Consider the following 51,112-nt stretch of genomic DNA (forward strand, 5'->3'; position numbering starts at 1 on the left):
TGATGACCTGGCTCAGTTCACGCTGGCCATTGCCCGCAACACCTGCAATGCCCAGTATTTCACCGGCCCGGATGGCGAGATCGATGTTCCGGAGCGCTGGCAGGCCGCGCTGGTCGTCGGCGCAGACATTCCTGAGTTCCAGGACCGTGGGGCGGGCATCGTTCCCCGGTTCTGCCGACCGGTCGCGGTAGTTGCCCAGCACGATTTCGCGCCCGACCATCAGTCCGGCGAGCATGCGGTGGTCGCAGTCTTTCGTCTCGTGCGTCGCCACCTTGCGGCCGCCGCGAAGAACCGTCACCCGGTCTGAAATCTCCAGGACTTCATGAAGCTTGTGGCTGATGAAGATGACGGCGTTGCCGGATTTGCGGAAGGCGTCGAGCGCCTTGAACAGTTCCCGTGCCTCGGATGGCGTCAGCACGGCTGTCGGCTCGTCGAGGATCAGGACGCGCGCGTCCCGCGCCAGCACGCGCAGGATCTCGACGCGCTGCTGCTCGCCGGCCGACAGCGCGTGGATGCGGGCGTCCGGTCTGACGGCAAGATTGAACTTTTCTGCGATCGCGGCCGTTCTCGCTTCCAGTTGCCTGGCCGACGCCAGCCGTGGCGTTTCCCCCCATCCGAGATGGATATTTTCGGCGACGGTAAAGGCTTGGACCAGCTTGAAGTGCTGGTGAACCATGCCGATGCCTGCCGCGATAGCATCAAGGGGAGAACCGAAACGAACGGGCTTTCCATCGATGGCGATCTCCCCGGCATCGGCCTGGTAGATGCCGGTCAGGATGTTCATCAAGGTCGACTTGCCGGCGCCGTTCTCACCCAGAAGCGCGTGAATCTCGCCGGCACGGATGTCGAGGTCGACATCCGCATTGGCGATGACGCCTGGAAAATGTTTGGCGATCCCGCGCAGCGACACGAGCGAGTGTGCCGTGCCGCCGTTGACGGGGCGAAGTCTCGGATCTGGCATTGCAGCGTCCATCGAACGAGGGGATCGGTTTACGTGCTGAGCCCGGACACGCCCTCCACCGACCAGTCCCAGTTGTAGAGCGCGACTTCGTCGAGCGTTTCGCCCGCCTTTACCCGCACGGCCCCGGTCGTGTCCTTGATCTCGCCCGTGAACGGGCTCCAGCCGCCGATGATCTTCTCGCGCACGGCGTCGGCCTTGGCCGCTACCTCGGCCGGAACCGTCTCGCCCCAGGCATCGCGGTCGATGCCGCCGCCTAGGGGAAGCAGCGTCTGGCCGCCGCCCGACCACGTGCCTTCGAGCCGTTTTCGGACCTGGTCGACATAGAACGCCGTCCAGTCCGGGATAATTGAGCTGACATAGGCGTTCTTGCCGTAGCGGCGCATGTCGGAGCTCCACATCGCAGCCCGCACGCCGCGCTGTTCGGCGACCTGCAGATAGGAGGCCTCGTTCATCACGCCAAACAGGAAATCGCAGCCATTGTCGATCAGCGCGCTTGCGGCCTGGTTGGCGCCTTGCGGATCGAACCACGAGTTGATGCTGATGACCTGCAGGGTGGCCGATGGATTGACCGAGCGTGCGCCCATCATGAACGCATTGCTCGACGAGATCGCCATCGGCACCGGGAAGGACGCGATGAAGCCGAGCTTGCCGGATTTGCTGAGCAGGCCGGCTGCCACGCCGAGCACGTAGGTTGGATGCCAATGGGCGGCGTAGTACCAGCCGAGATTGTCGGCGACCCGGCGCCCGTCGGCTTCCAGGAAGGCAACTTCCGGCGAGCGCTCCACAACCGACGCGAAGAAATCGCCATAGTTCGAGGTGGAAAACACCATCTGGGCGCCTTCCTGCACGAACTGGCGGAAAGTCCGGCTTGCGTCGGCGGAGAACGGAATGCTCTCGACCACCAGTGTCTTGGCCTTCGGGAAGGCTGCCTGGATCGCCTTGGCTCCTTCATTTTGCTTGGTGTTCCAGCCTTCGTCCGAGACCGGCCCCGTCAGGCCGAACGCGATGATCGCATCCTCTTCCTTGATAGCCGCGAGCGGTGCCGCGCCAGCCTTGCCGACCCAGCCCGGCATGATGAGGGACGAAGAAGCGGCGGCCGACAGAGCCAGGAACCGGCGACGAGAAAAGCTGTACTGAAAGTTCATTGAATTCCCCCCGAAATCGAGCAGAAGGCTAGTTTTTCAAACCCCTCATTGACCAGCGAATATTTGCGTCAGTAGTGTATCAAAAAACTGTACAGTCGCAGGTGTCGCGAATGCCGTTGATTACGCAAGGCGCGAAGGCGCTGGAAATGGTCGCCCGTTTTGGGTCGATCCGTAAGGCAGCGGAGCAGATGAATGCGACACCCTCGGCGGTCAATCGCCAGATACTCAATCTCGAGCTCGAATATGGGCAGCCGCTTTTCGAGCGCCTGCCACGCGGAATGCGGCCCACGGAGGCCGGTCGCATCCTGGTGGGCCAGGTCAGAAAGTTGCAGCAGGAAGTCACCGCGACCGATGCTGAAATGGAAGGCTTGCGTCCCTCGTGCGGCAGCACGGTGAGCATCGGAATCATGGAGTGCCTGTCGACGGGGTTCCTGCCGAAGGCGTTTCGCATGCTTCAGGCCCAGCATCCCGGAGCCAGCCTGCGCGCTTATGTCGACGGCACCAACATCATACTCGACAAGGTCAAGTCCGGCTCCATAGATCTGGCGATCGCATTCAATACGCCTCAGGATATCGGGCTGAACATCGTCAAGACGGCCCATCTGAGCCTTGGAATAGTCGCGCACCCGTCGCACAGACTGATGCAACGGAAATCCGTCGATATAGAAGACATACTGAGCGAGAATTTTCTATCGACCGACGACAGCCTGACCATAGGGCCCATGGCCGACCTGCTTATCCAGAGATTGAGATCCCCGATCCACAAGATCGCCGTGTCGAACTCGATCGCTCTCCTGAAGGCGATCGTTCAGGAAGGACTGGGAATAAGCATCCTGACCCTGATCGATGTCTACGAGGAGGTCAGGGACGGAAAACTGGGCTTCGTGCCGCTCTCCGGTCACCGAATGTCGGTGGCGTTGTCTCTCTGTTCCCGCGACGTGAACGCCCTGACGGACACCGGCAAGGCCATCGCTGCAATCATCGCCAGTTCACTGGATGAGGTCCAGGCGCTGTCGCTCAACAGCGCTTGAACCGCACGTTCAACTACTCAACGATTTTCCAGTAGGAGTCCTTGCGAGCCACCTGTCCATTGCGAAATGTATAGAAGTCACAGCCTTGGACCTCTATTGCCGTGCCCTCTCGCGTGGTCCCGGTGAGGGTCCATTTTGAGATGCCGGTATCGGCCGTCGCATCCACGAAATGCTCCACATTGCCGTAGTGGACGTCGGGCAGGCCTTCAAAGCGTGTTCCCAGCGCTTGACGTACGTTTTGCTTGCCCTCGAAACGGGAACCCCAGCGCTCACTTCCCCTTGGCATCTCAAGGATGCAATCGTCGGAAAAGAACTCCATGATGCGGTCAAGATCGTGCGCGTTGAAGGCCTCGGATAGTCCCGTCAGTGTCGACCGAATGTCCATCTTCCGTCTCCGTCAATTGGGAATGTGCGTGCAAGCAGGGCCGGTCGGGCGGAAGCCGGGCGCGCGCCGCCTGGCCGGCGCGACTTGTCAGTAGCCGCCGATGATCGGCAGGATCTCGCCGGTGATGTAACTGGAACAGTGGGATGAGGCGAGGAACACATAGGCCGGAGCGATTTCCTCGGGCTGCGCCGGCCGCCTCATTGGCGTCTTCGCACCAAATGTCGAGACGTCCGCGGGTTCCTTGTCGGAAGGGTTGAGCGGCGTCCAGACCGGACCGGGGGCGATGGCGTTTACCCGGATCCCCTGGTCGACCAGGCTGGCGGCAAGCGCCCGGGTGAAGGCATGGATGCCGCCCTTGGTCATCGAATAGTCGACAAGTTCCTTGCTGCCGCTGATGCCCGTGACCGAGCCGGTGTTGATGATGGCCGACCCCGGCTGCATGTGTTCGATCGCGGCCTGGCTCATGTGGAAATAGCCATACAGGTTGGTCTTCAGCGTCGTATCGAAATGCTCTTCGGTCAGGTCGGCGAAGTCGGTCGAGTGGACCTGGAAGGCGGCGTTGTTGACTAGGATGTCGAGGCGACCGAATGCCTTCATCGTCGCCGCGACCAGCTTGCGCGAGACCTCCCTCTCGGCGACGTTGCCGGGCAATAATATGCATTTCCGGCCCTCGGCCTCGACCGCCTCGCGGGTGCGTTCGGCGTCCCGCTGTTCGCTCAGGTAGCCGATGGCGATGTCGGCGCCTTCGCGCGCAAACAGGACCGCCACTGACCGGCCGATGCCGGAGTCGCCGCCGGTGATCAGCGCGACCTTGCCGGATAGCTTGTCAGAACCCTTGTAGTAGGGCGCATCGTAAAGTGGGGCGGGTTCGACCAGTGCCTCCTCGCCGGGCTTAGGCAGGTGCTGTTTGGGAAACGGAGGCGTGGGGTAGGGCCTAGCGCCGGCCTGCATCGCGCTCTTTTTGCCCCCCTTGTTTTCCTGGCGGTCGTCCTTTTCCACTTTTCGCTGGATCGATCGCTGCTTCTTCGCTTCTGCCTGCGGGGACATGCTGGTACCTCCGATACTGTTCCAATCTGCAAACGCCTGGTCGAGTGGACAGTTCCGACACGGCGAGCCCGATTACCGGCGCTAGCTCTCCGCCTTGAACGACTTGGCCAGCGCCACAAGCTTGGCCCTGTCGCGGCCGTGCCGCCGCACCAGCGCCTCGGCTTGCAGGGGAGACACATCGGTGGTCTCCGCGAGATGCCTCACCAGTTCGTCGTCGGTCGGCAGGTGCAGAGGGGTCTCCAGCTCGCCGGTGGCGATGTCATGCCTCGTGGCGGTGGCCGCGATACTGGCAAGTTCGGGATTGAAAGCGCCGTGGTTCGCAAGCGCAGCGAGGCTCGCCTCCGGTTCCAGGTATGCCCACATGAAGTCCTGGCCGGTTTCCGTGGATACGGCCCAGAAATGGGCGACGCCCCAGCCCTCCCGATGAACCGTCCTGTTGAGTGCGGTCAGGTGCTCGAAATTGATATCCTTGAAAGGGATGTAGAACACGTCGGGTTCGTCATCCACGCAGATCGCTTTCGCCTCCGTCGAGGATGCGATGACGAGATCCGAGAACATGACCGTCACTGTTCCGGTGAACGCAGAGATGCGTGAATGGTCCGATGCCATGATTGCCTCCCTTGGATGCCCAGCAACATATGATCTCGCGCGCCTGGCGTTCTTGTCGACCCGGCAGGCGGTACGTTGGAAAGCCTGCCCGAAGCACGGCTACCGCAACCCAAAGAACGACAGTATCGCGAGCACGATTACGACCAGCCCGACCAGGTAAATGATGTTGTTCATTGTCTTCTCCTGAGGTGAAAGTGGATCGGCCCGTCCCGAAGGGGGCGCTAGTCGAGGACGTAGACGATCTCGCGGGTGCCCGGATCGACAAGCACCGTGCGACCACCAACCACTACATACTGGTATGTCACGTCAGGCACCTCGACGGCGTGGAGTTCGACTGTATCGGGCAGCTTGTTGCCGATGTTGATCTCCAGTCCCGGCAGGTCGACCGAGGCCATCGGTTGCGTTTTGACATACTCCCTGATCAGGGTTTGCTGCTCCGGCTGGATGACGATCGTTTGAGCGCTTGCAAGGCCCGCTGACAACGCAAGCGCGGCAAAGGCAGTACACAGCTTCAGTTTCATGTTCTTTTCCCTTGGTGGGTGGAATTGGTTTCGAAAGGATCGAAACCTCTTTTCACAACGTCGCGTTCGGGATCAGGTTCCCTGGCAGCAAGATCGGGCTGGGACGGCTGCGTTGCTGCCACTCGATCATGAGTGCGTGCGTCGAGCCGCATGGAGTCTCGGCCAGCCATCTGGGCAAAAAGCAAGTGATTTCGCGTATTCCGCCATCGCTTCGGTCGACTGCAACAGCCCGCAGTTGGCCGCCGCGCGTCAGAATGCCGTGGGGTTAGCCTTGGCCGCACGCGACCTCAGCAGGTGGTCGTGCAACACGTTGATTTCAGCCACACCGAATTGAAGCCCCGACTGCGAGACGATGCTCACCGAGCCGCTCTGCTTTCCGATCGGAATGCAGGCGACGTATCGGATCGCCTGGGAGAGGTGGCTGAAGAACAGGCCGGGTGTGAACCGGTCTTCATAGACAGTCGCCGGCTCGTCGAGATCGACATCATGCCCGGACAGTTTCATCGTCATGGCCTTCCGGTGTTCGGGCCGGTCCGCCTGGGTGGGAGGACGGCCCGCGCAATTCTGTTCTGGTCATTCGGCAATGTCGTGTGCGCGCAACTGGTCGTCGGCCGGCGTTGCCTCGATGCGCGCTTTTCTTGGATTGAAGGCGGCATGCCGTTCAAGAATCGCGTCCGATTGCTCGGGCGCTTCGTATGACCACATGAAATTGTCGGCAGCCTCGCCCACGGCATTCACGCTCCAGTAGGTCGCGATCCCCAGATGCTCATGATCTGCAACCGTCGCCCGTGTCAGGAAGTCGAAATAGACATCCTCGAAGGGGAGGAAATAGACCGGATCCTTGCCCGGGATGCTCAAGAGCTTGGCATTCTTCGACGATCCAATGATCGCGTCGGAAAAGCTGACCGTCACTGTTCCGATGAAGGGCGTGATCGTGGTGGGGTCGCGTTGCGGTTCATACATCGTTGTTGCTCCTCCCGAAGGGCGCTGCGGACCGGGCGGGTGAGATGCTCGTCTGCCTATTCGTTGGCCAGGAAGAGAAACCGGGAAAAAGACTTCCTGTTCATCGGCGCCGCCATGCCCGGTTGACGCAGTCCGCAGCTTCTATCGAACGTATGGAAATGCAAAAGGTTCAGCAGAACTTGTCGCGTTGCACCCGCTGCCCATTTTTGCGGATCGAGCGCCGTCGCAACTTGCCCGGGCCAGACTGGTCTGGCGCCGCTCATCCTCCAGCAACGTGGCATCCCAAAGCGCGGGTCGTGTTGCTGGTCGATGCGAGCGTTGCTTTCGCTTCGCCAGGAATGGGTCATAGCGAGGCGGCACCCTTGCGTATCCGTCTGGCGCCCAGCGCCATGCGAGCGCATCGCAAGTCGGCCTGCCAGCCATCGTCGGGGTTCATCGCGCTTTCGGATGCGGCACGTTGCAGGGCTCGAGCCTCGTCTTCGAAGTGACGCAGCCTTTGGATCTTGATCTCGTCCGACGCCATGGGATCTTCAAGAATGCTTCGCACCAGCTTCTCGCACCGGCTGTCCATCGTTGCACCTGTCCGTTCGTTTTCCACGAGAGATAGAATGACGGGCCAGCCGCAATGGTTCCGATCCTGTTCTTTGGGGGACGCAAGGTTTCTTGCAACTCATCGGGGTGTTGGCCGTTGTCCTGCCATTGGGCTGCGGAGGCTGGGCTCCAACCTTGGAGAAGACGCATGGGCGAGATCGTGGAATTTGCCGCCAACCATGTCTTCGTGAAGCACCACGGTGATGGCTGGATCGTTCGCGTTCTCGAAAACGGAGGACGAACCGACTATCGGTTCGAACGGCTGTCCTGGGCCGAGAAGTTCGCCAGAAATGAACGCTTCCGCCTGCGTGAATGTGCACGCTTGCTTTGATGGGCATCGATCTGGCGTAGGTCGAGGTTCACGCCTCTACCGTGTACCGGCGCCGCACTGCTTCCGAAATCGCCGCTCTGCTGGCCTTCGGGTCCAGCGATTGGTTGCGTTCTATCGCCGAAGCCTCCTTGGCCAGCTTCTTGTCCTTGACCTTGTCTCGAAACCAATCGGAATAGTCGCCGGCACGGCGGTGATGTTCCCAGGTGGGATCGTCGACCCCATCGGCTATCTGCAGGAAAATCATCAGGTTCTGGGCTTTCAGGTTGAGCGCGCCCTCTGCTCCCTTGAAATAGAAGCTGCTGTCGCCGAGGTCGCCTTCCGCATATTTGCGCTTGTGCCGTTTTTTCTCCTGCCTGGGCGGATCGACTGAAATCGCCTGCGGCGGTTGGCCTGCCGCTCGCTTCCAGAAGTTCACTTGCTTGTTGGAAGGTGGCGACACGCCTGCGGGAGCTTGGTCATCGACGGCTTCGCAGAAGGACGCAAGCACCTGGTCGGCCTCAGGGCCGAGCGCGATGACCGTCTCGACGGTCTCAAGGAGATCTGTCGAGACCAGGTCTGGGTGTACCGTTATCAGGATGGTCGCCGGAAGTTCCTTGGGCAGCGAAAATGAGGCGCCGACACGCGCGGCGGGCAGGAGGTGATGCGCTTCGTCGATGACCAGCCAATGCGGCCGGCCGGTGCGGGCCCGCAGCGCCGCGAGTTCGGGCAACAGCTTGGCAAAATATTGCGGCCTGTCGTCGGTCTTCAGCCCGAGCATGTTCACGGCGATGTTGTTCGACGGTTTCGCCAGCAGGTGCAGAATTTCCCGAACGCTTGGCGGGGTGTCAGCGTCGCCGACGACGGCGACATCCTGGAGTTGCTCATAGTCTCCTTCCGGGTCGAGGATGCAGAACTGGAAGCCCTTCTCGACGAAACGCTCGGTGAGCATGGTCGCAAGCGTCGATTTGCCTATCCCCGAATTACCGGCGATCAGGATCCCGCCGCCGGATGGCGAGATGTCGACGTCTGACCCGGAGCCGGTGACGCCCAGCTTGACGAACTGGCGGCTGCTTTGCATGAGCTCGGCATCATTGGCCGTGAGCTGGCCCACCAGTTCGCTGACCCCTTCGCCACGCTGGCCGGACGTCACCCTGTCGGCTGTTTCCTTGACGGATGGCAGGGCATTCGCCACGGCGACGCCGTAACCCGCGGCGCGCAGGAACGCATGGTCGTTTTCCGCATCGCCGATCGCTACGACATTGTGCGGCGAAAGCTCCAGTTCTTCCAACGCCGCCGCCAGCCCGGTTGCCTTGTTGATGCCGCTTGGCAGCACCATGACGGCGCCCTTGTTGAAGATGATCTCCAACTCGAGGCCCAGCCTGCGGATTTCATCCAGGACGATCGTTTCGTTGGGAACCAGCGTCGCGACGATAGAATCCCCGACATAGAGTGGGCTCACGCCGCGCGATCTCAGGCGCTCGACAAATTCTTGCGGTGGAGCGGGGGCCAAAAGCCGCTTTTTTTTCGTCCCGGGCGTGTAGAGCAGTGCCCCGTTCTCGGCGACGATCCTGTCGAAGACATCGTGCTCGGGGAACACCCGTTCCAGGTCGGGCAGTTCGCGTCCGGTCACGAGGATCAGCTTGCGCCCGGTTTTCTTGAAATCTTCCAATGCCTTGAAGGTGGCGCCTGATACCAGGCCGTGCTCGGCAAGGGTCTCGTCATAGTCGGTTGCCAGGGCAAGTACATACATTATCGGTTCTCCGCTCCAGACCTCAATCTGCTCGGCGGATGATCGTTCCACCGTCGGGCGGGAACCCTGCGAACCGAGCTGTCCATTCGAGCACGGTGAGCGCAGTCAGGGGAACCATTGGCCGGTTGCGCGGTTCACCCCTGGGACGACCATCAGGAACCACGGCATGAAGATCGCGCACATCGCGCCGCTCTACGAAAGCGTACCCCCACGGCTCTACGGCGGAACGGAAAGGATAATTGCTTATCTGGTCGACGGCCTGGTGGAGCGCGGGCATCAGGTGACACTATTTGCCAGCGCCGATGCTGTGACCAGGGCAGACCTCGTTCCCGTTCGCCACCAAGCACTCAGGCTCGATGCCAATCCGCTGACTTCGCCGACAGCCGCGCATTTGTCGATGTTGCATCAGGTAAGGCAGCAAGCAGATCAGTTCGACCTGCTTCATTTCCATCTCAGCCATTTTGTCCACTTCCCGTTCTTTGAGGATTTTCCCGAGCGAACGGTGACGACACCACACGGCCGCCTCGACTATGCCGACCTTCCGGACGCCTATCGAAGGTGGCCCCATTTCCCGATGATCTCCATCTCGGACCGACAGCGACAGCCCTTGAAAGAAGCAAACTGGATTGCCACGGTTCAGCATGGCCTGCCGCTCGACCTTCATCGTCCTGTCGAGCGGGATCCCCTCGGCTATCTTGCCTTTCTCGGTCGTCTGTCGCGCGACAAGCGGCCGGACCGGGCCATTGAAATTGCCCGTCGCAGCGGACTGAAACTGAAGATCGCGGCAAAGATCGGGGACGACGATCGGACATACTTCCATGAAACGATCGCGCCGATGATCGACGGCCGGCAGATCGAGTACATCGGAGAGATCGGAGAGAGCGACAAGGCCGAATTCCTGGGCAATGCCGCAGCCTTGCTGTTTCCAATCGACTGGCCCGAGCCGTTCGGCCTGGTCGTCATCGAAGCCATGGCATTCGGCACGCCGGTGATTGCCTGGGACAATGGCGCGATGCCTGAAATCATTGACCAGGGGGTTACGGGCTACATCGTGCGGTCGATCGACGAGGCGGTCGCTGCCGTTGTGCGTTTGCCTGAACTCGACCGAAGAACCGTTCGGCAGACCTTCGAAGCCAGGTTCTCGGCCGACCGCATGGTGCGCGAGTACGAGGCGGCCTATGTCCAGCTGATGGACGGGTTGGCGCGCTGAGATATGGACGCCTCGCAGCGCGTCCGAGACAAGGAGGGAGCAGGCATTTGGCCAAGCTCGACGAACGTCATCTCGATCCAGCCGTTGCCCTGGCAATGCTCGGCGACGCAGCTCCACGCAATCCACATCGCCAGTTTGCGTTGAAACACAGCGATTGCTTCATCGTGACTGATGACTACGGCGACATACGAGGCCGCGGGGATGGGCTTTTCCGGGACGATACCCGCGTACTCTCGCTGTTTCGGCTGTTGATCGGCGACACGGAGCCATCGCTGCTGGGCGCCTCTCTCAGCCAGGACAACATCATCTTCACTGCAAATCTGACCAATTTGCCGCTGACGCCCGATGGCGGCGCGCCAACGCCACAAGGTGTGATCCACATCGAAAGGTCGCGGCTTTTGTGGGACGACAGGATGTACGAGCGCATCCGCCTGTCCAACTACAGCGCGCACGATGTCGAGCTACCCCTTTCCGTGCGTTTCGAGGCGGATTTTCGGGACATGTTCGAGGTCCGCGGTTCGACGCGCAGCAAGCGCGGCCGGGCCTTCGACATCGAGATCGAGGCCGACCATGTCAAAATGCGCTACGAGGGACTGGACCGGCTCGAACGGCAATCGACGATTTCTTTTTCCATTCACCCGTCTGCGCTGGCCGCCGACCGCGCCGACTTTCGGTTGGACCTGCAGCGTCGCGACAGCCTTTCGCTCTTCATTGAAGTCGGGGGCGATCACGGGGGGACGCCGAGCCGCGAGCGGCATAGGGCAGCCGCTGCCAAGGCGCGCTGGCAAATGCGGGCCAAGCGGCGTCATGGCGCCAATGTCCATAGTTCCGGCCGTGTGTTCAACGATTGGCTGTCGCGCGCCCGCGCGGATATCGCGCTGCTCACCACCGACCTTCCGACGGGACCCTATCCTTATGCCGGCATTCCCTGGTTCTCTACCGCGTTCGGGCGCGACGGGGTGATCTCGGCCTTGCAGATGCTGTGGCTCAATCCCGGTCTTGCCCGCGGCGTGCTGTCGTTTCTCGCCCAGCACCAGGCGACCGAGACGTCGATGTTCAGCGATTCACAGCCCGGCAAGATCATGCATGAGACGCGCAAGGGTGAAATGGCGGTGCTGCGTGAACTGCCATTCGGCAGGTATTACGGTGGTGTCGATACCACGCCGCTCTACATCTATCTTGCCACCGCATATGCCAAGCGCACCGGCGATCTTTCGTTCATCGACCTGCTGTGGCCCTCGCTCAATGAGGCCGCGGCCTGGATGGAAAACGCAAGCCGGCAAGACCCATGCGGGTTCGTGAGTTATGCGCGTGCGGCCGAGACGGGCCTTGCCAATCAGGGATGGAAAGACAGCTTCGACGCGGTTTTTCACGCTGATGGCCGCATTCCGAAGGGCCCGATCGCCTTGGTCGAGGTCCAGGGCTATGCCTATGCGGCTTATGCGGGATTGGCCGACCTTGCGGCCCTGAAGGGCGAAGACGCGAAGGCTGCCCACTGGCAGGCTTGCGCTGAAAGCATGCGCATTTCGGTCGAACGCCATTTCTGGATGGAGGATCGAAACTTCTACGCCCTGGCGATCGACGGCGAGGGACAGCCGTGCCAGGTGCGCGCATCGAATGCGGGCCATCTCCTTTACGTCGGCCTGCCTTCGCCCGCGCGGGCGCAGTTGATCACCGACCAGTTGCTGAGTGCTGCCTTTCACACCGGCTGGGGTGTCAGGACGCTGCCGGATGACGAGTTGCCCTTCAATCCGATGTCCTACCACAACGGGTCGATCTGGCCGCACGACACGGCCATCTGCGCGGCAGGCCTGGCGCGCTACGGCGCCCGGGACAGCGTCGTTCGCCTCATGAGCGGGACGTTCGAGGCTGCCGTTCATTTCAACATGCGCCTGCCGGAACTGTTCTGCGGCTTCACCCGGTCGCCCAGCGAGGCGCCTGTGGCGTATCCCGTCGCTTGCCTGCCGCAGGCCTGGTCATCGGGATCGGTGTTCATGCTCATCCAGGCCAGCCTGGGTCTTGAGATCGACGGCTTCGCTTCCGAAATCCACGTCACGCGTCCGCGCCTCCCCATCGGCATCGACCAGGTCTCCATCCGCCGCCTGAGCGTTGGCAATGTCGCGGTGGACCTCCATTTCCAGCGGGTCGGGGATCGCATCGTGGCCTATCTCGATCCGCGCCACGAGGGACTGGCGCCGCTGATCGTGCGTTCCTGATTGCATCGATTTTCGGAACCCATTCACCGCAAGGGAGTTCGAACATGCAGGGTCGCGAAAGACTTGCGACCGGGAAAGCAGGCAATCCCCCTCATGGCAATTGAGAATTTTTCTTCCGAACTCGACATTGGCCTCTGGGCCGTGGTGGCCCTAAGTCTGTTGTTGTCGATCGCGGCTGCCTGCCTCGCGGCAGCCGCCATGCGCCGAGGGCGTCTTGCCGGCAGTCCGCCTGTTGCCGAACAGCCCGGCTATTCCACGGAGATGCCCAAGCAGATCCTTCCCGAGTTCGAGCAGAACAACCGGGTGGCCGACAGTCCGCTGGCCAGTTGGACGCCCGAAGCGATGCGCCTTGTCATCGACAAGGAGCTTCCCGACGCCCAGATCATCCTTGTTTCCAATCGCGAGCCCTACATCCACAATCTCACCGACGGCAAGATTGACCTCGTCGTGCCGGCCAGCGGGTTGGTATCGGCCCTGGAGCCGGTCATGCGCGCCTGCGCGGGAACGTGGATTGCGCACGGCGGCGGTACGGCCGATCGCATGGTGGTCGATAGCGACGACCGGATTCGAGTGCCGCCCGACAAGCCTGCCTACACGCTGAGCCGGGTATGGCTGAGCGAGGAGGAGCAGCAGGGCTACTATCTCGGGTTCGCCAATGACGGCCTTTGGCCGCTCTGCCACATCGTCTTTACACGCCCGGTGTTCCGGGAGTCGGACTGGGAGCAGTACAAGGCGGTCAATCAGAAGTTTGCCGACCGCGTGTGCGAAGAAGCGCGCCGGCCCGACCCGATCGTGCTGATCCAGGATTATCATTTCGCGCTGCTTCCTCGGATGGTGAGGCAGCGGCTGCCCGACGCCACGATCATTACCTTCTGGCATATTCCATGGCCGAACTCGGAAGTGTTCAGCATCTGCCCATGGAAGGAGGAAATCCTGGACGGGTTGCTCGGCAGCTCGATCGTCGGCTTTCACATCCAGTTCCATTGCAACAACTTCATCGAAAGCATCGACCGCTTTCTGGAAAGCCGGATCGAACGCGAGCACTCCGCAATATCGTTCGGCGGACAGACCACGTTGGTTCATCCGTATCCGATCTCTATCGATTGGCCGCCGTCGGTGCTGGAAAGCCAGCCGCCAGTTGCCGAATGCCGCGACAAGATCTTCGACTTCCTCGGCTTGCCCGAGCAGATGCGGCTGTTGGTCGGGGTCGAGCGCATGGACTACACCAAGGGCATCATCGACCGGTTCCTGGCATTGGAACAGATGTTTGAGCGGCATCCGGAATGGATAGGCAAGCTGGTGTTCCTGCAGATCGCCGCTCCCAGCAGGGGCGTGCTTCCCGCATATGGGCAACTGCATCGCGAGTGCCTGGATTTCGTCGAGGATTTCAACCGCCGCTTCGGCAATGAGAGCTATTCCCCCATCATCCTGATGGATCAGCATCACAACCAGGGCGACATCTATACCGTCTATCGCGCTGCCGATGTCTGCGTGGTGAGCAGCCTTCACGACGGCATGAACCTCGTTGCCAAGGAGTTCGTGGCAGCCCGCGACGATGAACAGGGCGCGCTGATCCTGAGCACCTTTGCCGGCGCTTCCCGGGAGTTGCTCGATGCGCTGATCGTCAATCCTTACGACCCCACGGCCATGGGCGAGGCGATCTATCGCGCCGTCTCCATGCCGGTGCAGGAGCAGACAGCCCGCATGATACGCATGCGTGAGGTCGTCAGCTCCAACAATGTCTATCGATGGGCGGGCACCATGCTCCAGGATGCCGCGCGCATTCGAAAGCGCAGCAGGGTGGCGGACACGGTCGCAGAGGCCAAGCCGGAAAGACGGCTCGCGCGTACGATGGCCCAGATGTTCAGCCGTCGCAGGCAGCCCACCATGCACCGAACAGGATGAGGCGGGCAGGGGCTTGGCAGGCGTTTCCTCAAGCCGTGCGCGTCTGCGCTATGTCAACGACGAGGAGCCCGGTATCTCCCGGCGCCGGGCCGGCAAGGGCTTCTCGTATAGATCTGCCGACGGCCGCGTCACGGGTCCGGACGAGCTGGAGCGGATTCGCGGCCTGGCCGTCCCACCGGCGTGGACCGAAGTGTGGATCTGCCCAGATAGCCTGGGCCATATCCAGGCAACAGGTCGTGACCAGCGCGGGCGCAAGCAGTATCGCTATCACCCGCGCTGGACAGAACGCCGCGACGAGGCAAAGTTCTCGAGCCTCGGCGAATTTGCCCGGGCACTTCCCCGGCTGAGGCGCAAGGTGAATGCGGACCTGGGCAAGCGAAGCCTGTCCCGGCAAAAGGTTGTCGCCGCAATCGTCTGGCTCCTGGACAACACCATGATCCGCGTCGGCAGCGCTCGATATGCGCGCGAAAACGGCAGTTTCGGCTTGACCACCTTGCGCGGCCGTCATGTCGACATCAGCGGCTCGACCCTGCGCTTTGCCTTCAAGGGCAAGTCCGGCAAGGAATGGCGGTTGCAGCTTGTCGACCGCCGCATGGCAGCACTGGTCCGGCGCATACAGGAATTGCCCGGGCAGCACCTCTTCCAATACATTGATGACGATGGCGAACGATCGCGTGTGACGTCCGACGACGTGAACGACTACATCCGCGAGGCGTGCGGTCCAGATTTCAGTTCCAAGGATTTCAGGACCTGGGGTGGAACTGTGCGCGCGCTGGCGCTGTTCAAGGATCTCGAGCGTCCGGATGGTCTGCCCGCCAGGCGACGCCTGTGCAATCAGGTGATCGATGAAGTCGCAAACAGGCTCGGCAACACCCGCGCAGTTTGCCGGAAGGGCTACATTCACCCCGAGGTTCTGAAGCGGTGGTTCGATGGCCGGATCGGCAAGCAAGCACATGGGGGTCGAAGAGCGCGCAGTGCGTGGCTGGATCTCGACGAGGCCAGAGCACTCGCTTGGCTTTCAGCCTTGTAGTCGCTTGGAAGCCGGCGAGGGGAAGGACAGGGGAACTGAGTGATGCACACGTGTTCGACCGCTATCGCGGGGTAGGCATGTGCAGCTGCTAAGTGGTTGGAAAACCTGGTACGCCCAAGGGGAATCGAACCCCTGTTACCGCCGTGAAAGGGCGGTGTCCTAACCGCTAGACGATGGGCGCGCTCAGGTGAGGCGGTGTATAGTTGGCTTGTTCGCGACAGGCAACCCGTCTTTTTGCTGCGCCGCGAAATTTTTTTGGCTTATCCACGGCGGCGGCCGCAACGCCAGTTCCACTCGCGTTCCGGACCGACGTCGATGTGCACGGAATTGGTGTGGCAATAGGTGCCGACGCCACCGCGACCGGGCATCGCCCGCAGGAAGGTGGCCAGTTCCCATTTGCCGACACCCGGAATCTGGATGTCGGCGGCAGCGCAATACATGTGCTGCGAGTTCTTGGCGCCGCGCGCCCGGCGATTACGCTCAGCGTTGCGATAGCCCGACGTCACGATCATCTTCTTGCCGTAGTGCTGCTCGGCGGCCTTGAGGATGCGCACCAGCGACGGCTTCAGGCAGCCGACATCGACGCTTTCGGTCTGCTTGAGCAGGCCGTTGGGGGCGAGTCGTGCCATGCCGGCGGCGGACGCCACCTCCAGGCCGGGATCCTCGTCCTCGTGCAGGTCGACGTCGCTGTCGTCGTCGATGCCCGACTTGCGCTTGATCTCGAAAAGGTCGGTCTGGCGAACGCCGGGCAGCGCCCAGTTCGAATCGCCGCCGCCACCGAGCGAAGCCAGTTCGACCGGCTTGGCGTCCGACTTTGCCGAGGCAAGCGTGATGATCGGCTTGGCCTTGGCTTCGGCTGCATGTGTCGCCGGCGCTTCAGCTGCCTTTTCGATCAGGGGCTTTGCTTTTTGCGCGGCGGGCGCGGCCTTGGCCGGCGAAGAGCCGAAGAGCGAGGCAAGGAAGCCCTTCTTCTTCGGCTGCTCGGCCTGCTGTGGCGCAGGACCATTGGTCAGGTAGAAGCCGGTGTCTTGTTGCGCCGGCTGTTTGGCTGCCTGGGCCTCGGCAGTTTGAACCGGCTGCTGTTCCTCGATCGCGGGCGCTGCGGCTGCCGCTACGGGCGCCTGCGCCGCTTCCTCGCTGGCAATGGCTGCTTCGGCAGGCGTTTCGCCGCCCGGCTTGGCAAGGGGAACATAACCGACCTGGTCGGGCAGGGCGGCGTTGCCCTCGGCGTTCATGGCAAGATTGGCGGTGGGAGCACCGGGCGTCGCGACCGTATCGGCGCCTGTGGCCTGGCCGGTCGCGTCAGCGGTCAGCGCGGGGTTTGCGAGTTCGAGGTTGGGCTCGCCGGTCGAGGAGCAGGATACGGCCAGCAGCGAAACCAGTACGGTCAGCGCAACGCCGCATCGCCGGTCTGCGAATCGCAGTCGTCCTGACCTCAAGCTGGTCCCCTCTCATGCACTGCAGGCCAAAGATTACGTCTTGGCGATCAAAATCGTATGTTTACGCAACCACGTTTCTGAACAAGAAACGGCACCCGATCATCGGCAATGATCTCCCCACGGTCGGGCTAGGCGCCAATTAAGGCGAGATCATGATGGGCGCCACGTTCTCGCCCCCTTTGTTAAGGGCGTCAACTCACCACACATTACAGCAGGTTACACGCGGACCTTGACATAGCTGCCGGGGGCATCTTCCAGCACCCTGCCGTTGATACCGGGCTTGCGGGCGTCGACGCGTGTATCGTCCTTGGCCTCGATCCAGCGGTGCCAGTGCGGCCACCACGACCCGGCGGTCTCGGTGGCGCCCTTCAGCCAGGTGTCGAAGTCGCCGGTTGGCTTGCCGCTCGACCAGAATTGATACTTTCCCGCGGCCGGCGGATTGACCACGCCGGCGATATGGCCCGACCCGCCGACGACATAATCGACATCGCCACCGAAATACTGGCAGCCGAGGAACACCGAGCGGGCAGGCGCGATATGATCCTCGCGGGCGGCGAGGTTGTAGACGGGAATGGTGATGTCGGCGAGCGAGATGGTTCGGCCGGCAAGCTCCATCCGGCCTTGCGACAGGTTGTTCTCGAGATAGCAGTTGCGCAGGTAGAAGGAATGGTTTGCGGCCGCCATGCGCGTCGAATCGGCGTTCCAGTAGAGCAGGTCGAACGGCAGCGGGTCCTTGCCGCGCATGTAGTTGTTGATGACGTAGGGCCAGATCAGGTCGCCAGAACGCAGCATGTTGAAGGCGGTCGCCATCTTGGTGCCGTCGAGATAGCCGCGATCCTTCATCGCCCGCTCGAGGGCGGCGATCTGGTCTTCGTCGACGAAGACCTTGAGGTCGCCGGCATAGGTGAAATCGACCTGGGTGGTGAAGAAGGTGACCGAGCGGATGCGGTGGTCGCCTTCCTGCGCCAGCAGTGCCAGCGCCGCAGCCAGCAGCGTGCCGCCGACGCAATAGCCGATGGTGTTGACCTCGCGCTCGCCGGTTGCCTGCTCGACCGTGTCGAGGCCGTATTGCAGGCCTTCGCGGATGTAGGCCTCCCAGTCCTTCAGCCCGTGGCGCTGGTCCGGATTGATCCAGGAGATGACGAAGACGGTGTGACCCTGCTCGACCGCCCAGCGGATGAAGGATTTCTGCGGGTTGAGGTCGAGGATGTAGAACTTGTTGATCCACGGCGGGCAGATCAGCAGCGGACGCTTCAGCACCTTGTCGGTTGTCGGAGCGTATTGGATGATTTCGGCGACGTCGCTGCGACCGACCACCTTGCCAGGCGTGGTGGCGATGTTCTTGCCGATCTCGAAGCCTGAATAGTCGGCCTGCCTGAGCTTGAGGTCGCCCTTGCCGGCAACGATGTCCTCGGCGAACATCTTCATGCCGCGCACCAGGTTTTCGCCGTTGCTGGCAACGGTTTCGCGGAACAGCTCCGGATTGGTCAGGATGAAATTCGACGGCGAGATCGCGTTGGCGACCTGCTTCACGTAAAATCCGGCCTTGTGGCGGGTGTGCTCGTCGAGGCCGTCGGCGTGGTCGACAAGGTCGCCGGCCCAGCGAGCGGTCACCAGATAGGCCTGCTTGAGGAAGTCGAAGAATGCATTGCGGCCCCATTCGGGGTCGAGGAAGCGTTTGTCGGTGCGCTCAGGCTTGACCGTATCCTCGACCTCGTCGCCGCCCATGCGCTGGACCGTCTTGCTCCAGACGTCGAGATAGCCGGAAAACAGCCTGGTCTGCGCTTCGAGCGCGCGTTGGGGGTCGGACAGCCAGTATTCGGTGAGCTTGGAGAAGGTCTTGAACATGTCGGTCATCGGCTCGGCGACGGTGTCGCGCACCTCGCCTTTTTCGCGCGGTTCGGCCCAGGCCGATGCGGCCTTGCCGGCCTGCTCGATCATGCGGGCCATGTTGAGTGCGAAGCGCTCGGGATCTTTGACGAGGTATTGCTCGACGGAGGAGGGGGAATCGCCACTCGGCTTGTCCGAATCGTCTACCTTCGCCATGGTTCTTGCAGGTCCTCCCAAAGCGCCCATTGTTGACATACTATCATGCGACGTCTTACCGGGTCCAACGCGCTCTACCGCGCCTGTCGGGGAAACTTTATGACACATCGTGTTGGTCGGTATATTTTTTTCTGCGCCCGCCTGGTCGTATGGGCGGGATTGCTGGCGGTGCCCGTGGTCGCCAGCGGCTGCTCCAGCACGACGAGCGCTGACAGTGGCACCGCCCTTGCAGGCGGCCGCGGCGCACAGGACACCGGCACCTATCCCAACCTCAACATCCGCCCGACGGCTGCCGCCCCCCAGTTCACCGAAGAGCAGAAGGCGGCCAAGCTCGCCGAACTTCACGCTGCGCAACGGCGGCAGGGCGCCAAGGCCGGTGCCGGTGGAAGCAGTTCGGTGGCGATGACCACGCTTGCCCGCAAGCATGGCGACGACACGCTGAAGGCCATCGAAGGCAAGTGCGAGCCTATCGACCCCGCCTGCAATTGAGTGTATATCGCGCACGCATCGCGCAGCCCCCGTTTACCTGAGAAGCGACATGGAAGAATTTCACAAGGTCCGCCGCCTTCCGCCCTACGTCTTCGAGCAGGTCAACCGGCTGAAGGCCAGCGCCCGATCGCGCGGCGCCGATATCATCGACCTTGGCATGGGCAATCCCGACCTTCCGACGCCTGCCGCGATTGTCGACAAGCTCTGTGAAGTGGTCCGCGACCCGCGCACCCATCGTTATTCGTCGTCGCGCGGCATTCCCGGCCTGCGCCGCGCCCAGGCAAACTATTATGCCCGCCGCTTCGGCGTGAAGCTCAATCCGGACACCCAGGTCGTGGCCACGCTCGGCTCCAAGGAAGGCTTCGCCAACATGGCGCAGGCGATCACCGCGCCCGGCGACGTGGTGCTGTGCCCCGATCCGACCTATCCGATCCACGCCTTCGGCTTCATCATGTCGGGCGGCGTCATCCGCTCGCTGCAGGCGAAGCCCGATGACGGCTTCATTCCCGCGCTCGAGCGTGGCGTGCGCCACTCGATCCCCAAGCCGCTGGCGCTGATCCTCAACTACCCGTCCAATCCGACGGCCTTCGTCGCTTCGCTCGATTTCTACAAGGACGTCGTCGCTTTCGCGAAGAAGCACGACATCATCATCCTGTCGGACCTCGCTTATTCCGAGATCTATTTCGACGGCAATCCGCCACCTTCGGTGCTTGAGGTGCCGGGCGCGATCGACGTCACCGTCGAGTTCACCTCGATGTCAAAGACGTTCTCGATGCCTGGCTGGCGCATGGGCTTTGCCGTCGGCAACGAAAGGCTGATCGCAGCGCTGACGCGCGTGAAGTCCTATCTCGATTATGGTGCGTTCACGCCCATCCAGGTGGCGGCGACCGCGGCCCTGAATGGCGACGGCACCGACATTGCCGAAGTGCGCGAGGTCTATCACAAGCGCCGCGACGTCATGGTCGACTCCTTCGCTCGCGCCGGCTGGGAAATCCCGGCGCCGGCGGCGACGATGTTTGCCTGGGCGCCGATCCCGGAGCAGTTCAAGCATCTTGGTTCGCTCGAGTTCTCGAAGCTGCTCATCGAGCACGCCGACGTGGCCGTGGCGCCGGGCGTTGGCTTTGGCGAGCACGGCGACGACTATGTGCGCCTTGCGCTTGTCGAGAACGAGCACCGCATCCGCCAGGCGGCACGAAGCATCAAGCGCTTCCTGCAAACCACCGCCAAACATCCCAACAACGTGGTTCCGCTCGCAGCCCATCGCTGAGCGGCGTCACGAACACATTCCCAGAACTACTGAAGTAAGAGGCGCCGTCGACCATGGCTGAAGCATTGCGTATTGGAATTGCCGGTCTCGGCACGGTCGGTGCTTCGGTGGCGCGAGTGCTGCGCGACAAGTCGGCGGAGCTCACCCGCCAGTGCGGCCGTGAAATCGTCGTGACCGCCGTTTCCGCGCGTGATCGCTCGCGCGACCGCGGCGTCGACCTCGGTGGCGCCAAATGGTTCGACGACCCGATCGAACTGGCCGAGAAGGCCGACATCGACGTCTTCGTCGAACTGATCGGCGGCGACGAAGGTGCCGCGCGTTCCTGCGTCTCTGCAGCGCTCGATGCCGGCCGTCATGTCGTCACCGCCAACAAGGCGCTGCTGGCAAAACATGGCGTGGCACTTGCCGAAGTGGCCGAGAAGAAGGGCGTCCTGCTCAATTACGAGGCCGCGGTGGCCGGCGGCATCCCGGTCATCAAGACGATGCGCGAGGCGATGGCCGGCAATAGTGTCAATCGCGTGTTCGGCATTCTCAACGGTACCTGCAATTACATCCTGACTCGCATGGAAGCGGAAGGCCTGACCTTCGAGGCCTGCCTCAAGGACGCACAGCGCCTCGGCTATGCCGAAGCTGACCCGACCTTCGACATCGAGGGCAACGACACGGCGCACAAGCTGGCGATCCTGACCAGCCTTGCCTTCGGAACGCGCATCGCCTCCGACGACATCTATCTCGAAGGCATCTCGAACATCACCCAGGCAGACATCCGTGCCGCTGGCGAGCTCGGCTACCGCATCAAGCTGCTTGGCGTTGCCCAGCGCACCGAAAGCGGCATCGAGCAGCGCGTCCACCCGACGATGGTGCCGACGGCGTCCGTCATCGCCCAGGTTCATGGCGTGACCAACGCGGTTGCCATCGAGACCGACATCCTCGGCGAACTGCTGCTGTCCGGACCCGGCGCCGGCGGCAATGCCACGGCTTCTGCGGTGGTCGGTGACATCGCCGACATCGCCAAGAGCCGTCCCGGCTTCCAGCACGGCCCGGTCTTCGGCCGCCCGGCGAAGGAACTGCGACCCTACAAGAAGGCGCAGATGCGCAGCCACGCCGGCGGTTATTTCATCCGCCTGACCGTGCATGATCGTACCGGCGTGTTCGCGGCGATCGCCAAGCGCATGGCCGACAACGACATCTCGCTGGAATCGATCGTCCAGCACGCCAACGGTTCCGATGGTGCTACGCAGAAGACCGTCATCCTGGTGACGCACGAGACCACCGAGGCTGCCGTGCGCAAGGCTGTCGACGGCGTGACCAAGGACGGTCACCTGACCGACAAGCCGCAGGTCATTCGCATCGAGCGCGCCGGCTGAGGCTGGCGCTCCGGGCGAGGGCGGAATTGCGCCCTCGGTCGGGCAGTCAAGCCTTAGATGCCTTTCAATCGATTGATATTGTTTCGCTTTCGATAAAGCGGGCAACAGGTCTTGCCGTTGTCACAAGGGTTTGACAATAAGGGCCGGCCCGGTTCGGGCGCTCCGAATTCATCGACTTCAGGACCCTGATATGGCGAAAAGCGTTGTTGCCGGCCTCGACCGGATTCTCACCATGGAACTCGTGCGCGTCACCGAGCGCGCGGCTGTCGCTGCCGCACGGCTGCGCGGACGCGGCGACGAGAAGGCCGCCGACCAGGTGGCTGTCGACGCCATGCGCCAGGAACTGAACCGCCTCGCCATCGATGGCACCGTCGTCATCGGCGAAGGCGAGCGCGACGAGGCACCAATGCTGTATATCGGCGAGGAAGTCGGCGCGGGCGGTCCCGAGGTCGACATCGCGCTCGACCCGCTCGAAGGCACCACCATCTGCGCCAAGAACCTGCCCAATGCGCTGGCCGTCATCGCCATTGCCGAAAAGGGCAGCCTGCTGTTTGCCCCTGACGTCTACATGGACAAGATCGCCGTCGGCCCGGGCTACCCCGATGGCGTCATCGACATCGATGCCTCGCCGGCAGAGAACATCGCCAGCGTCGCCAAGGCCAAGGGCGTGCCGGTCGAAGAAGTCACCGCCTGCATCCTTGATCGTCCGCGCCATGCCAAGCTGATCGAAGCCGTGCGCGCGACCGGTGCCGCCATTCGCCTGATCGGCGACGGCGACGTGGCCGGCGTCATCCACACCACCGATCCGGATGAAACCGGCATCGACATCTATCTCGGCACCGGCGGCGCGCCGGAGGGTGTGCTGGCGGCAGCGGCGCTGCGCTGCACCGGTGGCCAGATGCAAGGCCGCCTGCTGCTCGACAGCGCCGACAAGGTCGCTCGCGCGGCAACCATGGGCATCACTGACCCCAACAAGGTCTATCGCATCGAGGAAATGGCGCGCGGCGACGTGCTGTTTGCTGCGACCGGTGTCACTGACGGCAACATGCTTGCCGGCGTGAAGTTCGGACGCGACTCGATCACCACGCACACCATCGTGCTGCGTTCGTCATCCAAGACCGTCCGTGAAATCAAGGCGCGCCATCAGGATCTCGAAAAATTCTGATTACGCGCTTGTCGCGGTCGCCTATGGTCGATCCGAAGCGGGTGGACCTCCTTTGAATGGCGATTGAAAAGCGTAATTTCCTCGGCGTACGGCGTTCGGCCACCGGTGTTTCATGGGAACACCGGCTGACCGAACGCCAGGACATGCTGGCGCTTGCCATCGCCCAGGGCCATGGCGTGCCCGACATCGTCGCGCGCGTGCTGGCCGGGCGCGGCGTCCTGCCGGAGGATGCCGAGCGCTTCCTCGATCCGACCATCCGCGACCTGCTGCCGGACCCGGCAACGTTGACCGACATGCACAAGGCCGCCAGCCGCATCGCCGATGCGGTGCAGCGCGGCGAGCGTGTCGCCATCTTCGGCGATTACGACGTCGATGGTGCCAGTTCGTCGGCGCTAATGAAGCGGTTTCTCGGCCACTTCGGCGTCGAGGCCGAAATCTACATCCCTGACCGCGTCTTCGAAGGCTACGGCCCCAATCCCGATGCGATGCGTGAACTGATCGGCCGCGGCGCCCGCCTGATCGTCACGGTGGACTGCGGCACCAACAGCGCGGCATCGATCGACGCGGCCAACGAGGCCGGCGCCGATGTCGTCGTGCTCGACCACCACCAGGTCGGCGGCCCGCTGCCCAATGCCGCTGCAGTGGTCAATCCCAACCGCGACGACGATCTTTCGGGCCAGGGCCATCTCTGTGCCGCCGGGGTGACTTTCCTGACGTTGGTGCAGACCGCCAAGGTGTTGCGCGAGCGACTGCCGGACGCCCCGCGCCCCGACCTGCTCAAGCTGCTCGATCTGGTGGCGCTCGCGACCGTGGCCGACGTGGTGCCGCTGACCGGCGTCAACAGGGCCTTCGTCGTCAAGGGCCTGCAGGCGATGCGCCAGCAGAACAATCCCGGGCTGACCGCGCTCGCCCGCGTCGCCCGCATCGGCGAACCGCTGAACACGTTCCATCTGTCGTTCCTGCTCGGACCGCGTATCAATGCCGGCGGGCGCATCGGTGATGCCGCGCTCGGCAGCAAGCTGCTGGCGACCGACGATCCGGTCGAGGCCGGCACGATCGCCGAAACGCTCGATCGCCTGAACCAGGAGCGGCAGGCGATGGAGACGATCATGCTGGCCGAGGCACGGGCCGAGGCCGATGCGGAGATCGGCGCCGGGCCGGGGCCGGCGGTGCTGGTGACGGCCAACACCACCTGGCATCCGGGCATCGTCGGCTTGCTGGCATCGCGGCTCAAGGACCATGCCCGACGGCCGGCTTTCGCCATTGCCTTCAACGGCAACGGCCTTGGCACCGGTTCGGGGCGTTCCGTTTCAGGTTTCGACCTGGGTCGCCTGGTGCGCGAGGCCGTCGAGGCCGGCTTGCTGGTCAAGGGTGGCGGCCATGCCATGGCGGCCGGCATCACCGTCGAGCGCGCCAAGCTCGGCGAATTGCGTGCCTTCTTCGAGACGCGAGCGGCAGCAGACGTGTTCCGCCTGCAGGACGAGGAAAGCCTGCTGGTTGACGGTGCGCTGGCCGCCGAAGGCGCGACTCTGGCGCTTGTCGAGTCGTTGGAAAAGGCCGGCCCGTTCGGCCAGGGGCACGTGGCTCCGACATTCGTTTTGCCGCGGCACAAGCTGGCCGATGTCCGGGTGATCGGCACGGGCCATGTGCGGATCGACTTGCGCTCGGAGAGCGGCGGCCGCATCCAGGGCATCTCGTTCCGCTCCGCCGAGGCGCCGCTCGGCGAGTTCCTGTTGAGGAACACCGGTCGCACCGTCCATGTCGCCGGGTCGCTGTCGGTCAATCACTGGAACGGCAACCGGACAGTACAGTTGCGCGTCATCGACGCGTCGCTTGCCGGGCCTTAGCCGAGAACGGCCTGCAGTCGGACGATCTCTTCCATCTGCGCCTTTGTGGCCTCGTAGCCGAGGCGGATCGCTTCGTCGGCGCGATGGAACTCCGACAGGCCGATGTGGCCAAGCTTGGGCTGCAGCGACAGGTCGGGCGGGTCGCCGGCCAGGCGCGCCCGCGAAATGCGGTCCTGGATGATGTTGAAGGCCTCGACCATCACCCCGGTAATGCCCAGCCGCGATTCACGCGCGCTGCGATTGGCGTCGAACTGGTCGGCCGGCTTGGCGTCGCGTTCGACCATCAGTTCGCCGGCACTGTGCTTGATGACGGCCGCACGGCCGAACAGGTCGTAGTGCAGGTTGACGGCCACCACCAGCGGCTGCTCGTTGGCGCGGCAGACCGAGACCGGCACCGGATTGACCAGCGCGCCATCGACAAGGACGCGGCCGTTGCAGGTTACGGGTTCGAAGACTCCGGGCAGGGCATAGGAGGCCCGCATCGCTTTGATCAGCGAACCGCTCGACAGCCAGATCTCATGGCCGGTGCGGATTTCAGCGGCAACGCAGACAAACGGCTTCGGCAGGTCCTCGAAGGTCAGGCCGGACATGTGCTGCTGCATGCGCGAATCCAGCTTCATGCCGCCGAACAGGCCGTTGCCGACGATCTGCAGGTCGAACAGGCCGAAGATGCGGCGCTTGGTCAGGCTGCGGGCGAATTCCTCGAGTTGGTCGAGCTTGCCCGCGAGGTAGCAGCCGCCGACGAGTGCGCCGATCGAGGTGCCGGCGATCATGTTGATCCGAATGCCGGCTTCATCGAGCGCGCGCAGCACGCCGATATGTGCCCAGCCGCGCGCGGCACCGCCGCCGAGAGCGAGGGAGATTCCGGTTTCCTTGGCTATCTGTGGACCGTCGGCGCCCGTACCCGAGGAAAAGCCGTTGGCTTCCCGGACGTTCTGACGCGCGTGGAATGACGCCCATTCGAGCATCACGATCTCCCTTGTCCCGAAACCAGAGTACACCGGACACGTATTAAAATCGTGAATCTTTGTGTCGCGGGACCGGAAGCCGGTTCACGATTTCTTGCGATAGGTCTCGTCTGTATCGAACAGGGGAACGCTGCCGTCCGCGCTGAGCGTCGCGAAGCCGTCCTTTTGCCCCACCGTCCGATAGAAACAGGAACGCCTGCCGGTGTGACAGGTTGCGTCGTGGCCGGTAACTTTTACACGCAGCCAGACCGCGTCCTGGTCGCAGTCGGTCCGCATCTCCACGATGTTCTGGAAATTCCCTGAGGTCTCGCCCTTCTTCCAGAGCGAGCCGCGCGACCGCGACCAGTAATGCGCGATGCCGGTTTCGATCGACAGCGCCAACGCCTCGGCATTCATATGCGCCACCATCAGCAGCATGCCGTCAGAGGCATCGGTGACGACCGCGGTGACCAGCCCGTTCGCGTCGAAGCGCGGCGTGAACGCCTCGCCCTCTTCGAGCGCACGCTTGTCGTTTGTAGCTTCGGAGAATTTCAGAGCGGACATCGCCGGATCCTGGGTTTCGGGAACCGGCGAGGGGAGATTAGAGCCCGCCGGCTCGTATCATGGTGACAAACCGGACCTGTTCTTCGGGGGTGTCCCGGAAAACGCCGGTGAAGGTGGAGGTCAGGGTCGACGACCCTTGCTTGCGGATGCCGCGCATGGCCATGCACATGTGCTCGGCCTCGATCATCACGGCGACGCCGCGCGGATTTAGCACGTCCTGGATGACACCGGCAATCTGCGCCGTCATCGCTTCCTGGGTCTGCAGCCGGTGGGCGAAGATGTCGACGACACGTGCGATCTTGGACAGGCCGACAACCTTGCCGTCCGGCAGGTAGCCGACATGGGCCTTGCCGATGATCGGCACCATGTGGTGTTCGCAATGCGAATGGAACTTGATGTCGCGAACGATGACGAGGTCGTCATATCCGGCCACTTCCTCGAAGGTGCGGCCGAGCTCTTCGGCCGGGCACATGTCGTAGCCGTTGAACATCTCGCGGAAAGCCTTGGTCACGCGCTTAGGCGTGTCGATCAGGCCTTCGCGCGCGGGATTGTCGCCCGTCCAGCGCAAAAGAACACTCACTGCAGCCTCGACCTCGGCCTCGGTCGGCCGGTCGGTTGCAGGCTTTTCCATATAGGCTGATTGCGGCATCAGCTTCTTGGCAACGGCATCCATCTCAGGCGTCTCCAGTAGTCCCTGTCTGAGCAGGGACGAGTTGAACGGACACAGCCACTTCAGGGACCACCGATTGAGTGCCGTACCTAAAGCTGCTCATTTCCACCCATCCTCCCGATGTCAGTCCTGTTGCCTTGCCGGGAGGCGAGCGCCACCATTATATATAGGTGGAGACGACGATTGAAAGATGCGACAGCGACAAGAGTTGCTCATAACACGCACTCAGAGTGAAAAAAGTTGATCGACGACATCTACAACACGAAAATTCTTGGCTTTGCCGGCAACATCGGCCGGCTCGGGCGCCTCGATCACCCTGATGCGTCTGCCACTGCGCATTCCAAGCTGTGCGGCTCGACAGTCACCATCGATCTCAAGATGGAGGACGGCGTCGTCACCGACTTCGCCCATGAAGTGAAGGCCTGTGCGCTGGGCCAGGCGTCGTCGTCGATCATGGCCGAGCACGTCGTCGGCGCCAGCGCCGTCGAGCTTCGCGCCGTGCGCGAGGCCATGCTGCGCATGCTCAAGGAAGGCGGCACGCCGCCCGAAGGCCGCTTCGATGACCTCAAATATCTGGAGCCGGTGCGCGACTACAGGGCGCGCCATGCCTCGACCATGCTGACCTTCGATGCCGTGGTCGATGCGATCGGCCAGATCGAGCGCAAGCAGGCCGCGGCCTAAAGGTCCTCCAGGAGGCGCAGGCTTTCGGCGAATTCGGCCCTGATCCAGTCGGCGAAGGCTGTCGCTGGTTCCGACAGCTTGTGCAGGTTCTTGGCCACCAGCCAGTAGCCGCCGCACACGACGTTTGCCTCGAACGGCTTGACCAGCGTTCCCGCCTCAAGTTCCTCGCGCACCAGCAAGAGGTCGCCAAGGGCCACGCCGTGGCCCAGCATCGCCGCCTGTTTCGACAAGGCGGCGTCGGCCAGGAGCGGTCCTCGTTCCGGGACCGGCGCTTCAATGGCGCCGGCGGCTTCGAACCAGCGGGCCCACCCCTGGCGGTTTTCTTCATGCAGCAGCGTATAGCGGCGCAGATCGGCCGGACACTCCAGCGGCGGACCGGACGCCAGCAGCGTCGGCGACAGCACCGGCGAATCGGTGACCGGCCCCAGCAGCTCCGCCTCGCAGCGCGGCCATGACGTGTTGTGCGCGCTGAAACGCAAGGCGAGTTCAGCCTGGCCGCTGCGGAAGTCGATCAGCCGTGGATCGACATCGAGCGCGATGTCGATATCGGACCGCAATTCGCGGAACCTGTTGAGCCTCGGCACCAGCCAGCTGGCGGCCAATGCCGGTTCGACGCTGACGCTGACCACTGAAAGCAACGGTCTGGTCGCCAGCTCGGCAAGCCGCTGGTCGATGTCGTCGAAACTCTTGATGAGCTGCTGCAGCAGGTTCTGGCCCGGCTCGGTCAACTCGACGCGGCGGTGATAGCGCACGAAGAGCGGCTGCTGCAGAAATGTTTCCAGTTCGCGTATCTGGCGGCTGATGGCGGCCTGGGTGACAAACAGCTCTTCCGCCGCGCGGCTGAAGCTCAGGTGCCGTCCGGCTGCCTCGAAGCTTCTCAATGCTGTCAGCGGCAACCTCCCGCGCTTCATTCGCATAATCTCAAGTTATCCATGGTGGACGTTATACTCGTTTGAAGGAAACGACCAGAGGCGGTCAAATCCTCCCATCAAGGAGGCCAGACCATGCCGACGCTCTTCAACGCCTATGCGGAAACGTTCCGCATCGCGACTTTCCAGGCCGACCATTCCCCTCGCTTCACAGGACGCTGCGGCGCCGCTCGGCAGCAGCTCGACGTCCCGCAGCATCGGTGCCCCCACCGACCGGCGAAACGCAGCTGGCTTGCGTGACACGGCGCCGCAACTGGGCGGTCCTATGCGCCGGACATTGCGTCTGCATGTCGGAATTGACATCTATGGCGGATGGACAACCCGGAGCGATGCAGGCGGTGAGCGGCGGCCACGACCATAGCCATGCCAAACTGGCGGCACGGGGCCGCAATTGGCCCGGTCCCTGGCGCAAGACGCCGGGGCGTGTGTTCGGCACGACCCTGGTACGGCTCTATCAGCTGACACTTTCGGGTTTCATCGGCAATTCGTGCCGGCACCTGCCGACCTGCTCGGAATACGCGCACGAGGCGATTGCCCGCCATGGCCTGTGGGCCGGCGGCTGGATGGGTCTTTTCAGGGTGTCGCGCTGCGGGCCGTGGGGCACGCACGGCATCGACCGCGTGCCGGAGGAACTGGCGCCACGCTATCGCTGGTTCACGGCCTGGCGGTATCGAGAGGTCGGTCGAGTCGGTCGAACGTGCGACCGTGGATAGAACGATGCGGGCTGTATTATCCCGCCAGCCGAGCAATCGTTAAAATTTCACTCATTATTTGTTAGCGAAATGTAAGCATTCTGCGCCTGCCTGGTCCCAGGCCCAAGGTTCCATTTCAGCTGCACCCGCTTTTCCGAAAGCGATTTTTGTTCGAGAGGGCTTGATGCAGGCTTTGCGTGCAGCGCGGGGTGTCCGCACTTTTTTTGGTGCTCTGTTCGCGGTCGCCGTCGTCATGCTGGGCACCGGTGCGACGATGGCCGAAACCTCTTGGGTCGTGCTCGATGCGGACCGTGGTGTGGTTTTGGCGGAGCAAGGCGGCAGCCGTATCCAGCCGCCTGCCTCACTGGCCAAGATGATGACGCTCTACATAACGTTCGAGGCGATCCGTGATGGCCGGCTGCGGTGGGATGATCGGATCGTGATGTCCCGCCATGCTTCCATGAAAATTCCCACCAAGTTATGGGTGAAGCCCGGCGACACGATCAGCGTGCGTGAAGCAGTGGACGGCATGATCGTTGTCTCCGCCAACGATGCAGCCGCCGCCATAGGCGAGCGTCTGGCCGGATCGGAAGCTGCCTTCGGTCGTTTGATGACGCGACAGGGCAGGCGGCTCGGGATGAAGCACACCGTCTTTACCAACCCGTCCGGGCTGACTGACGGGCTCAGGCAGACGACGACGGCACGAGACATGGCTGTGCTCGGTCTGGCGCTTCAGCGAGAATTTCCCAAGGAATATCGTCTGTTCTCGCAACCATCCCTTGTATTTCGCGGAAAGCGTCGCAAGGGCCACAACAACCTCATGTACCGACATGACGGCGTGGACGGGATCAAGACGGGATATACCAGTGTGGCAGGCTACAACATCGCGAGTTCCGCCACGTTAAATGGCCACCGCCTCATCGGCGTGGTGCTCGGCGGCAAGACGGCGCGCAAGCGCGACGAGCAGATGGCGGCGCTGTTGACGCGCTTCAGCCGGCAGAAGGGCGTCACCGCCCCCACGCCTTTGGTGGCGCTTGCGGTGCCTGTTCCTACCCCACGACCGCCGATGGAAGTTGCCATGGATGATTCCATGATCGAACAGGGTGATGGCGGCTTCCCCGCGTCTGCACTGACGGGATGGCACATTCAGATCGCTGCCTTGCCGGGCCAGGAGGCTGCTCGGGCATTGCTGGACAAGGTCACGAAATCTGTCCGCTCCGTTCATGCCGGTGCTTCAGCGCAGATCGAGCCGACAATTCGCAACGGCAAGACACTCTATCGGGCACGTTTCGAAGGTTTTGACGATGAGGCCACAGCGAAGCGGGCATGCGCTGTGATTCAGCGCAAGAGACTTGACTGCATTGCCGCGGAATCGCCCTGAGCATAGGGCCGTGCAATTGGGAACATCACACGTGTCCTTTGCGATCCGTCATCTTGCCCTAGGCGCAACCACACTTCTTGCCTTGCTGGTTTTGATGCCTGCGTCCTCTGCGACCGAACTGGTCGTCCCGAGACCGATTCTCGAATGCACCCTCATCGTCGATGCGGGCAGCGGTGCCGTGTTGCGTCGCGACGGCACCTGCGACCGCCGGGTAAGCCCGGCATCCACGTTCAAGGTGCCGCTGGCGCTGATGGGGTACGATGCCGGCATTCTCGCCGATGCGCATTCGCCACGCTGGGACTACCGGCCCGAGTTCGATGCGGTGAAGCGCGACCACAAGGCGGTCGACCCGACGATATGGGAGAGGGACTCGGTCCTGTGGTTCTCCCGCGAGATGACGCGCAAGCTCGGCAGCAAGCGGTTTGCCGGCTATGTCGCTGGCTTCGCCTATGGCAACGGCGACATCTCGGGCAATCCCGGCAAGAAGGATGGGCTTACGCATAGCTGGCTGAGTTCCTCGTTGAAGATCTCGCCCGATGAGCAGGTCGGCTTCATCCGTCGCATCCTCGAGCGCAGCCTGCCGGTTTCAACGCGCTCCATCGATCTCACGATGGCCGTGTTGCCGCCTTTCCAGGCGGGCGACTGGCAGGTCAAGGGCAAGACCGGTACCGGCTGGCTGACTGGCAAGTCGGGCAAGATCGACCGCAGCAGGCCCCTCGGCTGGTTTGTCGGCTGGGCCGAGAAGGGTGGCCGCCGCATCGTCTTCGCCAGGCTTTTCGTCAATGATGGCAAGAGCCCGGTGTTCCTCGGCCCCAAGGTGCGCGACAGTTTCCTGGCAAGTCTTCCCGAGTTGGTGGAGCCGGCCGACTAACGCGCCGTCATAGTTGCGGGGCGCGGCAGGGCAGTGCTGCCCGGCTTTACGACAGCCCATTCTCCCCCTAAAAGGTCGCTCGTTGCCGGACGCATCCGGTGTTTTTGCCCACCCGCGCTCGTTTGCGGGACTGGATAGGAGAAGAGCTTTGTCGAATTCCGTTTCCCTGACATTTCCCGATGGTTCCGTTCGCGAATACGACGCGGCGCTGACCGGTGCTGGCCTGGCCGAGTCGATCTCGAAGTCGCTTGCCAAGAAAGCCGTGGCCTATGCCATCGACGGCACCGTGCGCGACCTGTCCGACCCGCTCGGCAAGTCCGGCAAGGTCGAGATCGTCACCCGCGATGATCCGCGCGCGCTGGAACTGATACGTCACGACGCGGCCCACGTGCTCGCCGAAGCGGTGCAGGAATTGTGGCCTGGGACCCAGGTGACCATCGGCCCCGTCATCGACAACGGCTTCTATTATGACTTCGCTCGCAACGAGCCTTTCACGCCCGAGGATTTCCCGGCGATCGAAAAGAAGATGCGCGAGATCATCGGCCGCAACAAGCCTTTCACCAAGCAGGTCTGGTCGCGCGACAAGGCCAAGCAGGTGTTCCGCGACAAGGGCGAGGCCTACAAGCTCGAGCTGATCGATGCGATCCCCGAGGACCAGAACCTCAATATCTACGCCCAGGGCGACTGGTTCGACCTCTGCCGGGGGCCGCATATGGCTTCGACCGGCCAGATCGGCAGCGCCTTCAAGCTGATGAAGGTTGCCGGTGCCTATTGGCGCGGCGACAGCAACAACCCGATGCTGACGCGCATCTACGGTACTGCCTGGGCCGACCAGGCCCAACTCGACGGCTACATCCACATGTTGGAAGAGGCCGAGAAGCGTGACCATCGCCGCCTCGGCCGCGAGATGGACCTGTTCCATTTCCAGGAAGAGGGGCCTGGCGTCGTGTTCTGGCACGCCAAGGGCTGGAAGATGTTCCAGAACCTCGTCAGCTACATGCGCCGCAGGCTGGACACGCAAGGCTATCAGGAGGTCAACGCTCCGCAGGTGCTCGACAAGAGCCTGTGGGAGACGTCCGGTCACTGGGGCTGGTATCGCGACGCAATGTTCAAGGTCACCGTTGCCGGCGACGACACCGACGACGACCGCGTCTTCGCGCTCAAGCCGATGAACTGTCCGGGCCACGTGCAGATCTTCAAGCATGGCTTGAAGTCGTACCGTGATCTGCCGGTAAAGCTTGCCGAATTCGGCAACGTTCATCGCTACGAACCGTCCGGTGCACTGCACGGGCTTATGCGCGTGCGCGGCTTTACCCAGGACGATGCGCACATCTTCTGCACCGAAGAGCAACTCGCGGCAGAATGCCTGCGCATCAACGACCTGATCCTGACGACCTATGCCGACTTCGGCTTCGACGAGATTTCGGTGAAGCTGTCGACCAGGCCCGACAAGCGCGTCGGTTCGGATGAGGCCTGGGACCACGCTGAAGAGATCATGAGCAATGTGCTCAAGACCATCGAGGCGCAGTCGGGTGGCAAGATCAAGACGTCGATCAATCCGGGCGAGGGCGCGTTCTACGGTCCCAAGTTCGAATATGTGCTGAAGGATGCCATCGGCCGCGAATGGCAGTGCGGCACGACCCAGGTCGACTTCAACCTGCCGGAGCGTTTCGGCGCCTTCTACATCGGCTCGGACTCCGAGAAGAAGCAGCCGGTCATGATCCATCGCGCCATCTGCGGCTCGATGGAGCGCTTCCTCGGCATCCTGATCGAGAACTATTCGGGCCATTTCCCGCTGTGGTTCGCGCCGCAGCAGGTGGTGGTGGCGACGATCACGTCGGATGCCGACGACTATGCCCGCGAGGTGGTGGCGAAGCTCAAGGCTGCCGGCCTTTCGGCCGAGGCTGACCTGCGCAACGAGAAGATCAACTACAAGGTCCGCGAGCATTCGCTGGCCAAGGTTCCGGTCATTCTCGTCTGCGGCAAGCGCGAGGCAGAAGAGGCAAGCGTCAATGTCCGCCGCCTCGGTTCGCGCGACCAGCAGTCGATGGGCCTCGACGATGCGATCGCCGCCCTGCGCGACGAAGCGACGACACCGGACCGCCGTCGCGCAGCACAGGGTTGAGCGGCCAAATGGATGTAAAAAAGGGGCGGCATCAATGCCGCCCCTTTTTTGTCTGGGTTCAAGAAAATTTGGATGGCGTCACTACGCCCGTCAGTCGGCGCCTTCATTGGGGTCGATTGCCGCCGCTTCGGAGGCGATGACCTCGACGTCCTGGTTGCGGCCGGCAACGACGGTAAAGTCGCGCTGGTAGATGCGGTCGCGGTTCTTGGCGATGATGGTGTAGTCGCCCTCCGACAGGACCATCGAGGCAAAAGCGCCGACAGCCTCGCGCAACGGGTCGCCGGATTCGGTCAGCACCGACCATGACGTGTCGGCGATGGCTTCGCCGCCGGCTTCGCGCACAAGCTTGAACGTCAGGTCGGCAGCGCGATGTTCGACCGTTGCCTCGGTCAGCTTGCCTGCCTCGACGCGGATGTCCGACCGGATCACCGCATTGACCGCGCCATAGGTCGAGACGACGTGGTAGGTGCCTGAATTGAGCCGCACCACCGAATTGGGTTCGACATCGGGAATGATCAGCGCGCGCTCGCCGTCGCTGCCCTCGTCCGCTTCATAGATCGAGAACTTGAGCTTGGCCGGCGGAATGCGCACGCCGCCCGAAAGCACGGCGTCGAGCTTGAGTCCGCCAGCATCGAGCACCAGGCTCTCGCGCTTGCCTTCCTTGCCGACCGTGATGCGCTTGGTGGCGCCGGCGCGGCCATAGGAGGCATGGACGAGATAGCTGCCGGGCGGCAGCTGGAACATGCTGGTGCCGCCCTGGGCGGAGGCCACCAGCGGCAGCTTGCCATCCGGGCCAGCTTCGGGACGGAACACACGCCAGACCAATCCGCGGCCGATGTCGCCGCCCTTGTCGGTGAGCTGCGCGGTCAGGGTGATTTCGCCGAACGCGCTGGTTGCCAGGGATTCGTCGCCGCGCGGCGCGGCGAAACTTGAAATGCCGGGAAGGCTCAAGCCATCGATCGCTGCGGCGCCGTCCTGGGCAAAAGCGGCAAAAGACGGCACTGCAAACAGTGCGGCACCCAGAATCGGTGCGAAAAAGCGGAAGCGTCCCCTAGACATCCCTTGTTTGAAGCCCAAGGCGGTGGCAATTTCAAGGCTATTCGGGCGCCATGGATTCCGACCAGCGATGCGCCGCCGCCAAAGCAGCCGCCATTCCTGCCGGTGCTTCAGCCCAAAAACCGAGGAGTACCCGCGCCGTGCCATCGCCGATCATCGACTTTTTGCTGACCCGCAATTCCGCGCCGATCCCGGAACTGCGCGCGCCGGCGCCTTCCGACAGCGAGATCAAGACGATGCTGCGGGCAGCAACGCGCGTGCCCGACCACGGCCGTCTCGAGCCCTGGCGCTTCATCCTCTATCGCGGCGATGCGCGCATCGAGATCGGCAAGAAGCTGGCTGAACTGGCAGAGCGCCGCGAAGGGCCGCTGCCGGAGGGACGGCGCAACCAGGAACTCGCCCGCTTTTCACGCGCGCCGCTGGTCATCGGCGTCGTTTCGAGCCCCAAGGACAATCCGAAGATCCCGCAATGGGAGATGTTCCTGTCCGGCGGCATGGCGGCGATGAACCTGATGACCGCAGCCAACGCGCTCGGCTATGGCACCAACATGATCACCAACTGGTACTCCGATGTCGAGGAGGCTCGCGCCCTGCTTGGTCTGGCGCCGCATGAGCGGGTTGTCGGCTTCATTCATATCGGCAGCTACGAAGGCACGGCCATTGAGCGGCCGCGGCCTGATGTGGCGAAGCTCCACAGCGACTACACTGGCCCCTGGGAGGGCTAGGAACGATGTTCTACGAGCCTTCGCAAGGCCACGGCCTGCCGCACGATCCGTTCAAGGCGCTCGTTTCGCCCAGGCCGATCGGCTGGATCTCGACCATCGGCAAGGACGGCGCGCTGAACCTTGCGCCCTATTCCTTCTTCAACGCGCTGACGGGCAAGCCGCCGCTGGTCTGGTTTTCCTCCGAGGGGCCGAAGGACAGCGCAACCTTTGCCGCCGAGACCCACGAGTTCGTGGCCAATGTCGTCGGGCGCGACCTCGCCGAGAAGATGAACCGGAGCTCGGTCAATGCCCCCAGGGGCACGAGCGAGTTCGGCTATGCCGGGCTGACGGCTGCACCGTCGCGGCTGGTCGCGCCGCCGCGTGTTGCCGAGGCACCGGCAGCGCTGGAATGCAAGGTCACGGAGATCTTTCGCCCGAAGGGACTGGATGGAAACCAGACCGACATATTCGTCATCGTCGGCGAGGTCGTCGGCGTGCACATCGACGAGGCATTCCTGACCGACGGCCTGTTCGACGTCGTCAAGTCCGGCAATGTCTCACGCCTCGGCTACATGGACTATTCCAGCGTCAGTGAAGTCTTTGCGATGCGCCGCCCGCGCTGGGAGGACTAAGTCCCAGAGGCGACCTCGGCCCGTGCAAGCAGGCGCTCGGCGCGGCGCAGATGCGGCCGGTCGTACATCTGGCCGCCAATGCCGACGACACCAGGATTGCCGGCCTCCCTGAACGCGGCGACCACCGCTTGCGCATGCTCGACGGCTTCCTTCGCCGGCGTGAAGGCCTCGTTGATGATGGCGACCTGGTCGGGGTGGATGGCCATCTTGGCAGTGAAACCGTCGCGCTCGGCCTCCAGGCATTCGGTGCGAAGGCCCTCGTGGTCGCGGAAGTTGACGAACACCGTATCGATGGCGGCGACCTCGGCTGCCGAGGCGGCGAGAACGGTCAAGGCACGCGCGAGCCTGAACACGTCGGTGTAGCGGCCCTCGCCGTCGCGCGTGGCACGCGCCCCGATTGCCGCCGATAGATCTTCCGCGCCCCAGGTCAGGCCGGCAACGCGCGCGCTGGCGCCAGCATAGCTGGCGGTTGCGAGGGTGCCGGCGGCGGTTTCGGTGATGATCGGGATGATGCGGATCGCGCCGTCAGGCAGGCCGTTCTCGGCCTCGTGCACCCTGAGCTTGGTCGAAAGATGCTGGACGTCGGCGCCGGAATTCGACTTCGGCAGCATGATGCCGTCGGGTGCGATGGGGACGATCGCGCGCAGGTCGTCGTCGGTCATTCCGGTCGAAAGATCGTTGACGCGGACGTAGATCGAGGCGCGTGTCGCAAGTTTCTTGCTGGCGATGAAATCGGCGGCGACGCCGCGCGCATGGCCCTTGTTGTCGGGTGCCACCGAATCCTCGAGATCGACGATGACGACGTCGGCGCCCGACGAGAAGCCGCGTTCGAGCTTCTTTTCCGAATCTCCGGGAACGAACAGCAGCGAACGCATCAGGCGGCCTTCTTCTTCATCATCGCCTGGCGCTGGCATTTGGCGACCAGCGTGCCATGCTGATTATAGGCGCAATGCAGGAATTCGACGATGCCGCGATCGGTCTTCGACTTCGATTCGCGCACCGAAAGGATCTCGGTCTCGACGCGGATGGTGTCGCCATGGAAGACGGGGTGAGGGAAGGTGGTCTCGGTCATGCCGAGATTGCCGATGGTGGTGCCCAGCGTGGTGTCGTGCACCGAAATGCCGATCATCAGGCCGAGCGTGAACAGTGAATTGACCAGCGGCTGGCCCCATTCGCTCTTGGCGGCGAAATCGAAATCGATGTGCAGTGGCTGCGGGTTCAGCGTCATCGTCGAAAACATCATGTTGTCGCTCTCTGTGACGGTCTTGGTGAGCTGGTGCCGGATCACCTGGCCGACGACGAACTCCTCAAGATAAAGACCGGCCATCCGCATTTCCTCCTGTTGCACCGGTTTTGATAGGCGCTGCCACGGCAGGCGGCAAGCGGGTTAACGGATATGGTGAACGGTTCGTAAACCTTTTGTTCCTAGGGTCGTGGCAGGGGTTTGGCACGGCTGGCCGGGGGCGAAGAAAAGCGAATGGTGGTCTCGCATTTCCTGAGATGGATCGACACCGCCAAGGTGGGCGAGCGCGCAGCCGCCGCAGCCGCCTTGGCCAATGCCTACGTCAACCGCGAAATGCCGTTCGAGGACCGCTGCGCCGCAGAGGCGGCGCTGACGCTGTTGCTAGACGATCCCTCGTCGAAGGTGCGTCAGTCGCTGGCAGAGGCGCTGTCGATGAGCGCTCATGCGCCGCTGCAGGTCATCGCCGCTCTTGCATCCGACCAGCCCGACGTCGCAGCTTTGGTTCTGGCGCGCTCGCCGCTCTTGACGGACGCCGACCTGATCGACCGTGTCGCCGCGGGCTCGTGCGCCATACAGGTACTTATCGCCGACCGGCCTGCCGTCTCCATGTCGCTCTCGGCCGCCATCGCCGAGGTGGGCGAGGCCGAGGCCTGCGTCACGTTGCTGCAGAATTATGGCGCCGACATCGCTTCGCTGAGCTTCCGCCGGATCGCCGAGCGCTTCGGCAGCGACGCGCGTGTGCGCGAGGCACTGGTGGCCGACCAGCGGCTGCCTTCCGATTGCCGGCATCTGCTTCTGGTCAAGCTCGGCGAAGCGCTGAAGGCCTCGCCTTTCGTCCTGGCACTGATGGGTGCTGCCCGTGCCGAGCGCGTGACGCGCGACGCCTGCGTGAAGGCTTCGATGACGCTCATCGAAGGCACTCGCGCCCAGGAACACGCGGCACTCGTCGAGCATCTTCGTCTGCGTGGGGATCTCACGGCAAGCTTCATCATCCGCATCCTCGCCCACGGCAAGGTCGACTTCTTCGGCGCTGCCCTGGTCGTGCTGACCGGTCGCGACGAACCACGGGTGAGGGCGCTTCTCTCTGCCGGCCAGGACGTGGCGCTGACGGCCCTGTTCCGCTCGGCAGGTCTTGCCGATGCGACGCATGCAATCATCCTGCGGGCCCTGAAGATCTGGCGCGAGGTGGCCAATGGACGCCGCGTCGCCGGTGCACAGGAGGTCAGCTGGCTGATGCTGAAGGAACTCGGCGGCCAAGCCGCCGAAGGCGAATTGGCCGGATTGGTCAAGTCGATCCATCTCGACGCGCTGCGCGAGAATGCACGCGGCCACGCGCTGGCAATCGCGGCGGCCTGAGCCGCCGCTTGCCTCAGATGTCGAGGGCGTCCGCCGCCGCGAATTCGGCACGATCCTGGATGAAGCGGAAGCGCAACTCCGGCTTGGTGCCCATCAGCGCATCGACCGCGCTCTTGGTCTCGTCGGCATCGTCGAGGACCTCGACGCGCAGCAGCGTGCGCTTCGACGGGTCCATCGTCGTTTCCTTGAGCTGGCTTGCCATCATCTCGCCAAGGCCCTTGAAGCGGCCGATCTCGACCTTGCCACGTCCGCTGAACTCGGTGCGCAGCAATTCTTCCTTGTGGGCGTCGTCGCGGGCATAGGCCACCTTGCCGCCCTGGCGGATCGAGTAGAGCGGCGGCACCGCCATATAGAGGTGACCGCCGCGAACGAGCTGCGGCATCTCCTGGAAGAAGAAGGTAATGAGCAGCGAGGCGATGTGGGCACCGTCGACGTCGGCGTCGGTCATGATGATGACGCGGTCGTAGCGCAGGTCTTCTTCACGGTATTTCGAGCGCGTGCCGCAACCCAGTGCCTGGATCAGGTCGCCGATCAGCTGGTTCGACGCCAGCTTGTCGTTGCCAGCGCTGGCGACGTTGAGGATCTTGCCCCGCAGCGGCAGGATCGCCTGCATCTTTCGGTCGCGCGCCTGCTTGGCCGAGCCACCTGCCGAGTCACCCTCGACGATGAACAGTTCGGCACCTGCGGCGGCGTTCTGCGTACAGTCAGCCAGCTTGCCTGGCAGGCGCAGCTTGCGCACTGCGCTTTTGCGCGACACTTCCTTTTCCTGGCGTCGGCGCACGCGCTCGTCGGCGCGCGCGATCACCCAGTCGAGCAGCTTGGAGGCTTCCTGCGGGTTGTCGGCGAGCCAGTGATCGAACGGATCGCGGATCGCTGTCTCGACGATTCGCATGGCCTCGACCGTTGCCAGCTTGTCCTTGGTCTGGCCGACGAATTCCGGTTCGCGGATGAACACCGACAGCATGCCGGCAGCCGAGATCATCACGTCCTCGGAAGTGACGATCGCTGCACGCTTGTTGCCGACGAGGTCGGCATAGGCGCGCAGGCCGCGCGTCAGGACGTTGCGGAAGCCCATCTCGTGGGTGCCGCCATCGCCGGTCGGGATGGTGTTGCAATAGGAGTTGATGAAGCCATCGCCGCCGAACCAGGTGACAGCCCACTCGATCGAGCCGTGGCCGCTCTGCTTGTCGCTCTTGCCCGAGAAGATTTCGCGGGTGACCTGCATCTCGTCGCCAAGCGAGGCCTTGAGATAGTCGCCGAGGCCGCCAGGGAAATGGAACACCGCTTTCGCCGGGGTTTCGTCCTTTTCCTTCAGCAGCGTCGGGTCGCAGCTCCAGCGGATCTCGACGCCGCCGAACAGATAGGCCTTCGAACGCGCCATCTTGTAGATGCGGGCCGGTTCGAAATGCGCGCCCTTGCCGAAGATGTCGGGATCGGGGTGGAAGCGCACCTTGGTGCCGCGCCGGTTGTGCACGTCGCCCAGGCTTTCGAGCCCGCCTTGCGGCACGCCGCGTGAAAAGCGCTGGCGATAGAGCTGGCGGCCGCGCGCTACCTCGACCTCGAGCAGGTCCGACAAGGCGTTGACCACCGAAACGCCGACGCCATGCAGGCCGCCCGAGGTCTCGTAGACCTTGGAGTCGAACTTGCCGCCGGCATGCAGCGTCGTCATGATGACTTCGAGCGCCGACTTGTTCTTGAATTTCGGGTGCGGATCGACGGGAATGCCGCGGCCGTTGTCGGTGACGGTCAGGAAACCTTCGGCGTCAAGCTCGACCTCGATGAAGGTGGCATGCCCGGCCACGGCCTCGTCCATCGAGTTGTCGATGACTTCGGCGAAGAGGTGGTGGAGCGCCTTCTCGTCGGTGCCGCCGATATACATGCCGGGGCGCCGGCGCACCGGCTCCAGGCCTTCGAGCACCTCGATGTCGGCTGCACTGTAGCCCTCGCTGCCGTCCTTGGCCGCCGGAGCAGGGCGCTTGGCCACTGCCGCCTGCACCAGCGGGTCCGCCGGACGCGAAACGGGGCGGGGCGGCTGCTTGTCGAGGCTGCCGAAAAGATCGTTGCTATCGTCCATGCTCAATACGGTTTTCCGATGCTGCGAATCAGTTTGCCAAGTGTGCCAGTTTTGCCGTCGGCGCAATAGAAGTTCCGGTTATGTTCGTGCGTCATGTTGTCAAACGCGACACAACCGTGCAACTATTCGTAAACGCAAACCGAAATCACCGGTTGATGAGTGGCGACGATCTGGCCTTTGGCGGTTGCTGGGCGACCGCTAAGTCCATAAGTGCTTCCCAAACAATCGGACAATCAACAAGGCGGGGGCCTCGTGCTTGACTTCGGTTCCCTTTTGCTCGCAACGGCTCTGTCCGGCGCCTGTCTGAGCGGAACGCTGCTCGCCATCTGGCTGACGGCGCGCCAAGCGCGTTTCGTCTTCACGATGGCGGTGGGGATACTACTTCTTGTCGTCCATGTCATCGGCTTTTGGCAATATGGCCGCAACGCCTCGCCATGGCTTGGTCAGGTGACCCTGGCACTGCTGGTTGCCGGTTTCTTCGTCATCCTGTGCTCGACGGCCCAGTATCTCGAGCGCGGTTGGCACAGGATGGCAGCAGGGCCAGTCCTTGCGGCGGTGGTGGTGATCACGGCGGCAACCGCCGCCGGCTATGACGGTCTGGGTTTCGTCCTCGCCTATTCGACGGTTACGGCGCTGCTGGTGGTGATAACGGCGATGTTCTGGGCCGCCGGCGAATATGATCGGCGTATCCTGGCCGCCGTCACCTTGCTCGCTGGCAGCGCTGCCGTCTCCTTCACGCTCTGCGCCTTGGTCCTGGTCCTGGAGGGGCAGTGGTCGCTGGGCACCGTCCCCAAGAACTGGGCCGAAGACCTGAACACTGCCGTCGTCGTTGCCTGCATGACGGCGCTTGGGGCGCTGACCATTTCGCTGCATCACCTGCGCACCCAGCGCCAGCTGACCGTGCAGACGCTGACCGACCCCCTGACCGGCTTGCTGAACCGCAGGGCCTTGACGATGTTTCATCGTGACACTCGGTTCGGACCTTCGATGGCGCTGGCCATGTTCGATTTCGACCATTTCAAGCGTACCAACGACGTCTTCGGCCACGCCGCGGGCGATACGGTCCTGCAGCGCTTCGCAGATGTCGTCAGGAGCCACGCCCAGGACGGTGTCGAGTGCTTTCGGCTGGGCGGCGAGGAATTCGCCGTCGTCATGTCGGGTGTCGCTCCCGATGAGGCTCACGAGATATTGCGCGCAATCGGCGCCGCCTTCGGCGCCGAGATCGTCGCCACCAAGCTCGGGCCACTGCGCAGTACCGTCAGCGTCGGCGTCTGTTTCGGCGATGAAGCAGTGACGTCGCTCGATGAAATGCTGCTCGCGGCGGACGCAGCGCTTTACGCTGCCAAGCGTTCCGGCCGAAACCGGGCGGTTACGGCGGATACCACGGGTGGCGCGACAACCTATGAGCCTGCACGGCTGTTTGCCTAAACTCGTCATCCGGCACGGCTGCAGATAGCGCCATCGCCGCAAAAGCAAACGGCCGGACAGATGTCCGGCCGTCTCATCTGGTTTCGGGCCTGCTTACTCGGCGGCGCCGAGATATTCCGACAGCGGCGGGCAGGCGCAGACCAGGTTGCGGTCGCCCGCCACGTTGTCGATGCGCGACACCGGGGGCCAGTACTTGGCTGCGGTGTCGGGGTCGCCGCCCGGATAGGCCGCCTCAAGGCGCGAGTAGGGATGCTTCCACTCGCCGGCAAGCGTCTCGGTCGCCGTGTGCGGTGCATTGGCCAGCGGATTGTCGTCCTTCGGCCACACGCCCTTTTCGACCTTGGCCGCCTCGGCAGCGATCGCGATCATTGCTTCGCAGAAACGATCGATTTCGTGCTTCGGCTCGGATTCGGTCGGCTCGACCATCAGCGTGCCGGAGACCGGCCACGACATGGTCGGTGCGTGGAAGCCGTAGTCGATCAGCCGCTTGGCGATGTCCTCGACCGATATGCCTGCGCGCTCCTTCAGCACGCGGGTGTCGAGGATGCACTCATGCGCCACGCGCCCGTTGCGGCCCTTGAACAGCACCGGATAGTGCGCTTCGAGTTTGGTGACGATGTAGTTGGCGTTCAGGATCGCCGTCTCCGTCGCCTGCTTCAGGCCCGAACCACCCATCATCCGGATGTACATCCAGGTGATCGGCAGGATCGAGGCACTGCCGAAGGGCGCAGCCGAAACTGCATGGCTTGTGCCTGCATCGACGTGGCCGGGCACGAAGGGTGCCAGGTGCGCCTTGACGCCGATCGGCCCGATGCCGGGGCCGCCGCCGCCATGCGGGATGCAGAAGGTCTTGTGCAGGTTCATGTGGCAGACGTCGGCGCCGATGTCGGCCGGGCGGGCAAGCCCGACCATGGCGTTGAGGTTGGCGCCATCGAAATAGACCTGGCCGCCATGCGTGTGCACGATCTCGCAGATGTCGCGCGCGCCTTCCTCGAACACGCCGTGCGTCGAGGGGTAGGTGAACATCAGCGCCGCAAGCTTGTCGGCGTGCTGCTCGGCCTTGACCTTGAGGTCGGTGACATCGATGTCGCCGTCGTCGAGGCAGTGCACGACCACCACTTCCATGCCGGCCATGGCCGCACTTGCCGGGTTGGTGCCGTGCGCCGAAGACGGGATCAGGCAGATGTTGCGCTGCGTCTCGCCACGCGAGTGGTGATAGCGGCGGATCGCCAGAAGGCCGGCATACTCACCCTGGCTGCCGGCGTTCGGCTGCAGGCTGACAGCGTCGAACCCGGTGATTTCGCACAGCCATGCCTCGAGGTCGTCGGTCATCGCGCGATATCCGAGCGAATGGCTCGTCGGTGCGAACGGATGCAGGTTGGCGACCGACGGCCAGCTCACCGGCATCATCTCGGCGGCAGCGTTGAGCTTCATCGTGCAGGAGCCGAGCGGGATCATGGCGCGGTCGAGCGCCAGGTCCTTGTCGGCGAGCCGGCGCAGGAAGCGCATCATGTCCGTTTCCGAGCGGTTCTGGTGAAACACCGGCTGGGTCAGGAACTCCTTGCCGCGCGGCTTGCCGGGCAGGGCGCGCTTGGCCTCCGCCGGCACCTTGGCACCGAACAGCGCGGCAATCGCTTCGAGGTCGGCCGCGGTGGAGGTTTCGTCGAAGGCGATCGAGACATGGTCGGCGTCGATGACCCGCAGCAGCCGGCCGACTTTCTCGCCGTCGGCGGCGATCGCCTCGGCCTTGCCCTTGGCTTCGACGGTGACGGTGTCGAAGCGCTTGTCGCCGAGCACGGCGACGCCGGCGGCCTTAAGGCCATCGGCCAGACGGCTAGCCAGTGCGTGGATGTGCTCCGAGATGGCCTGCAGGCCGGACGGGCCGTGCCAGATGGCGAAGGACGCCGCCATGTTGGCGAGCAGGGCCTGCGCCGTGCAGATGTTCGACGTCGCCTTGTCGCGGCGGATGTGCTGCTCGCGGGTCTGCAGAGCGAGCCGGTAACCGGGGCGGCCCTTGCTGTCGACCGACTGGCCGACGAGGCGGCCTGGCATCAGGCGGGTCAGCTTGTCGGAGACAGCGCAATAGGCGGCGTGCGGACCGCCGAAGCCCATCGGCACGCCGTAGCGTTGCATCGAGCCGACGGCGATGTCGGCACCAAGGCTGGCAGGCGCGTCGGTGACGGTCAGGCTGAGCGGGTCGCAGACGAAGATGACGATCGCGCCGACGGCCTTGGCCTTCTCGATCGCGGCCTTATGGTCGCCATAGACACCGTTGGTGTCGGGCCAGGAAACGATCAGTGCCGCGGTGTTGTCGTCGATGGTCGCGCCGTCGATCTCGGTGCCGATGGGCTCGGCGCGGGTGCGCACGACGTCCAGCGTCTGCGGATGCGTTGCGCCGGCGAGGGCGACACGGCTGCGCTTGTCGCGATGATGACGCAGCGCGATGCCGACGGCCTCGGCGACGGCGGTCGCCTCGTCCAGCAGCGATGCGGAAGCGACGGGCAGGCCCGTCAGTTCGGCGACGAGCGTCTGGAAGTGGAACAGAAGTTCCAGCCGGCCCTGGCTGATCTCGGCCTGGTAGGGCGTGTAGGCGGTGTACCAGGCCGGGTTCTCGAACAGGTTGCGCTGGATGACCGGCGGCACGTTGACGCCGTGGTAGCCGGCGCCGATGAAGCTCTTCAGCACCTTGTTGCGGCCCATCTTCTCGCCGAGTTCGGCAAGCGCTTCATGTTCGCTCGCAGGCGCCGGCAGCGCCAGCGGACGGTCCAGCCGGATCGACTTCGGAACCGCCTGGGAGATCAGCGTTTCCACCGAGGGCACGCCGATGGCGGCAAGCATGGCGCGGGTTTCGGCCGCGCCAGGCCCGATGTGACGGGCCGAAAAGGGGTATGGTGCAGTGGTCATCTCAGGCAATCCTGTCAACCGATATGGGCTTTGTAGCCCGCTTCATCCATCAGGCCTTCGAGCTGGCCCGCATTGGCGATCTTCATCTTCCACAGCCAGCCTTCGCCGGTGGCGGCGGAGTTGACGAGTGCCGGGTCGGACGAGAGGGCTGCGTTGGCGTCGGTGATCTCGCCGTCGAGCGGCGCATAGACGTCCGAAGCCGCCTTGACGGATTCGACGACGACGGCGACGTCGCCCTTGGCGAGCTTGCGTCCGGCTTCAGGCAGTTCGACGAAGACGAGGTCGCCAAGCTGTTCCTGCGCGTAGTCGGTGATGCCGACCGTTGCGATGTCGCCCTCGACGCGCAGCCACTCGTGGTCTTCTGTGTAATAGGTCTTGGTCATGGAAATTATCCTTTGCGATAGCGATGCTGCGTGAAGGGAAGGGAATGGACGTCGACAGGCACCCTGGTGCCGCGAACATCGGCGAAGACGCGGGTGCCGGCCTTGGAAAGCGATGCCGGGACATAGCCCATGGCGACCGGGAAGCCGGCCGAGGGACCGAAGCCGCCCGACGTGACGCGACCGGCCGGATTGCCGTCGGCGTCAAAGAGTTGCGTGCCCGAACGCACCGGCTGGCGGCCTTCGGGCTTCAGCCCGACACGCTTTTCCACAGCTCCGTCGGCGAGGATCTTGGCGAGTGCCGCGCGTCCGATGAACGTGCCTTCGGTGCGCAGATCCTTGGGGATGGCCCACATCAGGCCAGCGCCTGCCGGGTCGGTCTCGGGCGTTATGTCGTTGCCGTGCAGGCAGAGGCCGGCTTCGAGCCGCAGGCTGTCGCGTGCGGCCAGGCCGATCCACATGACGCGTTCGTCGCCGAGCAGCTTGCCCAGCAGTTCGCGGGCGTCCGCCTCGGGCAGGCCGATCTCGAAACCGTCTTCCCCGGTATAGCCCGAGCGGCTCATGAACCAGTTGGCGCGGGGTTCGAGGCCCTGCATGAAGAACAGCCCGTCAGTGACAATGCCTGCCTTTGCCAGCACCTCGGCCGCTTCCGGGCCCTGGATGGCGATGAAGACACGGTCGAGCGGCTCGACCGTGGCATCGAAGCCCTTGGCTAGGTCGCGCAGATGCGCTTCGTCGGTCGCGGCGTTGCCGGCATTGGCCACCACCATGAAGCGCTCGTCGCCGAGCCGGGTGATGATCAGGTCATCGATGATGCCAGCCGCCTCGGTCAGGAAGAAGGTGTACTTCGACTGGCGAAGCTCGAGCGCCTTGGAGTCGAGCGGGCAGGCACGGTTGAGCAGGTCGGCGGCACCGGGGCCGCTGACCACGAACAGCTTCATGTGGGAAATGTCGAACAGGCCGACATGCTCGCGGGTGTGAAGGTGCTCCTTCATCACGCCGGCGGGATAGGTCAGCGGCATGTTCCAGCCGGCAAAGGCACCAAAGCGCGCACCAGCGGCGGAATGCAGGTCTGCAAGCGGTAGGTTGTGGGTGTTGTCGCCCGTCATGTCTTCTCCAGAGTCGCACGTGTCCAGCCGCTGCGGCGGCCATTCCGTGCCCCTCTGTCTGAAGCCTGAGAGACTCGCGCTCCGGAACTCTGTCGGCAGCGCTTACACCTTCGGCGCGGGGTTTTCGGCCCCGACTTTCCAGAGTGTCCTTCCCGTTTACGGTTCTTTTGCCTGAGAGATTTCGGGCGATTTCCCCTTCGGCGTCAGCTTTCGCTGCTCTCTCCCGCAAACAGGTGGAGCCCGCAAAGGCCCCAGACGACTCGTCAATATCCCAACGACGACTCTTTGTCACCTAGGAGCGCAGTGCTTATTCACACGGCCGGATAGTCCCATCCAATACTTCCGGGTAGTGAACGCAATTGCTGTCACTGTCGTCAGATGCCGCCATACCAGTCGTAGCCTCGGTCTTCCCAATAGCCGCCCTTGCCCAGGCCCATCGCGCCGAGACCGTCGACCAACTCGATCCTGTGCACGTATTTCGGCATCTTGTAGCCGAGCTGGCGTTCGACCCTGACGCGCAGCGGCGCGCCGTTCTCGACCGGCAAAGCCTTGCCGTTCATGCCGTAGGCCAGGATCGTCTGCGGGTGCCGCGCGTCGAGCAGGTCGATCGATCCATAATATTTGACCTCGCCGGACAGGCTGCGCTCGATCGTGTCCAGGCAATGGAAAACCGCGTAGCGGGCATTCGGCTTCACCACGGCGGCGTCGAGCACCAGCCCCATCTGCACGCCTGTCCATTTGGCGATGCAACTCCAGCCCTCGACGCAGTCATGCCGGGTGATCTGGGTGCGCGAAGGCATCGCCATCAGTTGCTCTCGCGACAGCGACAGCGGCTTTTCGACGAGCCCGGCCACGTCGAGCCGCCAGTCGGCGAACTGATTCGACAGCAGGCCCTTGTAGGTGTCGTCGTCGGGTGCAGTCACGCCGTTGGGCCGCTGCGACTGGCGAATGTCCGCCTCGGAGAACTCCTGGGCAAGCGAAGCGCGGCCCGCGAGCAGCCTCTGCGCGCGATAGGTCAGTCCGTTGGCGCCTTCGAGCACGTTGCGCACGCCGTTGTCGCTGTCCTGCAGGAAGTCGAATGCATCGCAGCCGGACAGTGCCATTCCCGAGATGCCGAGCGATGCCGCGGTCAGAAAGCGCCGGCGGTTCAGTTGGAATTTCGGCATGTCACGCACTCCCATTGTGCGAACCGTTGTCGCCATTGGGCGAATCCGTGCGGTACCACCCGGTGACGATCGAGCGCAGTTCGTTGATCGGGCCTGCCGCCAGGATCATCAGCATGTGGACGATGAAGAACGCGACCAGAAGCGCCATCGCAACGAAATGTATTGTTCGCGCCGTCTGCCGACCGCCAAGCAGGTCGGCGAGGAATGGAAGGGCCGCGTTCATGCTTGGCGACATGGCAAGGCCGGTCACGACCATCAGCGGCAAAAGCACGAACAGCACGCCGCCATAGGCGAGCTTCTGCAGCGTGTTGTAGTTGCGGCTGTGGTGGAACTTCAGCCTGGCGTGGTCGGCGATGTCTCTGGGCAAGCGCCTGATGTCGTCGACGCGAGGCACGAGGTCGCGGCGCAGGTGGCCGTTGAGCAGGCTCGCGACAAACCATGCCAGCAGAGTTCCCGACAGGGCCCAGGCAAAGAAGAAGTGGACGACGCGGCCGGTTGCAAGGTCCTGGCCGGAAGGAATTGTCGCCCATGCGGGAAACGCGCGCGCATCGAGATTGTCGGCGGTGCCGGAAAGGCCGAGGATTCCGGTGGTGTTGAATCTTTTACCGAGGAATTCGGTGTAACCTATTGGTCCATTTGAATTATAGTCGGACCCAATGACCAGGACGTCGTTGTCGAACTCGAAGCCCGATTGCTTGCCGATGTAGAGCGCCGGGTGGGCGTTGAATATCTGCAGACCGCTGAGCAGCAGGAAAAACAGCGACAACGTCCAGATCCAGTGGGTGAGGCGCGTCCAGCGCGTTTGCCGGTAGACGAGCGTGCCAGCTGCCGCATTCGCCGGCTCGTCGTCATGTGCCTTGAGAACATGGCTTTCCATCGCAGCTGACCTCCGTCGGGCGCAACGGGAGACTGCCCGCCGAGCGCATACCTTGGTCGAATTACGGATGCGGCAAGGGCAGGGTTTCGTGGTGACGATGACATCGGCGTGAAATCAGCTGGCGAGCGAAACCACAAGGTTGACCGCGGCAGCAACGATGATGGTGTTGAAGAAGAACGACAGGATCGAATGGACCAGCGCTGCCTGGCGCATGTGCGTCGAGGAGATGTTGGTGTCTGCTGTCTGCGCCGTCATGCCGATGACCACGGCGAAGTAGAGGAAGTCCCAACCGCAGGGGCGTTCCGTGCCGGGAAAGATCAATCCGCCGACGGGCTTGCGGCTGCGCGTCGAGGTGGCGTCTGCCTTGCTGTCGCCTTTCCAGTACAGACGGGCGTAGTGAAGTGCCGCCATGGCGTGGATTGTCAGCCAGCCGAGTGGCAGCGACAGCAGCGAAAAGGCGAGCCAATAGGCGTGGGGTACCTGTTTCGCGTTGATCAGGATGAACAGCGAGCCGACGGCAACCACCACGATGCCGATCGTCACCAGGAAGATGATCCAGATCGGCTCGTCGGCCTGCTGGGCGCGCCGGCTGAGGAAGTCCGCGGTCAGCCTCGGCATCTCGCGCAGCACCAGGAAGATGTAGCAGGCGAAGAAGGCGTTGGCGGCGATGCTGTAGCTGAGAGGATGGTGAAACAGCAGTGCCGCGACAAGCGCGACCAGGCCAATGCCTGCGCTGGCGAGAAAGATGAAGTGGCGGCCGAACGGCTTCATGCCGGTGCGCCACCCGTTGCTGCCACTTTTACGGCCCGGCGCGCCATCTGGTCCAGCGCTCCAAGGAAGCGCGAGCGGTCCTGCGGTGCAAAGGATGCGTTGTAGCCCTTGCTCTCGCCGGTCTCGCGCAGATGTTGCTTGAGGTCGCGCATGGCGACCGCCATGCCGATGGTCTCGGGGGTGAAGGGCTTGCCGGTCGGCCCCAGCACATGGGCGCCCAGCGCGACCGCCCTGGCTGCCAGCGGAATGTCGGCGGTGACGACGATGTCGTTGGCGCGGCTGTTTTCGACGATCCAGTCGTCGGCGGCATCCGCTCCCTTGGAGACCACCACGTTGCGGATCATTGGATCGCGCGACGGCCTAAGGCCGCCATTGGAGACGAAGGTGACGATGAGATCGAGGCGTTCGGCGACCTTCACCACCTCGTCCTTGACCGGGCAGGCGTCGGCGTCGACGTAGATGATAGGCTTGTTGTCCATCGCTGCACCTTGCATGCGCAAGGCTCAGGCAGGCAAGGGCCGGAGCATGTCGATATGGGGGATATCGTCTTCCAGATATTCCTCCGACACGGTCTCGAAGCCAAAGGACGCATAGAATTTTTCGAGATGGCTCTGCGCCGACAGCGCGATCGGGCGGCTGGGGAACAGCCGTTCGCAGGCGGCGATGGATTCGGCCATCAGCTTGTCGCCAAGCCGTTTGCCGCGGTGGCCGGGCGACACCACGACCCGGCCGATATAGGCCGGGCCGTCGGTGCCGGAGGGCCCGATGATCCGGGTGCTTGCCAGCAATTCCTTGCCGGCAAGCAGCCTGAGGTGCAGAGCCTCGGGGTCCTTGCCGTCCAGCTCCGGGAACGCGCATTTCTGCTCGACGACAAAGACGTCGATGCGCATTTTCAGCATCGCATAGAGATCGCCAGGGGACAGGTCGTCCAGGCCCCTGACGTCGACCTCATATGCGACTGCGCTCATCAGTAGACGACCACGCTTCTGATGCTCTCGCCGGCATGCATCAGGTCAAAACCCTTGTTGATGTCTTCGAGCTTGAGCGTATGCGTGATCATCGGGTCGATCTGGATCTTGCCCTCCATGTACCAGTCGACGATCTTCGGCACGTCGGTGCGGCCGCGCGCGCCGCCGAAGGCGGTGCCTTTCCAGGTCCGGCCTGTGACCAGCTGGAACGGCCGCGTCGAAATCTCCTGGCCGGCGCCCGCAACGCCGATGACGATCGACTGGCCCCAGCCGCGATGGCTGGCTTCCAG

Annotated in this window: 49 protein-coding genes, 1 tRNA gene, 1 pseudogene and 1 riboswitch (1 of these 52 only partly in view); of the genes and pseudogenes, 21 read left to right on the plus strand and 30 right to left on the minus strand. The window is 63.3% G+C overall.

Features of this window, described 5'->3' with window-relative positions:
* Positions 1 to 961, minus strand: partial view of an ABC transporter ATP-binding protein gene (locus GGR00_RS12195; RefSeq protein ID WP_246441349.1) — the 5' portion only. It extends 629 nt beyond the left edge of the window; the window shows 961 of its 1,590 coding nt (coding positions 1-961); its start codon is at positions 959 to 961; the stop codon falls past the left edge of the window.
* A gap of 29 nt (positions 962 to 990) precedes the next feature.
* Complete coding sequence (locus GGR00_RS12200) at positions 991 to 2,106, minus strand: BMP family ABC transporter substrate-binding protein (protein ID WP_055970850.1); 1,116 nt, start codon at positions 2,104 to 2,106, stop codon at positions 991 to 993.
* A 110-nt stretch (positions 2,107 to 2,216) separates the two neighbouring features.
* Here GGR00_RS12200 and GGR00_RS12205 point away from each other — a divergent pair, with 110 nt between their 5' ends.
* Positions 2,217 to 3,137: a LysR family transcriptional regulator gene (locus tag GGR00_RS12205; RefSeq protein WP_055970851.1), complete on the plus strand. Its 921-nt coding sequence runs from the start codon at positions 2,217 to 2,219 to the stop codon at positions 3,135 to 3,137.
* Positions 3,138 to 3,150: 13 nt separating this feature from the next.
* Here the strand turns inward: GGR00_RS12205 and GGR00_RS12210 are convergent, their stop codons facing one another.
* The 7 genes from GGR00_RS12210 to GGR00_RS12240 all read right to left on the minus strand — a co-directional run bounded on the left by GGR00_RS12210 (position 3,151) and on the right by GGR00_RS12240 (position 7,209).
* Positions 3,151 to 3,522 carry a nuclear transport factor 2 family protein gene (locus GGR00_RS12210; protein ID WP_055970853.1) on the minus strand — a complete coding sequence of 124 codons (372 nt, stop codon included), beginning with the start codon at positions 3,520 to 3,522 and terminating at the stop codon, positions 3,151 to 3,153.
* Positions 3,523 to 3,609: 87 nt separating this feature from the next.
* Positions 3,610 to 4,569 carry an SDR family oxidoreductase gene (locus tag GGR00_RS12215; protein ID WP_055970854.1) on the minus strand — a complete coding sequence of 320 codons (960 nt, stop codon included), beginning with the start codon at positions 4,567 to 4,569 and terminating at the stop codon, positions 3,610 to 3,612.
* Between the two features lie 81 nt (positions 4,570 to 4,650).
* The gene (locus GGR00_RS28580) at positions 4,651 to 5,178 is read right to left on the minus strand and encodes a DUF427 domain-containing protein (RefSeq protein ID WP_055970856.1); all 528 of its coding nucleotides are present in this window, start codon (positions 5,176 to 5,178) and stop codon (positions 4,651 to 4,653) included.
* Between the two features lie 221 nt (positions 5,179 to 5,399).
* Entirely contained in the window at positions 5,400 to 5,699 is a 300-nt protein-coding gene (locus GGR00_RS12225) for a DUF1236 domain-containing protein (RefSeq protein ID WP_055970858.1), read from the minus strand.
* 249 nt (positions 5,700 to 5,948) lie between these two features.
* The gene (locus GGR00_RS12230) at positions 5,949 to 6,209 is read right to left on the minus strand and encodes a hypothetical protein (RefSeq protein WP_156381101.1); all 261 of its coding nucleotides are present in this window, start codon (positions 6,207 to 6,209) and stop codon (positions 5,949 to 5,951) included.
* A gap of 63 nt (positions 6,210 to 6,272) precedes the next feature.
* Positions 6,273 to 6,662 (minus strand): DUF427 domain-containing protein, encoded by a 390-nt coding sequence (locus GGR00_RS12235; protein ID WP_055970862.1) that lies wholly within the window; start codon positions 6,660 to 6,662, stop codon positions 6,273 to 6,275.
* 343 nt (positions 6,663 to 7,005) lie between these two features.
* Positions 7,006 to 7,209, minus strand: a complete 204-nt coding sequence (locus GGR00_RS12240) for a hypothetical protein (RefSeq protein WP_343065542.1) — start codon at positions 7,207 to 7,209, stop codon at positions 7,006 to 7,008.
* Between the two features lie 192 nt (positions 7,210 to 7,401).
* Here GGR00_RS12240 and GGR00_RS12245 point away from each other — a divergent pair, with 192 nt between their 5' ends.
* Positions 7,402 to 7,584 (plus strand): hypothetical protein, encoded by a 183-nt coding sequence (locus GGR00_RS12245; protein ID WP_055970866.1) that lies wholly within the window; start codon positions 7,402 to 7,404, stop codon positions 7,582 to 7,584.
* 28 nt (positions 7,585 to 7,612) lie between these two features.
* Here GGR00_RS12245 and GGR00_RS12250 read toward each other — a convergent pair whose 3' ends face one another.
* Positions 7,613 to 9,313, minus strand: a complete 1,701-nt coding sequence (locus tag GGR00_RS12250; RefSeq protein WP_184699557.1) for an HAD-IIB family hydrolase — start codon at positions 9,311 to 9,313, stop codon at positions 7,613 to 7,615.
* Positions 9,314 to 9,479: 166 nt separating this feature from the next.
* On the opposite strand from GGR00_RS12250, the gene GGR00_RS12255 reads away from it, so the two are divergent.
* The 4 genes from GGR00_RS12255 (at position 9,480) to GGR00_RS12270 (ending at position 15,674) form a co-directional block, all read left to right on the plus strand.
* Positions 9,480 to 10,523: a glycosyltransferase family 4 protein gene (locus GGR00_RS12255; protein ID WP_055970870.1), complete on the plus strand. Its 1,044-nt coding sequence runs from the start codon at positions 9,480 to 9,482 to the stop codon at positions 10,521 to 10,523.
* Positions 10,524 to 10,570: 47 nt separating this feature from the next.
* A complete protein-coding gene (locus GGR00_RS12260; protein WP_184699558.1) occupies positions 10,571 to 12,739 on the plus strand; it encodes an amylo-alpha-1,6-glucosidase in 2,169 nt (722 codons plus the stop codon).
* Between the two features lie 93 nt (positions 12,740 to 12,832).
* Positions 12,833 to 14,644 carry an alpha,alpha-trehalose-phosphate synthase (UDP-forming) gene (locus GGR00_RS12265; protein ID WP_055970874.1) on the plus strand — a complete coding sequence of 604 codons (1,812 nt, stop codon included), beginning with the start codon at positions 12,833 to 12,835 and terminating at the stop codon, positions 14,642 to 14,644.
* Positions 14,645 to 14,657: 13 nt separating this feature from the next.
* Entirely contained in the window at positions 14,658 to 15,674 is a 1,017-nt protein-coding gene (locus GGR00_RS12270) for a DNA topoisomerase IB (protein ID WP_055970876.1), read from the plus strand.
* Between the two features lie 106 nt (positions 15,675 to 15,780).
* Here the strand turns inward: GGR00_RS12270 and GGR00_RS12275 are convergent.
* The 3 genes from GGR00_RS12275 to GGR00_RS12285 all read right to left on the minus strand — a co-directional run bounded on the left by GGR00_RS12275 (position 15,781) and on the right by GGR00_RS12285 (position 19,159).
* Positions 15,781 to 15,855 (minus strand) — tRNA-Glu (locus GGR00_RS12275).
* Positions 15,856 to 15,934: 79 nt separating this feature from the next.
* A complete protein-coding gene (locus GGR00_RS12280) occupies positions 15,935 to 17,113 on the minus strand; it encodes a YcbK family protein (protein WP_184699559.1) in 1,179 nt (392 codons plus the stop codon).
* 216 nt (positions 17,114 to 17,329) lie between these two features.
* A complete protein-coding gene (locus tag GGR00_RS12285) occupies positions 17,330 to 19,159 on the minus strand; it encodes a PHA/PHB synthase family protein (RefSeq protein WP_184699560.1) in 1,830 nt (609 codons plus the stop codon).
* Positions 19,160 to 19,327: 168 nt separating this feature from the next.
* Here GGR00_RS12285 and GGR00_RS12290 point away from each other — a divergent pair, with 168 nt between their 5' ends.
* The 5 genes from GGR00_RS12290 to recJ all read left to right on the plus strand — a co-directional run bounded on the left by GGR00_RS12290 (position 19,328) and on the right by recJ (position 25,294).
* Positions 19,328 to 19,648 (plus strand): hypothetical protein, encoded by a 321-nt coding sequence (locus GGR00_RS12290; RefSeq protein ID WP_343065543.1) that lies wholly within the window; start codon positions 19,328 to 19,330, stop codon positions 19,646 to 19,648.
* A gap of 49 nt (positions 19,649 to 19,697) precedes the next feature.
* Complete coding sequence (locus tag GGR00_RS12295) at positions 19,698 to 20,915, plus strand: LL-diaminopimelate aminotransferase (RefSeq protein WP_055970882.1); 1,218 nt, start codon at positions 19,698 to 19,700, stop codon at positions 20,913 to 20,915.
* 53 nt (positions 20,916 to 20,968) lie between these two features.
* Positions 20,969 to 22,282, plus strand: a complete 1,314-nt coding sequence (locus GGR00_RS12300; protein WP_055970885.1) for a homoserine dehydrogenase — start codon at positions 20,969 to 20,971, stop codon at positions 22,280 to 22,282.
* Between the two features lie 190 nt (positions 22,283 to 22,472).
* Positions 22,473 to 23,447 carry a class II fructose-bisphosphatase gene (glpX, locus tag GGR00_RS12305; RefSeq protein ID WP_055970887.1) on the plus strand — a complete coding sequence of 325 codons (975 nt, stop codon included), beginning with the start codon at positions 22,473 to 22,475 and terminating at the stop codon, positions 23,445 to 23,447.
* A gap of 56 nt (positions 23,448 to 23,503) precedes the next feature.
* Positions 23,504 to 25,294 (plus strand): single-stranded-DNA-specific exonuclease RecJ, encoded by a 1,791-nt coding sequence (gene recJ, locus GGR00_RS12310; protein ID WP_184699562.1) that lies wholly within the window; start codon positions 23,504 to 23,506, stop codon positions 25,292 to 25,294.
* Here the strand turns inward: recJ and GGR00_RS12315 are convergent.
* The 3 genes from GGR00_RS12315 to folE form a co-directional block, all read right to left on the minus strand.
* Positions 25,291 to 26,262 carry a patatin family protein gene (locus GGR00_RS12315; protein ID WP_184699563.1) on the minus strand — a complete coding sequence of 324 codons (972 nt, stop codon included), beginning with the start codon at positions 26,260 to 26,262 and terminating at the stop codon, positions 25,291 to 25,293. The two genes, recJ and GGR00_RS12315, sit on opposite strands and share 4 nt — an antisense overlap.
* Positions 26,263 to 26,346: 84 nt before the next feature.
* A complete protein-coding gene (hisI, locus tag GGR00_RS12320; RefSeq protein WP_055970894.1) occupies positions 26,347 to 26,805 on the minus strand; it encodes a phosphoribosyl-AMP cyclohydrolase in 459 nt (152 codons plus the stop codon).
* 37 nt (positions 26,806 to 26,842) lie between these two features.
* Positions 26,843 to 27,478 carry a GTP cyclohydrolase I FolE gene (folE, locus tag GGR00_RS12325; protein WP_055970896.1) on the minus strand — a complete coding sequence of 212 codons (636 nt, stop codon included), beginning with the start codon at positions 27,476 to 27,478 and terminating at the stop codon, positions 26,843 to 26,845.
* 237 nt (positions 27,479 to 27,715) lie between these two features.
* On the opposite strand from folE, the gene GGR00_RS12330 reads away from it, so the two are divergent.
* Complete coding sequence (locus tag GGR00_RS12330) at positions 27,716 to 28,156, plus strand: iron-sulfur cluster assembly scaffold protein (protein ID WP_184699564.1); 441 nt, start codon at positions 27,716 to 27,718, stop codon at positions 28,154 to 28,156.
* Here GGR00_RS12330 and GGR00_RS12335 read toward each other — a convergent pair.
* Positions 28,153 to 29,067 carry a LysR substrate-binding domain-containing protein gene (locus tag GGR00_RS12335; protein ID WP_184699565.1) on the minus strand — a complete coding sequence of 305 codons (915 nt, stop codon included), beginning with the start codon at positions 29,065 to 29,067 and terminating at the stop codon, positions 28,153 to 28,155. The two genes, GGR00_RS12330 and GGR00_RS12335, sit on opposite strands and share 4 nt — an antisense overlap.
* Before the next feature lie 93 nt (positions 29,068 to 29,160).
* Here GGR00_RS12335 and GGR00_RS12340 point away from each other — a divergent pair, with 93 nt between their 5' ends.
* The 5 genes from GGR00_RS12340 (at position 29,161) to thrS (ending at position 34,154) form a co-directional block, all read left to right on the plus strand.
* Positions 29,161 to 29,325 carry a hypothetical protein gene (locus GGR00_RS12340; RefSeq protein ID WP_184699566.1) on the plus strand — a complete coding sequence of 55 codons (165 nt, stop codon included), beginning with the start codon at positions 29,161 to 29,163 and terminating at the stop codon, positions 29,323 to 29,325.
* Between the two features lie 89 nt (positions 29,326 to 29,414).
* Positions 29,415 to 29,798: a membrane protein insertion efficiency factor YidD gene (yidD, locus tag GGR00_RS12345; protein WP_184699584.1), complete on the plus strand. Its 384-nt coding sequence runs from the start codon at positions 29,415 to 29,417 to the stop codon at positions 29,796 to 29,798.
* A 163-nt stretch (positions 29,799 to 29,961) separates the two neighbouring features.
* The gene (locus tag GGR00_RS12350; RefSeq protein WP_184699585.1) at positions 29,962 to 31,158 is read left to right on the plus strand and encodes a serine hydrolase; all 1,197 of its coding nucleotides are present in this window, start codon (positions 29,962 to 29,964) and stop codon (positions 31,156 to 31,158) included.
* A 31-nt stretch (positions 31,159 to 31,189) separates the two neighbouring features.
* Positions 31,190 to 32,029, plus strand: coding sequence for a class D beta-lactamase (blaOXA, locus tag GGR00_RS12355; protein ID WP_377865153.1), 840 nt, complete (start codon positions 31,190 to 31,192; stop codon positions 32,027 to 32,029).
* A gap of 148 nt (positions 32,030 to 32,177) precedes the next feature.
* The gene (thrS, locus tag GGR00_RS12360; protein ID WP_055970905.1) at positions 32,178 to 34,154 is read left to right on the plus strand and encodes a threonine--tRNA ligase; all 1,977 of its coding nucleotides are present in this window, start codon (positions 32,178 to 32,180) and stop codon (positions 34,152 to 34,154) included.
* 90 nt (positions 34,155 to 34,244) lie between these two features.
* On the opposite strand, the gene GGR00_RS12365 is transcribed toward thrS, so the two are convergent.
* Entirely contained in the window at positions 34,245 to 35,213 is a 969-nt protein-coding gene (locus GGR00_RS12365) for a hypothetical protein (protein ID WP_055970907.1), read from the minus strand.
* A 137-nt stretch (positions 35,214 to 35,350) separates the two neighbouring features.
* Here GGR00_RS12365 and GGR00_RS12370 point away from each other — a divergent pair, with 137 nt between their 5' ends.
* Together GGR00_RS12370 and GGR00_RS12375 are read left to right on the plus strand one after the other, a co-directional pair.
* Positions 35,351 to 35,935, plus strand: a complete 585-nt coding sequence (locus tag GGR00_RS12370; protein ID WP_055970909.1) for a nitroreductase family protein — start codon at positions 35,351 to 35,353, stop codon at positions 35,933 to 35,935.
* A gap of 5 nt (positions 35,936 to 35,940) precedes the next feature.
* Positions 35,941 to 36,546, plus strand: a complete 606-nt coding sequence (locus GGR00_RS12375) for a flavin reductase family protein (RefSeq protein WP_055970911.1) — start codon at positions 35,941 to 35,943, stop codon at positions 36,544 to 36,546.
* On the opposite strand, the gene GGR00_RS12380 is transcribed toward GGR00_RS12375, so the two are convergent.
* Both GGR00_RS12380 and GGR00_RS12385 read right to left on the minus strand, forming a co-directional pair.
* Positions 36,543 to 37,421 (minus strand): HpcH/HpaI aldolase/citrate lyase family protein, encoded by an 879-nt coding sequence (locus GGR00_RS12380; protein WP_184699568.1) that lies wholly within the window; start codon positions 37,419 to 37,421, stop codon positions 36,543 to 36,545. The genes GGR00_RS12375 and GGR00_RS12380 overlap by 4 nt on opposite strands.
* Positions 37,421 to 37,879 carry a MaoC family dehydratase gene (locus tag GGR00_RS12385; RefSeq protein WP_446680610.1) on the minus strand — a complete coding sequence of 153 codons (459 nt, stop codon included), beginning with the start codon at positions 37,877 to 37,879 and terminating at the stop codon, positions 37,421 to 37,423. Before GGR00_RS12385 ends, GGR00_RS12380 begins: the two co-directional genes overlap by 1 nt.
* A 144-nt stretch (positions 37,880 to 38,023) precedes the next feature.
* On the opposite strand from GGR00_RS12385, the gene GGR00_RS12390 reads away from it, so the two are divergent.
* The gene (locus tag GGR00_RS12390; protein ID WP_055970916.1) at positions 38,024 to 39,145 is read left to right on the plus strand and encodes a DUF2336 domain-containing protein; all 1,122 of its coding nucleotides are present in this window, start codon (positions 38,024 to 38,026) and stop codon (positions 39,143 to 39,145) included.
* 13 nt (positions 39,146 to 39,158) lie between these two features.
* On the opposite strand, the gene parE is transcribed toward GGR00_RS12390, so the two are convergent.
* Complete coding sequence (gene parE / locus GGR00_RS12395) at positions 39,159 to 41,219, minus strand: DNA topoisomerase IV subunit B (protein ID WP_055970918.1); 2,061 nt, start codon at positions 41,217 to 41,219, stop codon at positions 39,159 to 39,161.
* Between the two features lie 252 nt (positions 41,220 to 41,471).
* Here parE and GGR00_RS12400 point away from each other — a divergent pair, with 252 nt between their 5' ends.
* Entirely contained in the window at positions 41,472 to 42,647 is a 1,176-nt protein-coding gene (locus tag GGR00_RS12400) for a diguanylate cyclase (protein ID WP_184699569.1), read from the plus strand.
* 93 nt (positions 42,648 to 42,740) lie between these two features.
* On the opposite strand, the gene gcvP is transcribed toward GGR00_RS12400, so the two are convergent.
* From gcvP to GGR00_RS12445, 9 genes and pseudogenes are all read right to left on the minus strand, one after another.
* On the minus strand, positions 42,741 to 45,551 hold the full coding sequence (gcvP, locus tag GGR00_RS12405; protein ID WP_184699570.1) for an aminomethyl-transferring glycine dehydrogenase: 2,811 nt from the start codon (positions 45,549 to 45,551) through the stop codon (positions 42,741 to 42,743).
* 14 nt (positions 45,552 to 45,565) lie between these two features.
* Positions 45,566 to 45,934 carry a glycine cleavage system protein GcvH gene (gene gcvH, locus GGR00_RS12410; RefSeq protein ID WP_055970923.1) on the minus strand — a complete coding sequence of 123 codons (369 nt, stop codon included), beginning with the start codon at positions 45,932 to 45,934 and terminating at the stop codon, positions 45,566 to 45,568.
* 5 nt (positions 45,935 to 45,939) lie between these two features.
* On the minus strand, positions 45,940 to 47,040 hold the full coding sequence (gene gcvT / locus GGR00_RS12415; RefSeq protein WP_055970925.1) for a glycine cleavage system aminomethyltransferase GcvT: 1,101 nt from the start codon (positions 47,038 to 47,040) through the stop codon (positions 45,940 to 45,942).
* Between the two features lie 149 nt (positions 47,041 to 47,189).
* Positions 47,190 to 47,276, minus strand: a riboswitch (glycine riboswitch).
* Between the two features lie 138 nt (positions 47,277 to 47,414).
* Entirely contained in the window at positions 47,415 to 48,206 is a 792-nt protein-coding gene (locus GGR00_RS12420; RefSeq protein ID WP_184699571.1) for a molybdopterin-binding protein, read from the minus strand.
* 1 nt (position 48,207) lies between these two features.
* Entirely contained in the window at positions 48,208 to 49,083 is an 876-nt protein-coding gene (locus tag GGR00_RS12425) for a cytochrome b/b6 domain-containing protein (protein WP_184699572.1), read from the minus strand.
* 114 nt (positions 49,084 to 49,197) lie between these two features.
* The gene (locus GGR00_RS12430; RefSeq protein WP_055970931.1) at positions 49,198 to 49,854 is read right to left on the minus strand and encodes a DUF1345 domain-containing protein; all 657 of its coding nucleotides are present in this window, start codon (positions 49,852 to 49,854) and stop codon (positions 49,198 to 49,200) included.
* A complete protein-coding gene (locus tag GGR00_RS12435; RefSeq protein ID WP_055970933.1) occupies positions 49,851 to 50,333 on the minus strand; it encodes a YaiI/YqxD family protein in 483 nt (160 codons plus the stop codon). The genes GGR00_RS12430 and GGR00_RS12435 overlap by 4 nt, the downstream gene beginning before the upstream one ends.
* 24 nt (positions 50,334 to 50,357) lie before the next feature.
* Positions 50,358 to 50,822 (minus strand): GNAT family N-acetyltransferase, encoded by a 465-nt coding sequence (locus GGR00_RS12440; protein WP_055970935.1) that lies wholly within the window; start codon positions 50,820 to 50,822, stop codon positions 50,358 to 50,360.
* Positions 50,822 to 51,112, minus strand: a pseudogene (locus GGR00_RS12445) (S-(hydroxymethyl)glutathione dehydrogenase); the annotation flags it as partial. The gene GGR00_RS12440 and the pseudogene GGR00_RS12445, both read right to left, overlap by 1 nt.

The sequence above is a fragment of the Aminobacter aganoensis genome (assembly GCF_014206975.1).
Lineage (GTDB): Bacteria > Pseudomonadota > Alphaproteobacteria > Rhizobiales > Rhizobiaceae > Aminobacter > Aminobacter aganoensis.

Excerpts from the sequence above, each read along its gene's own strand:
- GGR00_RS12365 (WP_055970907.1), bottom strand. The coding sequence starts at position 35,213 with ATGTCTAGGGGACGCTTCCGCTTTTTCGCACCGATTCTGGGTGCCGCA.
- folE (WP_055970896.1), bottom strand. The coding sequence starts at position 27,478 with ATGGATGCCGTTGCCAAGAAGCTGATGCCGCAATCAGCCTATATGGAA.
- GGR00_RS12255 (WP_055970870.1), top strand. The coding sequence starts at position 9,480 with ATGAAGATCGCGCACATCGCGCCGCTCTACGAAAGCGTACCCCCACGG.
- GGR00_RS12300 (WP_055970885.1), top strand. The coding sequence starts at position 20,969 with ATGGCTGAAGCATTGCGTATTGGAATTGCCGGTCTCGGCACGGTCGGT.
- GGR00_RS12295 (WP_055970882.1), top strand. The coding sequence starts at position 19,698 with ATGGAAGAATTTCACAAGGTCCGCCGCCTTCCGCCCTACGTCTTCGAG.
- GGR00_RS12385 (WP_446680610.1), bottom strand. The coding sequence starts at position 37,879 with ATGCGGATGGCCGGTCTTTATCTTGAGGAGTTCGTCGTCGGCCAGGTG.
- GGR00_RS12340 (WP_184699566.1), top strand. The coding sequence starts at position 29,161 with ATGCCGACGCTCTTCAACGCCTATGCGGAAACGTTCCGCATCGCGACT.
- GGR00_RS12420 (WP_184699571.1), bottom strand. The coding sequence starts at position 48,206 with ATGCCGAAATTCCAACTGAACCGCCGGCGCTTTCTGACCGCGGCATCG.
- GGR00_RS12375 (WP_055970911.1), top strand. The coding sequence starts at position 35,941 with ATGTTCTACGAGCCTTCGCAAGGCCACGGCCTGCCGCACGATCCGTTC.
- GGR00_RS12235 (WP_055970862.1), bottom strand. The coding sequence starts at position 6,662 with ATGTATGAACCGCAACGCGACCCCACCACGATCACGCCCTTCATCGGA.
- GGR00_RS12285 (WP_184699560.1), bottom strand. The coding sequence starts at position 19,159 with ATGGCGAAGGTAGACGATTCGGACAAGCCGAGTGGCGATTCCCCCTCC.
- GGR00_RS12435 (WP_055970933.1), bottom strand. The coding sequence starts at position 50,333 with ATGGACAACAAGCCTATCATCTACGTCGACGCCGACGCCTGCCCGGTC.
- GGR00_RS12225 (WP_055970858.1), bottom strand. The coding sequence starts at position 5,699 with ATGAAACTGAAGCTGTGTACTGCCTTTGCCGCGCTTGCGTTGTCAGCG.
- GGR00_RS12440 (WP_055970935.1), bottom strand. The coding sequence starts at position 50,822 with ATGAGCGCAGTCGCATATGAGGTCGACGTCAGGGGCCTGGACGACCTG.
- gcvT (WP_055970925.1), bottom strand. The coding sequence starts at position 47,040 with ATGACGGGCGACAACACCCACAACCTACCGCTTGCAGACCTGCATTCC.
- glpX (WP_055970887.1), top strand. The coding sequence starts at position 22,473 with ATGGCGAAAAGCGTTGTTGCCGGCCTCGACCGGATTCTCACCATGGAA.
- GGR00_RS12380 (WP_184699568.1), bottom strand. The coding sequence starts at position 37,421 with ATGCGTTCGCTGCTGTTCGTTCCCGGAGATTCGGAAAAGAAGCTCGAA.
- yidD (WP_184699584.1), top strand. The coding sequence starts at position 29,415 with ATGCAGGCGGTGAGCGGCGGCCACGACCATAGCCATGCCAAACTGGCG.
- GGR00_RS12265 (WP_055970874.1), top strand. The coding sequence starts at position 12,833 with ATGGCAATTGAGAATTTTTCTTCCGAACTCGACATTGGCCTCTGGGCC.
- gcvP (WP_184699570.1), bottom strand. The coding sequence starts at position 45,551 with ATGACCACTGCACCATACCCCTTTTCGGCCCGTCACATCGGGCCTGGC.
- GGR00_RS12245 (WP_055970866.1), top strand. The coding sequence starts at position 7,402 with ATGGGCGAGATCGTGGAATTTGCCGCCAACCATGTCTTCGTGAAGCAC.
- gcvH (WP_055970923.1), bottom strand. The coding sequence starts at position 45,934 with ATGACCAAGACCTATTACACAGAAGACCACGAGTGGCTGCGCGTCGAG.
- GGR00_RS12205 (WP_055970851.1), top strand. The coding sequence starts at position 2,217 with ATGCCGTTGATTACGCAAGGCGCGAAGGCGCTGGAAATGGTCGCCCGT.
- parE (WP_055970918.1), bottom strand. The coding sequence starts at position 41,219 with ATGGACGATAGCAACGATCTTTTCGGCAGCCTCGACAAGCAGCCGCCC.
- GGR00_RS12430 (WP_055970931.1), bottom strand. The coding sequence starts at position 49,854 with ATGAAGCCGTTCGGCCGCCACTTCATCTTTCTCGCCAGCGCAGGCATT.
- GGR00_RS12315 (WP_184699563.1), bottom strand. The coding sequence starts at position 26,262 with ATGCTCGAATGGGCGTCATTCCACGCGCGTCAGAACGTCCGGGAAGCC.
- GGR00_RS12200 (WP_055970850.1), bottom strand. The coding sequence starts at position 2,106 with ATGAACTTTCAGTACAGCTTTTCTCGTCGCCGGTTCCTGGCTCTGTCG.
- GGR00_RS28580 (WP_055970856.1), bottom strand. The coding sequence starts at position 5,178 with ATGGCATCGGACCATTCACGCATCTCTGCGTTCACCGGAACAGTGACG.
- GGR00_RS12230 (WP_156381101.1), bottom strand. The coding sequence starts at position 6,209 with ATGACGATGAAACTGTCCGGGCATGATGTCGATCTCGACGAGCCGGCG.
- recJ (WP_184699562.1), top strand. The coding sequence starts at position 23,504 with ATGGCGATTGAAAAGCGTAATTTCCTCGGCGTACGGCGTTCGGCCACC.
- GGR00_RS12390 (WP_055970916.1), top strand. The coding sequence starts at position 38,024 with ATGGTGGTCTCGCATTTCCTGAGATGGATCGACACCGCCAAGGTGGGC.
- GGR00_RS12215 (WP_055970854.1), bottom strand. The coding sequence starts at position 4,569 with ATGTCCCCGCAGGCAGAAGCGAAGAAGCAGCGATCGATCCAGCGAAAA.
- GGR00_RS12250 (WP_184699557.1), bottom strand. The coding sequence starts at position 9,313 with ATGTATGTACTTGCCCTGGCAACCGACTATGACGAGACCCTTGCCGAG.
- hisI (WP_055970894.1), bottom strand. The coding sequence starts at position 26,805 with ATGTCCGCTCTGAAATTCTCCGAAGCTACAAACGACAAGCGTGCGCTC.
- GGR00_RS12425 (WP_184699572.1), bottom strand. The coding sequence starts at position 49,083 with ATGGAAAGCCATGTTCTCAAGGCACATGACGACGAGCCGGCGAATGCG.
- GGR00_RS12335 (WP_184699565.1), bottom strand. The coding sequence starts at position 29,067 with ATGAAGCGCGGGAGGTTGCCGCTGACAGCATTGAGAAGCTTCGAGGCA.
- GGR00_RS12350 (WP_184699585.1), top strand. The coding sequence starts at position 29,962 with ATGCAGGCTTTGCGTGCAGCGCGGGGTGTCCGCACTTTTTTTGGTGCT.
- GGR00_RS12210 (WP_055970853.1), bottom strand. The coding sequence starts at position 3,522 with ATGGACATTCGGTCGACACTGACGGGACTATCCGAGGCCTTCAACGCG.